The sequence below is a fragment of the Erythrobacter oryzae genome (genome assembly GCF_030271515.1).
In the GTDB taxonomy this organism is placed as follows: domain Bacteria; phylum Pseudomonadota; class Alphaproteobacteria; order Sphingomonadales; family Sphingomonadaceae; genus Erythrobacter; species Erythrobacter oryzae.
Window position 1 is genome coordinate 57,672 of the sequence record NZ_JASCXI010000005.1, and the last position, 55,345, is coordinate 113,016.

Sequence of the window (55,345 nt, forward strand, 5' to 3'; positions counted from 1 at the left end):
GTGGTTCGAGATCGTCCCGGCGCTGGTCCAGCTGCTGGCAGCCGGCGTGGTTCGCTACCTCGTGCTCGCCCATCGCTTTGCCGAGGCGCGGCGGCGGATCGATCCCGCCTCGGGCCTGCCCAACCGCACCGCCTTCGAATCGCGCGATGCCCGGCCGGCCGATCGCTTCGTCATCGCCGCGCAGATCGACGATTTCGACGCGCTCAAGCTGACGATGGAGCGCGACAGCCTCGGCACGCTGCTGCGGCGCATCGCCGAGCGCCTCAAGGTCGCGAGCGGCGTGCCCGCGATCTACCACAGCGAGGATCGCACCTTGGTGTGGCTCTCGCCGCTGCCGATCGACGAGCTCGAATCCCAGCTCGCCGGTCTGCGCGCCCTGATGCGCAGCCCCTTCGAGCTGGGCGGCCAGAGGTTTGCCGTGTCGCTGACCTTCGGGGTCGCCGATGCCGACATGGCCGATCCCGCCGCGCTCGCCGCCCATGCCGCGAGCCAGGCCAAGCGCGCCGGCAAATTCTGGCGGCTCCACACTGTCGAAGCGGGCGAAACGATCAGCCGCGAGCTTTCGCTGCTCGGCGATCTCGACGATGCGCTGAGGAACGGCGGCATCGCGGTGCTCTACCAGCCCAAGCTCAACCTCGTTACGCGCCGGATCGATTCGGTCGAGGCGCTGGTGCGCTGGAACCACCCGGAACGCGGGATGCTGCCGCCTGACTGCTTCATCCCGCTGTTCGAGGAGCGCGGGCGGCTCGACGAGCTGACGCTGGCGGTGATCGCGCAGGCGCTGGCCGACGCGCAAGGCTGGCGCGCGCGCGGGCTCGCCATCGGGGTGGCGGTCAATATCTCGGCCGCGCTGCTGACCGTCGAGGCCTTCGAGACCCGCGCGCTGGCGCTGGTCGCCAAGGCCGGGCCTGCTGCGGGCCAGGTCACCTTCGAGGTCACCGAGAGCGCGCAGTTCGAGGATATGGACCGCGCCATCGCCGCGCTCGAGCGCTTCCGCACGGCGGGCATCCGCATCTCGATGGACGATTACGGCACCGGCCAGTCGGCGCTCAACTACCTCAAGCTGCTGCCCCTGTCGGAGCTGAAGATCGACCGCATGTTCGTGGCGCAGGCCCATGTCGACAAGGGCGATGCGATGCTGGTGCGATCGACCGTGCAGCTGGCGCACGAGCTGGGCATCAAGGTCGTGGCCGAAGGGATCGAGGAGGGCGAGTGCCTCGAGTTCCTCGGCCGGATCGGCTGCGACCATGCGCAGGGCTATTTCGTCGGCCGCCCGCTCCCGGCCGCCGACCTTGCCGCGCTGGCGGCGGCGACCGACGCTGCTGCGGAGGCCGCGGCCCCGGTTCGCCTCAGGGTCGCCTGACCTTCTCATCCTCGCATCGGCCTGTTAGGCTGCCTCCAGCACGACGCTGCGCAAAGCGGCGCGGCAGAGGAGGAGCGGATGAAACACATCTTGATCGCAGCGCTCGCGGCAGCGGGGCTCGCGGGATGCGCCACCACCGGCAGCGCGCCCGATCAGGCGGCGGCGATGACCTGCAAGGCCGATCCCGCGCAATATCACATCGGCCATGACGCGACGCAGGCGATGGGGACCGCGATCCTCAAGGACTCGGGTGCGCGCACGCTCCGGTGGGGCCCGCCGAACAGCGCGTGGACGATGGACTACCGCGAAGACCGCGTGAACGTGCGCTACGACGACAAAATGAAGATCACGGGCATCAGCTGCGGATAATGACACGCCAGCGGACCACTTCCGGCTCACCGTTCGAGGCGACCTTCGGCTTTGCGCGCGCGGTGCGCGAAGGCAACCGCATCATCGTCGCGGGCACCGGCCCGGTCGAGCCCGATGGCTCCACCACGCCCGGTGGCGCGGCCGAGCAGGCGGCGCGCTGCTGCACGATCATCGTCGCGGCGATCGAGGCGCTGGGCGGCTCGGCGGCAGACGTGGTGCGCACCCGGATGCTGCTCACCGATCCGGCCGACCAGGATGCGGTCGGCGCGGTCCATGCGCGGTTCTTCGCCGAGGCCAAGCCCGCCGCGACGATGGCAGGGGTGGCATGGCTGTGCCGCCCCGAATGGCGGGTCGAGATCGAGGCCGAAGCGGTGATCCCCGGCTGATGAAGCGTGCGGGGGCCTATCTAGCGGCGGTGATCGCGGGCCTCGCGCTCGGGCTGGGTAGCGCGCTGTGGCTGGCGGGGCTGTGGCCGGCGCGCGGCACCATGGCTTTCGGCGATGTCGATGTCGGCGGCTGGCGCAGCGACTTCGCGGTCGGGTCAGAGGCCGCCGATCCCTACACCCGCGCCCGCGTCGCCCGCCACGGCCTGCTGGCGCTCGCCAAGACTGAGGCAGTCTATTTCACCCGCGCCACCGACGATACGGGCGCGCCATTGCGCGAAGCCTGCACCTATCGCCTGTCGGGCGACCCGATGCCGGCCGGATGGTGGTCGGTGACGCTTTATGACGGGCAGAGCATGCTTCCCGCCAACACCGATGGCGCGCTGAGCATCAATGCCGAGCGGGCCGGGGGCGGGGCGTGGTCCGCGGTGATCGCGCCCAAGCGCCCGGCAGACGGCGGGCTGTGGATCTCCAGCCGGGGCGCGGGCACCTTCGACCTGACCCTGAGGCTCTACATGCCCGAGGCCGCGCTGCTCACCGATCCCAACGCTGTGCTCAAACCGCCCCGGATCGAGCGCGTCGCGTGCGAGGGCGCGGCATGAAGCGCTGGGCCGGGCCGCTGCTGACGCTGCTGGTCACCGCCGTGGCCGTGCACGCGCTCGCGCTCTATCTCGCGCCCGCCGTTATCATGGACCGCGCGATGGCGGCGCTCGAGGAGAGGGGCGTGGCGCTCCACGCCTTCACCACCCCGCAGCGGGTGACGCCGCAGACGCAGACCGTGGTGCGCTCCTCGCCCGATCTCTATTACGCGCTGTGCCGCTACGACCTGAGCGATCCAGCCGCGCGGCTTGCGGTAAGGGTGGGCGACTGGCCCGATTACCAGTCGCTCTCATTCTTCGACGCGCGCACCGACAATTTCGCGGTTCTGCGCGGCACCGGTCGCCAGATAGAAGTGGACCTTCTCCCGCCCGGGAGCGCCCCGCAAGAGGGTGCGATCGTGAGCCCGACGTCGCGCGGCGTCATCCTGATCCGCCGCCTCGCGCCCACCGCAGAGCGTTTTGCTGCCGCCGCCGAGGCGGGCAAGGCCGACGCTTGCCGACTGGAGCGTGTCAGCGGCTGATCCGTGCCTCCAACAGCGCAATCAGCGCGTCCAGATCGGCTAGCGCGTCAAGCTCCGTGGCGCTCACCAGCACCTCCGGCTCCTGTCCCGCGCCACCGATCAGGATCGCGGGCAGCGGCAGATCGCGGGTATCGAGGGTGTCGCGGAACTCGTCACGATAGAGAAACAGCGCCGGCAACCCCACCCGAGCAAGGAAGGCAGCCCACGCGGGCCGCTTCGCCACCGCGCCATAGGTCAGCGCGCAAAGCGAACAGGGGTAGGTCGCCGGGCGCACCAGCTTGTGCACCGCGTCGCGCGCGGCGTTCAGCAGGCCTCCGTCGGCGTTGTATACGAAGATGAGCGTGCGCATGTGTCCGACCATTCGCCTGATTACGAGGCCGCGCGCGCGCGGGATGTGATCGGCATCAACCGCGCCTAGCAATTTTCCGCCCGCCCCGCGCGCCGCCTGCTCTTTTCGCGGCCCCGCAACGCCGCTAGAGCACTCGCCATGCACGGACAATTCCAACTCACCGACGACCAGCTGGCCATTCAGGAGGTCGCGCAGCGCTTCACCGCCGACCGCATCACGCCCTTCGCGGCCGAGTGGGACGAGAAGCACATCTTCCCCAAGGACGTCATCAAGGAGAGCGCCCAGCTCGGCTTCGGGGCGATCTATGTTTCCGAAGAATCGGGCGGAATCGGCCTCGGACGGCTCGAGGCAGCGCTGATCATGGAGGCGATGGCCTATGGCTGCCCCTCTACATCCGCCTTCATCTCGATCCACAACATGGCCGCATGGATGATCGACCAGTTCGGCGGGGCCGAGGTCAAGGCGAAGTATCTGCCCGACCTCGTCACGATGGAGAAGATCGCGAGCTACGCCCTGACCGAGCCCGGCAGCGGATCGGACGCGGCGGCGCTCAAGACCAGCGCGCGGCTCGACGGCGACCACTATGTGCTGAACGGCACAAAGCAGTTCATCTCGGGCGGCGGCGTCAACGACGTCTACGTCACGATGGTCCGCACCAGCGACCACAAGACCAAGGGTATCACCTGCCTCGTCATCGACAAGGACACCCCCGGCGTCAGCTTCGGCGCGCCGGAGAAGAAGCTCGGCTGGAACGCCTCGCCCACCGCACAGGTGATCTTCGAGGATGCGCGCGTGCCCGTCGCCAACCGCGTCGGCGACGAGGGCGAGGGCTTCCGCTTTGCCATGATGGGCCTTGATGGCGGCCGCCTCAATATCGGCGCCTGCTCGCTGGGCGGCGCGCAGCGGTGCCTCGACGAGGCGATCGCCTACACCAGGGATCGCAAGCAGTTCGACCAGCCGGTCGCCGATTTCCAGAACACCCAGTTCATGCTCGCCGACATGGCGACCGATCTCGAAGCCGCGCGCGCGCTGCTTTACCTCGCCGCCGCCAAGGTCACCGACAATGCCCCCGACAAGTCGCGCTTCTCGGCGATGGCCAAGCGGCTGGCGACCGACAGCGGCTCGAAGATCGTCAACGACGCGCTGCAATTGTTCGGCGGCTATGGCTACTTGAGGGATTATCCCATCGAACGCTTCTGGCGCGACCTGCGCGTGCACTCGATCCTCGAGGGCACCAACCAGGTGATGCGCATGATCGTGGGCCGCGACCTGCTGCGGCAGTAAATGGGCACCCGGCTCGCCCTGACGACATTGGTGGTGCCCGATTACGACGCCGGGATCGCCTTCTGTGTCGATGCGCTCGGCTTCGACCTGATCGAGGACAGCGACATGGGCGGGGGCAAGCGCTGGGTAGTGGTCGGCGGCACGGAGGGGGGCCGCCTGCTGCTTGCCAAACCCGCTACGCCCGCGCAGAGCGCCGCCATCGGCAACCAGACCGGCGGGCGGGTGGGCTTTTTCGCCCATACCGACGATTTCGCAGGGGCCCATGCACGGCTCGTCGACGCTGGCGTGAATTTCCATGAAGAACCGCGCCACGAAAGCTATGGCACGGTAGCGGTGTTCAGCGATCCCTTCGGCAATCGCTGGGACCTCATCGAACCGAAAGTACAGGGGCAATGACTGACGACGTTCTGATCCGGGTGAATGGCCCCATCGGCCATATCAGCCTCAACCGGCCCAAGGCGCTCCACGCGCTGACCCTGCCGATGTGCCACGCGATGAGCGCGGCGCTCACCGAATGGGCGGCCGATGACGCGATCAAGGCGGTGATCCTCGACCATGCCGAAGGCCGCGGCTTCTGCGCGGGCGGGGATATCGCCTTTCTGCGCGAGTCGGCGCTGAACGACGGCGGCGCGAGCGGGCGGAAGTTCTTCCACGACGAGTATCAGCTCAACCACCAGATGTTCACCTATGCCAAGCCGATCGTCGCCTTCATGGACGGCATCACGATGGGCGGGGGCGTAGGCATCTCCCAGCCCGCCAAGTTCCGCGTGGCGACCGAGAACACCCGTTTCGCCATGCCCGAGACGGGAATCGGCCTGTTCCCCGATGTCGGCGGCGGCTGGTATCTTGCACGCCTCGGCCAGCGGCTCGGGCAGTTCCTTGCGCTGACCGGCGCGCGGCTCGACGGGTCGGAGTGCCTGTGGACGGGCCTTGCGACCCACTACGTGCCGCACGCCATGCTCGAGGACTTGAAGGCGCGCATCCACGATCATCCCGATCGCATCGCCGGCATCCTCTCCGAGCCCGTGGGCACTCCGCCCAAGGCACGGATCGAGGCGAATGCCGACAAGATCGCCAAGCATTTCCATTCCGATCGCTACGAGGACATCCTCGCCAGCCTCGAAGCCGCCGCCGCCGCGGGCGACGATTGGGCCGCGACCGAGCGCGACACGCTCGGCACCAAGAGCCCGCAGACCTGCAAGGTCGCGCTGCGCCAGCTGGCGGAGAGCGCTGCGCTCTCCGATTTCGCCGACAACATGCGGATGGAATACCGCATCGCCTCGCGCGTTCTGACCCGCCCCGATTTCGCCGAGGGGGTGCGCGCGGTGATCGTCGACAAGACCAATGATCCCAAGTGGGACCCGGCGACGCCCGAGGACGTGACCGAAGACCTGCTCGACACGATCTTCGCGCCCCTGCCCGATGGCGAGGAATGGGCGCCGCTCCCTAACTAATCCGTCATTCCCGCGAAGGCGGGAATCCCGCTAGGCTTCACGCGAAGCTGACGCGCCAGACAGGCCCCTGCCGTGTGCCGGGGCGACGAGGAAAGACCATGGCTTACGAAACCATCACCGTCGAAACCGATGCCCGCGGGACGAAGGGCGTCACGCTGCTGACGATCAATCGCCCGCAGGCGCTGAACGCGCTCAACTCGCAGGTGCTCGTCGAGCTGATCGACGCCTTTGCCGCCTATCAGGCCGATGGCTCGCAGCTCTGCGCAATCCTCACCGGCAGCGGCGACAAGGCCTTCGCGGCGGGTGCGGACATCAAGGAAATGAGCGAGAAGGCTCCGGCCGACTTCTATCTCGACGACTTCTTCAGCCCCTGGACGTCCGAGATCGTCAAGAAGACGAGGAAGCCGTGGATCGCGGCGGTCAACGGCTTTGCGCTTGGTGGCGGGTGCGAGCTTGCCATGATGGCGGACTTCATCATCGCGTCCGACAAGGCGAAGTTCGGCCAGCCCGAGATCAAGCTCGGCGTCGCGCCGGGGATGGGCGGCTCGCAGCGGCTGACCCGCGCGATCGGCAAGTCGAAGAGCATGGAAATGTGCCTCACCGGCCGGATGATGAACGCCGAGGAGGCCGAGCGGAGCAACCTTGTCGCCCGGGTTGTGCCGCATGAGGAGCTGATCGCCGAGACGCTCAAGACCGCCGCCGTGATCGCAGGAATGCCGCCGATGGCGACCATCGCCAACAAGGAGATGGTCAACTCGGCCTTCGAGATGACGCTCGACCAGGGCCTGATCGTCGAACGCCGGATCTTCCAGATCCTCACCGCCAGCGAGGACAAGGCCGAGGGCATGGCCGCCTTCATCGAGAAGCGCGAAGGGCAGTGGAAGGGGCGGTGAGTTAGTCCCCCTCCCGCCTGCGGGAGGGGTTAGGGGTGGGCGTGTCCCATCGCAGTTTCCGCGGTGAGCGGGCCCACCCCCGGCCCCTCCCGCAAGCGGGAGGGGAAAGACAGCATGAAAATCGCATTCATCGGCCTCGGCAACATGGGCGGCGGGATGGCCGCGAACCTTGTGAAGGCAGGCCACGAAGTCCGCGCCTTCGACCTCGCCGAACCCGCGCTCGCCGCCGCGCGCGAGGCGGGGTGCCAGACATTCGTCACCGCCAAAGAGGCCTGCCAAGGCGTCGAGGCGGTCGTCTCGATGCTCCCCAACGGCGCGATCGTGAAACAGGTCTACTGGGATGACGTCATCGGCCACGCCCCCGAAGGCGCGATCCTGCTCGATTGCTCGACCATCGACGTCGCCACCGCGCGCGAGGTGATCTCGGTCACCGAAGCGCACGGCTACCAGATGGTCGACGCGCCCGTCTCTGGCGGGATCGCGGCGGCGGCGGGGGGCACGCTCACCTTCATGGTCGGTGGCTCTGACGAAGCCTTCGCCCGCGCCCAGCCGATCCTCGCCGCGATGGGCAAGGCGGTGATCCATGCGGGTGCGGCGGGCAATGGGCAGGCGGCCAAGATCTGCAACAACATGCTGCTGGCGATCCACATGATCGGCACCTGCGAGGCCTTTGCCATGGCGGACAAGCTCGGGCTCGACGCGCAGACCTTCTACGACATTTCGAGCGTCTCAAGCGGCCAGTGCTGGTCGATGACCTCCTATTGCCCGGTCCCGGGCGTCGGCCCGGTGACCCCGGCGGACAACGGCTATCAGGGCGGGTTCGCTGCCGGACTGATGCTCAAGGACCTGAAGCTCGCGATGGAAGCGGCGGCGGGGGCAGGGGCCAAGGTCGAACTCGGCGAGCACGCCCGTGCGATCTACGAAGCCTTCGCTGCCGAGAACGCGGCGACCGATTTCTCGGGCATTATCCGCACGCTCTAGGACGCCAGACCCGGGCAGCGCTTGAGCGCCGCCGCGCGCAAGGTGGCGGCGGCATTCGCGTCGCGCTGCTTCAGCCCGCCGATGGTCTGGCCCAGAAGCCTGCAGTCAAAGGGGGCGCCCCTCACCAAGCTGTCGGCGGCGATGGCGGCGAAGGCAGCGGGGGGCATGACCCGCGCTCCTCGCCGTAGGAAGGCCGCGTGCCAGCGCTCGCCCCCGACGACGATCGCCACCAGCGTATCGCGCGCCGCCGCGTCCCCGTTGCCGAACACCGCCGGGCCGAGTTCGAGCAGCAGCGCATCGGGGGTGGCCGTGCGCAGGAACAGCGCGGCATAGCGGCGCGCGGCCTCGGGGCGGTCTGCATTGGCGAGCGCAAGACGCAGCATCACTTCCTGCGCCGCGGGCTCGCGCCAGCCGCGACGGCCGGCAATCTGCATGGTGCGCAGCGCGGCCTCCTCCTGACCGGCCTTGGCCTGTGCGGCGGCGAGCAGGATGAGGTTCTCGGCCGGCAGCGGGCGGCGCGTGACCAGCGTCTGCGCCTCGGCAAGCGCCTGCTGCGCGTCGCCGCCAGCCAGCGCCTCGCGGGTAACGACCATCTGTGCCTGATCGCGCAGCAGCGAAGGCACGGCCGGCACAAGGCCGGGCACGCTGCGCGCGCGCAGGTCGAGCTGCAATCCCGCCGTCAGCAGCGCAGCAAGGACCAGCGCGGTGAACCAGAGGATCCGGCCGATCATGCGTCCCTCCTTGCGCGCTCGCGCCCGGGTTCGCCCGCGGCGATGCGGGTCAGCAGCAGCAGCGCGAAGCCTGCGAGCGCGAGGATCGTCTGGTTGCGCAAGGGGTAGTCGGTGACCGATTGCAATGCGATCGCGAGCAGGAAGGCGCTGCCTGCCCAGGCAGCCCAATGCGCCCTCGATCCGCGCGCGCGCCAGCTCAGCCACGCCAGCAGCACCAGCCACGCGGCCACCAGTGCAAGGCCGAGGGCTCCGGCCTCGATGGTGATCTCGATATAGTCGTTATGCGCGCGGCCCGCGCGGCGCAGGGTCAGGTTCTCGAGCGATTCGTCGATCTGGTAGAGCTCGTCGAAGGTGCCGATCCCGGCCCCCACCGGCCAGTGGCGACCGGCGGTGTAGACCGCATCATCCCAGATGAAGCGACGGGGATCGTCCTTGGCTTCGAACCGCTCGAGCGTCGCGGCGATCCGGCCGGGCGCGGCGACCACCAGCGCGCCCGCGCCCATCGCCACGAGGGCGAGCGCCCCGAGCCCGATCATTGCCGTGCGGGGTGCCGAGCCGCCCGGCATGCGCTGGGTCAGCGCACGCAGCACGCCGAGCAGCACCGGGATCGCCGCCAGCACGAGCGCGGTGCGCGACTGGGTGAGCACCACCGCCAGCAGCAGCAGCGCGCAGGTCGCGAGGCGCGCGGGCATCACCACGGGATGCGGGCGCCGCGCGGGAAGCAGCGCGGCAAGCCCGAGCGCGAAGGTCAGGAACAGGCCGGTCGAGTTGCGGTTGGCGAAGGTGCCAAGCAGGATCTGGCCCGGCTGCCGCGACCCGTAGAGTGTCGCCGCGTCGCTCCCGCCGGCCAGCTGTGCCGCGCCGATGAGCACCGTGACCAGCCCCAGTGCGACCACACCCCAGCCGAGGTCGATCAGGCGCTCGCGCGGGAGCGTCCAGCCTGCGCACAGCACGGCAAGCGGCGTGACGAGGGCGGTCGCGGCGAGCAGCGTGCGGCGCGGGTCAAAGCTGAAGGGCATCCACTGCGCGCTGTTGCCGGCGCCGGTCAGCGCCAGCGAGGCAGTGACGGGTGCGCGGCCGGGCAGGCTCTGCCACAGCGCTTCGGGAAGCGGGATGATCTGCGCCAGCGGCAGGGCAATCGAGAGGACGACGAGCGCGCGCAGCGCCAAGGGCGATTCGCGCCAGAATGCCGCGAAGGCCTCGCGGCGCATTGCCAGCACCGCGAGCGCGGTGAGCTGCACCGCGAGATTGGCCAGCGCTGCCCCGATGCCGCCGCCGCCGAACAGGAAGGCGACCAGCAGCAGCGCGGCCAATAGCAGGAAGGGGAGCCGGTCTGTGGCTTGCTGGGTCACACGATAGATTCCGCGATCGATCCGGGCCGGCGTCGGGCGGATCCGGTCAACGAGGTGCAGGACAAAAGAAAACGCCCGGCACTGGGTACCGGGCGATCTATCGCAAATTCAAGGCTTTCGCGTCGGGCTCGCGCGATCAGCAGGCGCCCGGCGAGGCGCAGCCGTTGTCGCCGCTGTCCGAGGCAACGACGATGCCGCCGATGATCACGGCAACCGCGACGCCGCCGATGAGCAGCGCGCTGCCGCCGGCGCCTTCTTCGGCCTGACCTTCACCGCCAGCCGCGCGGCCGAGGCCGGGGAGCGCGTTCGCGGTGCTGTAGGCCGCGGCGCTGTCAGCAGCGCGGGTGTTCGCCTGGGCCATGATCGGCGCGGCGACGAGGCCAAGCGCTGCGGTGGCAGCAAGCATGCGAGTCACGGTCTTGATCATGTCAGAAGCCCTTTAATTCAAATCCCTCGGACTATTGCGTAGTGCAATGCAGCAAGCTTTGCAACCTCCCATAGCTCGAATTTGGTAAATGAAGCGTGCCTGCAGCACCATTCATCGCATTGGTCCGTGAGGATAGTCAGGGTTTTCCGCCCGCCTCAGTCGGCCCTTGGCGCGGGGTCGGAAGCGTCAAGCAGGGGTTCGAAGCGGTCGATGTCGCCGCCCAGCAGGACCTGCGGGCCGCATACCAGCCATGCATGGGCCTCGAAGCTGCCGTCGTCGTGCTTGGCGGTGCCGACCCTGATTTCGCTCGCGATTCGCCGCCGAATCAGCATCTTCTGACCGGCCAACGCCTGCACCAGACAATCGGCCCGCCACGGCAGACGCCGCGACATCCATGTGATTGCCCAGGCGACCTCTGCACCTTGTCGCCCCGCGTGCGCTCCGCCCGGGGAGAGCCCCCCGGCAGCGGCGGCCTCGTGGTTACGCTGCTGGACGTCTGCCGGCTTGGTGCGGTGCAGCACGAATCGGGCCGCAGCGAGCGCCAGCAGTGCCTCGGCCGCCAGCGCGAGCTTTCCGATGGTGGACGAGGGCCGCGTCATGCCCCGGTCATGACCGCCGCCGGATCAGGCCGGTTCGGCCAGATCGTTGCTGCGCAGCTCCTCGAGCAGCGCGCGCAGATCGGCGTTGAGCTGTTCGGGCTCGACGTCATAGGCCTCGAGCACCGCCGCGCAGATCGAGCTCGGCGGGTCGCCCGCCTTCAGCGCGTCCCACAGCCGGGCGCCGATCGGGTCGAGGCCGAAATAGGTGCCGTTGCCCAGATGCAGGATCACGGTCTCGTCGGCGACCGCATTGGCAATCGCCTGATCGCTGATGCGCCAACGGGCTTCCAGGGTATCGGACACAGTATCTCCTCCGAATATGACGGTCAGGCCGGCCTCAGCCGCGGTTGTAGCGGCCCAGGCACAGTGCGGCATGGTCGAGTGCCGCCTGATGGGTCGGCAAATGCTCAGGGTGGCGTTCCTGCAACGTCCGGGCAATTTCGTCCAGCGTTCTTCCATCGCCCACCAGCGCGAGGCAATCGCGATCGATCATCATCTGGCTGTTCAATGCAGGGGTGTTCAGATCTGAGGCACGTGCAAGCGCCTTGGGCGAGAACATGTGGCTGAGGAAGGTCGATTGCCGCACGCTGGGCCCACGCGGCGTGCCGGCGGCGTCCAGCACCTGCCAGTCCCAGGTCCACAGATAGTCATCGCCCTGCAGGATGCCCCGCAGCCGCACTGTCACCCGGTCACCCGCGGCGAGGCGCGGGGCGTTGTCGAGCGCGAGGAACATCTGGCCATAGACCAGCTCGGGCTCGCCCGGCGCGTTGGAATAGGTCAGGCCCTCGGCGATTTCGGCGTCGAACCAGATCAGCAGGCCATCGACCGCGCCCCCCCGCTCTGCGACGAGTTCGACCGTCGCATCGAGATTGGGGTCGGTGATGGTCCTGAAGTCGATCACCGCCAGTTCCGCCGCAGCCGACATCAGGTCTTCGGGCCGCAGATAGGCCTTGCGCTCCTCGTTGACGGCGAACCGGTAGCCGACCGACAGATCGAGGCCGAAATTGTTGGTCAGCCACGGCCGGATCGTGGAGCGGCGATTGCTGACCCACTGCGCCAGCGCGATCCGCAGGGTGTCACGCATCGGCAGCAAGGTGCCGCCGGGCGCCAGCAGCCGCGCGCGCGCGTCGGCCAGCGTGGCGACGTGGTGCTGGTAGAGCGAGATCGAGCCCCGGCAGTCGGACACGATCACATCGGCCTTGGTCTCGGGCGTGTAGTTGGTCGAGATGTCGCGGACCACGGTGATCCGGTCGGCAAACCCGTTCGCCTTCGCCATCGGCATCAGCTGCTCGATGCTGGGGTCGGGCTCGATCGCGATGACGTGGCCGGCGCCATATTTGCACGCCAGCAGGGCGAACACGCCGAAGCCCGCGCCCAGATCGATCACCGTGCAACCGGGTGTGATCGCGGCGCGCATCGCCTCGGCATAGATCCCCATGCGCGGCTCGCATTCGATCATGTGGCCGTAGTCGACAACGGAGTAACCGGCAGGGCGGAACATGGGTCAGAACCTTTTCGGGAGTGCCGCTTTATGCGGGCGGGGAGAGGTGGGCCAGCGCGGCAAGCGCCTGCGCGCGAACCTCGCCCAGCTGGCCAAAATCATGCGGATAGGTCAGTTCGTAGCAGGGGACGGCCGACACGACCCGTGCGGCCTTGGCCATCCTGTGCATCGCACCGGTCTGGTCATTGGGATCGAAGGCGAAGCTGTTTTCAACGAGGCCGAAGCAGGCATCGGAGGGGTAGGTTGTCTCCAGCGTGATCGCATCGCCTTCGGACAGAAAGAAGACCGCGCCGAGTGGAAATTGTTCGGGCGCGGGGCTGCCGAATTCGGGCGCCGCGACATGGAGCTTGTCCGAATAGAACGCCATCGGCGAGGTCTCGACGCTTCGGTCGAACACCTGCTCGATCGATCGGCGATAGAGCCGCAGGCTGGGATAGACGGCCTCGCCATGCAGCACGCCGCCCTTGTCGCTGATGACGATGGCATCATCGCCGAGCAGCCTGTGCCCGATCCCGTGCATGCTGGCAGCGAAGGTGGACTTGCCCGATCCCGTCCCGCCGAGAAAGGCGACCAGGTGCGAGCCGACGACGATCGAACTGCCGTGCAGCACGAGCGTGCCGTCAGCCGCGATGATGCGCGGGGCGATGTGGTCGTCAAGCAGGTGGTCGATGGTGTCCTGATCGGCCTCGGGCCGGGCGGCGACCAGCCGGACCGAGCGGTCTTCGAAGCTCACGACAAACCGCGCCAAGCTACCGAAGTCGAGGGTGAACACCCCGGGAGCGGTCTGCTCGACCGCGGGACCGAATTCCTCGGCATCGCCGAGGGCCTGCACCCCTGTCTTTGCGCCGGCCGAGTCGGACGACACGGCTATGTCCTGAGACACCGCCCATGCAGAAAGTCGGCCCGACCCGAAAGGGCGGGGCCGACTATTTGGAGCACCAGAATCAACCGATTCAATCAGTTGCAGCACACCTCAATCGATGTGTTACGGGCGCACCATCATGAGACCCATCATGGTGGGCGTTTCGACGGCGTTGATGCTGCCCGATGCAGTCAGCTGCGAGAAGCCGCCATAGACGGCCAGCTTCGGCTGCGCGTAGGGGGCCTTGGCGGTCTTTTCCTGCTTCGACATCGTGGTCTCCAATCAATCCCGGGAGGTGTTAAATTTCGCTAACCAGAAAGCCAGATAAATCAGATCGGTCTCGGATACAACCCCATCTTCGCTGCACCGCAGCGCAAATTCGCCTCCTTCGGGCGCATTCCTGACATATCTAGCAAGATTTGAAGAAGCCGAATCATCAAGCACTTGCGGCGCAGTTCCAAGGAAAATTTCGACGAATCGGAACCCGACATGGTCGCGTCCGAGCTTCCACCGCACCGAATCGGGCAGGCGGCCTGCCATGCTGCGGCGCATGATGAACTTGGCCCAGCCCCGGCCGTGCAATTGTTCCGGAGGGAGGGTCAGGCAAAACTCCAGCACCCGGACATCGAGAAACGGATCGCGCGGCTCTATCCCGATCGCGCCGGCGACACGGTCGTACCTTTCTCGCGCGACAATGATGTAGGGGTGCAGCATGCGGCGGGCCTGGTTGGCCTGATCGTTGCTCTGCCCGACTGTTATGTGGCGCATATTGGCGCGTCGCCGCGCCGGCATGTCGACCCTTGCGGCAAGGTTGGGAGCGACCATGCTGCGGGCGGCGAGCCTTTCCACCTCGGCCTCCTGCCAGGTTGCCCGCCTTCGCTCGCGCAGCGATTCGGGGACCAGCAGCCGCCGCGCGGCGGACATGAGGGCGGGCAGCGCCTTGGCTTCATCCCCCCAGTAACGCTCCTGCGCGAGAGCATCGCGCACAGCCGCCCGCACCTCGCCGCGGCGCAGATGGTGGGCCACCATGTCGCCGGTCGCCAGCGTCGTATCACCGCCCACTCCGTCGAGCATGACCCTGATCCCTGCGCGCCGCGCTGCAACATAGATCGACCGGCTGAACACCATGCCGACGTCGAAAGGATCGCTCTGCCCCGTGGTCAGGCGCATCACCTCTTCGCGGAAGCTCTCGGCATCCTCGGGCGAGACGAGCTGCGGGGCGATGTGCGGAATGTGCGCCACCGACGCGCGCACGCAGGCGCTTTCCGGGCAGGCCGGATCGGTGTCGATCCCGGAAAAGGTCCTGAGCGGCGGTGCACCCGCTTCGTGCAGCAGCGCGGCGGCGATCGCGGTGACCGTGCCCGAATCCATCCCGCCCGACAGCATCGCACCGACCGGAGCCGGCGAGCGCAGCCGGGCGCGCACGGCCTCGGTAAAGACGTCGAGGAAGGCGGCGTCATATTCGGCGTCGCTGGCGCGGTGGATCACCGGGCCGGGCGCGGCCAGTTCCCAGTAGCGCCATTGGCGCAGGGCCCCGTCCTCGATCACCAGCGCATGGGCCGGCGGTAGGCGGCTGATGCACTCGAAGAAGGTCGAGACATGGTCGATCGCCTCGAGCTGGTCGATGAAGTCCGCGACCCGCGCCTCGTTGATGCGATCCGGCACTTCGGCATGGACCGCAAGCGCTTCGGGATCGGTGGCGCAGGCGAACAGGCGGCCCGGCGCGAAATGGTAGGTCAGCTGCCGCATCCCGACCTTGTCGCGCGCGCACAGCAGCCGGTGCGCGCGCGGGTCCCACAGCGCGAAGGCGAAATCGCCGAGCAGGCGCGGGAGGCAGTCGTAGCCCCAGCGCAGGTAGGCGCAGACGATCAGCTCGCCGTCGCCCACCACCCGCTCGCCGGATGTCAGGCCGAGATCGGCCATCAGCTCGGCGCGGTTGTCGAGCCGGACGTGGGCGGTGATGATGCAGCCGCTGCCGGGATGGCGATACGGCATGGGCTCGACCACAGCTTCGGGCGTGGTCGCATTGAGCGCATGGCCGAAGGCTGCAGGGCCATCGGCGTCGAGGGCCGATCCGTCTGGCCCGCGCGCTTCCATCACAGCGAGGACGGGGGCAAGGCTGGCGGTCTCGGCGGGTGCGCCATTGAGGCGCAGCACGGCGCAAATGCCGCTCATGTCAGGCGTCCTGTCCCACCACGCTCCAGCCGTCGGGAGAGAGCCGGATGATGCGGTCGGCGAGCGCGAGGCTGGCGGGGCGGTGGGTGATTAGGATGACGGTACGGCCTGACAGAGCGCGCACGCATTCCTCGACGAAAGCTGCCTCGCCCTCGAGGTCGTACATGCTGGTCGCCTCGTCGAAGATGTAGACCGGTGGATCGCGCAGCAGCGCACGGGCGAGGGCGATGCGCTGGCGTTGCCCGCCCGACAGGCGCACCCCGTCATCGCCGATCCGGGTGTCCATCCCCTCGGGCAGCTGGCTGATGAAATCCCACGCCTGAGCCTGCCGCGCGGCGCGCTCGAGGCTGGCCGCATCGGGATCGGGCAGGCCGAAGGCGATATTCTCGCGGATCGTCCCGTCGACCAGCAGCGCCCGCTGCGGCACGACCCCGAACTGGCGGCGTAGCGCCTTCACGTCGAGGCTCGTGATGTCGGCCCCGTCGAGCGTGATGCGCCCCGCCTGCGGCTCGTAGAACCGCAGCAGCAGGTTCACGAGCGTGGACTTGCCGACCCCGTTCGGCCCGGTGAGCGCAATGGTCTCGCCCGGGGCGATGTTGAGGCTGAACCCCGACAGCACCGGCGGGCGGCCGGGATAGGCGAAATCCACCGCTTCGAACCCGATCGCGCCCTGCGCGCGGCCCGGGTCGCCCGTCTGGCGATACCCCGCCTCTCCGGGCAGCGCGAGCACCGCCTCCAGCCGCTCCATCGCCCCGCGCGCCAGCTGATAGGCGCCGTAGGTGCCCGCAAGGCTGCCGACCGGGCGGGTCAGCAGCGCGGCATAAAACAGGAAGGCAAAGATCTCGCCCGGACTGCGGTTGCCGCTGGCGAGCGACGACGTGCCGGCGACCAGAATGCCGATCGCGGCCAGCCCGGCAATCAAGGTGACGACCGGGCCGATGAAGGCTGTGATGCGCGCCTGCGCCAGCTTCATCTGCCGGGCCTTCTCGATCGCGGCGCGGTATCGCGCGAAGCGCTCATCCTCGACCGCGAAGGCCTTGATCGCGGGCAGCATCTCGAGATCGCATTCGGCCTGCCACAGCACCTCGACCTCGGCATCGCGCACGCTGCGCCCCATGGTGCGCAGGCGCCGGGCGAGCAGCCGCATGCCGAGATAGAACAGCGGGATCAGCACCGGCACCACCAGCGCCATCACCGGGTCGATCAGGAACATCAGCACCACCGCGCCGCCTGCGGTCATCAGCATCGCGGGCAATTGCGCCAGCGTGGCGGTGAGGAAGGTGCTGAGGGTCTGCACCTCGTAGCTCATCAGCGACAGCAGGTCGCCCTGCCGGCTGGTGTCGTGGAAGGACACCGGCATTGCATGGATATGGGCATAGGCATCGCGGCGCAGCCCGGCGAGGATCTGGCCCGTTGCCTGCTCCGAGACGATGGTGACGAGGATGCTGGCGCCCGTCATCGCCACCAGCGCGATCGTCAGCAGCACGAGCGTGGTGTCGAGGTCGATCGCCGCCTCGCCCACGATCGCTGCCGCCAGTTGCGCCGCCAGCCACGGCATCGCCAGAGTCGCCAGCGAGCCGAGCAGCGACAGGCCGCCGATCACGGCAAGGCTGCGTGCATGCTGCCGCGCCCAGGGAAGCATGGCGGTCAGCCCCATGTCAGGTGCGATGCTGCGGACGGCGGCCGAGCGCCCCGAGGATGCGCTTGGCCTGCAGGGCGTAAAGCGGCAGGTGCGTTGCATCGGGGAAGCGCTCGTGGAGCACTTCGGCGCCGGGAAAGACGGTATAGGCGATCAGCGCCAGCTTGTCGCGCAAGGTCGGGCTGGCGGACAGATCGAGCCGCAGCCGCGCCGCACCCGAAAGCGGGCCGAGGCACCGCGCCAGCCGCTCGTCGCCGGGATGGGCGGCGAGCGCTTCTCGGATTGCCGGCGGCACGGCTGTCTCCAGCGCCCCGGCCGCGAAGTCGAGCGCCGAGAGCACGAACGGCGCGGTGCCGCTGGCGATCGCGGTGTCGAGCAGGTGCTGCCAGTCGCCGGGCGTGAAGGCGGCGCACAGCAGGTGGACGTCGAGCGCCCAGATCAGCCGGTCACCCTCGAACAGCTTGCGCCGGTCCGACTGGTATCCGAACACCCCGTGCGAGGCGCGGTTGATCGCCACCAGCACCAGATTGTCAGGCCCGGCGATCGCGCGCGCCTGGGGTGCAAGCCGCGTCAGCGCTGCGGTGCGCGTGCCGATTCCGCCGCGCTCCAGACATTGCGCGATCATCGGGCTGGCATTGATGCGCCAGTGCAGATCGAAGGAATGGGTGAAGCCCATCGGACATTCGCTGGCCCAGTTTTCCTGTAGCGGACGGGCATCCCCCAGCGGGCGGAAGCCGGCTTCGCGCAGCACCCGCCGCACTGCGGGCTTCTGCCGGTCGTCGAGCAAGACGTCACTGTCGCCCCGTCGCCGCATCGCGGCATCGGGATAGACCGAATAGGCGAGCGCCGTCCCCTTGGTCACCGCGCTGGCGATCCCGGCCGCATCGAGGCTGGCGATCATGCGCGAGCAGACCTGCCGATGGCCCAATTCCCAGAAGCTCTGCGCGCGCGCCTCTGCGCGGACCTGCTCGCCCACTGCGGGCCAGGCCGCCAGCCGGTCGCCCCCTTCCAGCAGGACCCGCGAGATGCCGTGGAAGGCGATCCGGCGGAAAAGCCTGTCCGCAAATGCTTCGTCCTGCGGCCATTGTTCGGGCCAGACCGGCAGGCCTTCCCCTTTGACGGCGCAGCGGACGGCGACAGCAAGGAAGCGGTCGATGGCTTCGTTCATCTGTCCGTGCGCTCCGTTACACCTGCCCGGTTCGATCCTGTTCCGCCGCCCATGTTCCGGCAACGGTTCGGCGGCAGCCGCAACCGCAGCAAAAGCAGTTAGCCAATTCTCGTTTCGGCACAAGCCGCTTCGCGCTTTTGCGGTTGACCTCGTCCGACCATGCTGCAATGCAGCGCGCGGTCGCTACGGATATCTCCCTAAAAGGTGCGCACCCCTCATGCAGATCCAAACGAAGCGGCGCGGGATCATTCTGGCGGGGGGCTCGGGCACCAGACTGTATCCGCTGACGCGCGGCGTGTCGAAGCAGCTGATGCCGATCTACGACAAGCCGATGATCTACTACCCGCTCAGCACGCTGATGCTGGCCGGGATCCGCGAAATCCTGATCATCACCACCCCCGAAGACGCCGCCCAGTTCAAGCGTGTGCTGGGCGATGGTTCGGACTTCGGGGTGGAGCTGTCCTATGAAGTCCAGCCCCGGCCCGAGGGGCTCGCGCAGGCGTTCCATATCGGCGCGGATTTCGTCAAGGGCGGGCCGAGCGCGCTGATCCTCGGCGACAATATCTTCTACGGCCACGGCCTGCCGCAGCTGCTGCAAAGCGCCAATGCGCGCGAGAGCGGGGCCACGGTGTTCGCCTATCGGGTGAACGACCCGCAGGCCTTCGGCGTGGTCGAATTCGATGCCGGCGGCAAGGCCGTCTCGATCGAGGAAAAGCCCAAGGTCCCCAAGTCGAACTATGCGGTGACCGGCCTCTATTTCTACGACGAGACCGTGGCCGATCGCGCCCGCGAGCTTGCGCCTTCGCCGCGCGGCGAGCTGGAGATCACCGATTTGAACCGCCTCTATCTCGATGAAGGCACCATGTCGGTCGAGATCATGGGGCGCGGTTTCGCCTGGCTCGACACCGGCACCCATGCCTCGCTGCTCGATGCTGCGACTTACGTGCGCATCACCGAGGAACGGCAGGGCCTCAAGATCTGCTGCCCCGAGGAAATCGCGCTGCGGCAGGGCTTCATCACGGCGGGCCGCCTGCGCGAAATCGCCGAGCCGCTGCGCAAGTCGGGCTATGGCGAATATCTCCTCAAACTGCTCGACCAGCCGGTGCTGCCGTGAACATCATCGAAACCGCCATTCCGGGCGTGTTGATCATCGAGCCGCGCGTGTTCGGGGATGCGCGCGGGTTTTTCATGGAGACGTGGAACGCCGCGGCCTTTGCTGCCGCGGGCCTCGATCTCGCCTTCGTGCAGGACAACCACAGCCGCTCGCAGAAGGGCGTGCTGCGCGGCCTGCATTTCCAGAACCCGGGGCCGCAGGGCAAGCTGGTGCGGGTGACGAACGGCGCGGTGTTCGACGTCGCGGTCGATCTGCGCGCCGCCTCGCCGACCTTCGGCAACTGGGTGGGCGTCGAACTGAGCGCCGCCAACAAGCGGATGTTCTGGGTGCCCGAGGGCTTCGCCCACGGCTTCCTGACGCTCGAGGACGACACCGACTTCCTCTACAAGTGCACCGCGCCCTATGCGCCGCAGTCGGAATTCACGCTGGCGTGGAACGATCCGGCGGTCGGGATCGAATGGCCGGTCGATGGGCTCGACCCGCTGATCTCCGAAAAGGACGCGCGGGGCCTCGCGCTCGCTGACGTGCCGGTGTTCGCATGAGAGTGCTCATCACCGGCGCGAACGGCCAGCTCGGCGGGGCCTTGCAGCGCACCGCCCCGGCCTGGGCGGACATCAACGCCATCGATGTCGAGGATGTCGACCTCACCGACAGCGCGATGCTGACCGCGCGGCTGGTAGTCGAGGCGCCCGATCTCATCATCAATGCGGCTGCCTATACCGCGGTCGACAAGGCCGAGAGCGACGAGGATACGGCGCGGGCGATCAACGTCGATGCGGTCGCCACTATGGTTGCGGCGATGGAGAGCACGGGCGGCAGGTTCGTCCATGTTTCGACCGATTACGTCTTCGATGGCACCGCGTCTTCGCCCTATCTGCCAGACGCGCCGCGCAATCCGCAATCGGCCTATGGCCGCACCAAGGCCGAAGGCGAGGACAAGCTGCGCCGGCAGGACATCCTCGTGCGCACCGCATGGGTCTATGAAGCGGGCGGGGCGAACTTCGTGCGGACCATGATCCGCCTGATGAAGGAGCGCGAGGAGCTCGGCGTCGTCGCCGACCAGATCGGCGCGCCCACCTGGGCGACGGGGTTGGCGCGCACCATCTGGGGGCTGGTCGAGCGCGAGGCCACCGGCACCTTCCACCACAGCGATGCCGGGGTCGCAAGCTGGTATGATTTCGCTGTCGCCATCGCCGAGGAAGCACACTCGCTCGGTCTGCTGGCACGCATACCGACCATCCGGCCGCTCACCACGGCCGACTACCCCACCCCGGCAAAGCGCCCGGCCTTCTCGCTGCTCGACTGCCGCGCCACCCGCGCGGCGCTGGACGAGACGCCGGTCCACTGGCGCACCCATCTGCGCCTGATGCTCAAAGAGGAAGCAAAGCTTGGCTAATCTTCTCGTTACTGGCGGCGCCGGATTCATCGGCGGCAATTTCGTGCACTATTGGAACGCCAAGCATCCCGAAGACCGGGTCATCGTGCTCGACGCGCTGACCTATGCCGGCAACCGCTCGACCCTCGAAGGCGCGCCCCATGCCGAGCTGGTCGAAGGCGACATCCGCGACACCGCGCTGGTCGAACGCCTGCTGCGCGATCATGACATCACGACGCTGGTGCACTTCGCCGCCGAAAGCCATGTCGACCGATCGATCAGCGGGCCGGACGCCTTCATCGACACCAACATCCTCGGCACCAACAGCCTGTTGAAGGCCGCGCGCGCCGTGTGGCTGTCGGGCAGCGGGGTGGCCCACCGGTTCCACCACATCTCGACCGACGAGGTGTTCGGCTCGCTCGGGCCCAACGATCCTGCCTTCAGCGAGACGACGCCCTATGCCCCTAACTCGCCCTATTCGGCATCCAAGGCCGCGTCCGATCACCTGGTGCGCGCCTATCACCACACCTACGGGCTGGAAGTGACGACCAGCAACTGCTCGAACAATTACGGCCCGTACCAATACCCCGAAAAGCTGATCCCGCTGTTCCTGCTGAACGCGCTCCACGGCCGCAACCTGCCGATCTACGGCGACGGGATGAACGTGCGCGACTGGCTGCATGTCGAGGATCACTGCCGCGGGATCGAGGCCTGCCTCGTCAACGGCAAGCCGGGCGAGACCTATAATATCGGCGGCGGGGCGGAGCTGCCCAACCTCGAAGTGATCGCCGCCATCTGCCGCGAGGTCGATCGCGCCTTTGCCGAAATCGAAGGCCTTGCCGAACGCTACCCCGATGCACCCGCCGCCAAGGGCCAGCCGACCGAGAGCCTCAAGACCTTCGTCACCGACCGCGCCGGCCACGACCGCCGCTACGCGATCGACGAAACCAAGGCCCGCGCCGAACTGGACTATGCGCCGGTGCACGGCTTCGACGATGGCCTGCGCCAGACCTTGCGCTGGTATCTCGACCGCGAAGCCTGGTGGCGGCCGCTGATCGCGAAACATGCCTAGCGCGCAAGCCGACCGGGCGGGCCATCCGACGCTTGGTCAATGCCTTTCCGGCAGGCAGAACAATCTCAACGCGATCCGCATGTTCGCGGCGACCTGCGTGCTGGTCTCCCACGCCTTCCCGATCGCGCTCGGCGAGGGAACGCCCGAGCCGCTTCAGGCGCTGACCGGCGAAACCCTAGGCGGTCATGCGGTGATCATTTTCTTCATCCTGTCGGGCCTGCTGATCGCGCGCAGTTACGATCGCGGGCAGAACCTGAAGCGGTTCGCGCTGGCCCGCGCGGCGCGGCTCTACCCTGCCTTGATCGTGGTGACCGTGCTGACGGTGCTGGCGGGGGCGTTCTTCACCACCTTGCCGCTGGCGCAATATCTCGCCGCGCCACAAACACTGACCTACGTGCCGCGCAATCTCAGCCTTGCGTTCCTGCAATACCCGCTTCCGGGCGTGTTCGAGGCCAACCCCCTGCCGCGCTCGATCAATGGCAGCCTGTGGACGCTGTTCTACGAGGTCGTCTGCTACGGGATGGTCGTGGTCGTGGGGATGGCGGGCCTGCTGCGTCGGCGGCTCGCGTTCACGGCGACATTTGTGGCTCTCACGCTCGCCTACCTCGCCAGTCAGCAATGGCAGCCCGATGCCGGCGCTGCCGTCCGGCTGAAGCTGCTGCTGGTGCTGGGTTTCCCCTTCGCGCTCGGTTCGCTGGCCTATGTGTGGCGCGATCACGTTGTGCTCGACCCGAGGATTGCCGCGGTACTCTGGGTCTTGCCCTTTCTCGGCCACGGCACCGTGCTGCAATCCTTCACGATCGTGGTGCCGCTCGGCTACACCATCGCTTGTCTGGGCTTTCTGCCGGGCGGGCGGGTGCTGGCCTATAACCGGCTCGGGGACTATTCCTACGGCACCTATCTCTATGCCTTTCCGGTGCAGCAGGCGGCGGCGTACCTCTTCCCCGGCACGGGGCCGCTGGGCAATATCCTCATCGCTCTGCCGGTGACGCTGGTCCTTGCCGCGCTGTCATGGCACCTCATCGAGGAGCGCGCGCTCGCGAGCATCAGAAGCGCAAACCGCGCTAGCGCAGCGCCTCGACTAGCGCAGACCGCAGATCATCCATGAACGGATAGGCGTCCTCGCGCAGGTATTCGGGATTGCCGAAGGCCTGCGCAGGGGTGCCCGACGCGCGGCAGGCATCGGCCAGCGCCGCAGCGAGCGGGGCTTCGGCGATCGAGGTCACCGAGGTGATGTTGGGGTGGAAGGTCGAAAGGTCCTTGCAGACATAGCCGTTGGTCACCGTGCGCACCCCGAAATGGGCCATCTCAAGCGGCGGATAGCTCGGATGGGGCGAGGCCATCAGGCTGACCCCGGCCGAGGTCTCGAGCAGCATCCGCGCATAATCGTCGAGCGACAATTTGCCGACCGACGTCAGCTTGCGGCCATCGCCCAGATCGACCGGATCGTGGGACATCCCGGCAGACACCACCTCCCAGCTGCCGAACTCGGGATAGTCCCGCGCCCAGCGCCTGAGGCCCCGGACCAGCGCGGGAAAGCAGTTGCGCGCCACATTCGGCCGCCCGTAGACCAGCACGCGCGGCTTGCGCGGGGCCGTGCCGACCTGCGCCAGATAGGGCCGCAGCGCGTCCGATATCACCGGCTCGAACATGAAGCTGCGTTCGACCGAATGGCCGACGGCGGTGATGTACTCGGCGAGGTTCGAGCTGTTGATGATGCCCCACAGCGGTGCGCTCGTATCATAGGCGGCGCGGGCGAGCATGTGGGCGGAGGAGAACTCCATGAACGCCGGTTCGTAGTCCTGCATCAGCCATACGAGCGGGCGCGGCGGCTGGCCGAAGGCCCTGGCCTGCGCATCGCGCACGGCGGCGAAGTTGAGCGTCGTCCACCAGTTATAGGTGACGAAGATCTCGTGCGGCCGCACAGGGATAGCTGCATGCGGACTGCGGACCAGCTCGATCTGGTCGGGCGTGATCGTCAGCCCCGCTTTCGCGGCGCGCGTGGTGATGATCGTGGGATCGGTTTCGGACACTACATCGGTGATGATGACCCGCACATCGAGCGGCCCCGTGGCCCTGAGGGCAAGGCAGGCCCGCGCGAAGATGTCGATACCGGTCGCGGTGCCGCCGAAGTCCGCGCCCTTTTGCAGCAGCGGCACCACCATGGTCAGGCGCGGCGTAATGCTGGCATCGGGCGCGATCCCGAATTCCGCGAGCACCACTTCGTCGATCGGCGGCGATGCGATCCTGCCGCGCAGCTGGTGCACGATCGCCTTCATCTGCGGCGGCAGGTTCTGCTTCAGGAAATTGCGGGCGTTCATGCGTCAGGCTTGCGGGCAACGAAGGTCAGGAATTCGGCGTTGGCCCGGGTTTCGGGCGGTGCGGCGGCCATCTTGGCCTGAAGCGCCGCGCGGTCTTCCACGGGCGTAGCCTCGAGCGATTCCGCCCACACCCAGCCGCGCGCGCAGGTGTTGATGTGCTGCGTCCAGCTCGCGAAGCCCGCCGCTTCGAGCGCGCGGGTGAGGGCGGGCTGACTCGGCAGCGCGAAATGGCGCGGTGCTTCGAGGCCGCGCCAGTAGCGTCCGAACATCGCAAGCCCCGTCGCATCGGCGTTGGGCACCTCGAGATAGAGTGTGCCGCCGGGCTTCAGCCATCCATGGAGACGCCGCAGCAAGGCCGCCGGGTCCGGTACATGTTCGAGCACATGGGCGAGCGTGATGTGGTCGAATTCGCTCTGCCAATGCGACTCCTCGAGCGTGGCGACATCGGCGATGGCGATCCCGCGACCGGCCATGCTGCCGATCAGCTGCGGATCATATTCCGCGCCGGCGAGGTCGTGGCCGAGCGGGTGTAGCCGCAGCAGATACTCGCCGCTCCCACAGCCATAGTCGAGCACCTTGGCGGGCGCCTTGGGCGCGAAACGGAACTGCTCGTCGATCCCGGAGGTGTCGTAGCTGGCAGCCCGCAGCGCCGTGCCGATCAACCGGTCGATGATGCCGCTCGCGGCGGCATAGCGGTTCCGGACATAGGCGGAGCGGATGAACCGTTTGGCCGCCGACCCGCCGCCACCTCCGCCCGTCGCCTCGCCATGGGTGTAGTAGCTCGCATAGGCGCGCAGCAGGCGTTCGCCCACCGGCCGGTTGCGCAACAGGATGGCGCTGCAGGCGGTGCACCTCAGATAGTCGAAGTGCCCGTCATCGCATTTGAAGAAAAAGTCCCGAACATCTTGCGCTTCGACTTCAAATTCATCGTTCCCGCAGAAAAGACAGGACGAAGCGAGCTCAATACCCTCTTCTGAAGGGGACTGTGCCAGTGAAGATAAATCTGATGCCATCACTATTCTTCTAGGCCCATGAGAAGGAGAGGAGTTTTCCTGTCCGGACTGTGCGAATTACCGCAAATTTTATGGCAAATTCGACAAGCTTGATTGGCTATGATCTGTTGCCTGTTGGCCTTGCATAAGGCAATAACCCGCCGTGCACGGCTTTGAAACAGCAAAATGTAGCTTTGCCGCGATTTTTGCCGCATTGCAGCATGCTCGTTTGATGCTGCTGCCAAGGGTTCCCGGATGAAACTGGCGAAGAATTCGCTGCTTAGCCTGATGCCGACTGTTGCCGGGGTGGTCGTCAGCATCCTGACCGTGCCGTTCTACATCTCGCTGATCGGCAACGAGCGGTATGGCGCCCTGCTGATCGCCTGGATCCTGCTCGGCTATTTCGGGCAGGCCGATTTCGGGCTCGGTCGCGCGATCACCCAGCGGCTCTCGTCGATGCCCGATGCCGACGCGTCCGAGCGCGCGGGCGTGGTGTGGTCGGCGCTCTACGGGGCGACATTGATCGCGCTCGCCGGGGCAGCCCTGGTGTTCGTCGCGGCCAATGTGTTCTTCGGATCCTACTTCGAAGCGGGCGAGGCGCTCAAGGCCGAGGCCCTGCGGTCGACCTGGCTGTTCGCGCTGTGCGTCCCGGTGATCATGTATACCGGCGTGTCCTCGGGGGCGTTGACCGGGCTCGAACGGTTCGGGGTCGTGTCGGTCGGGACCACCGTCAGCAATCTGCTGGCCCAGATCCTGCCGCTGCTGGTGGCGATCTTCTATTCGGCGGATCTCAGTTCGCTGCTCGCGGCATCGCTCGTCGGCCGGGTGGCGGGCCTGCTGATGGTGATGGCGAGCATGTGGCGGGTGTTCCTGCGGCGCCAGACGGTCAATCCCTCGACCGCCGAGCTGCGGCGGCTGTTCACCTTCGGCGTGTGGATCATGGTGACAGCCATCATCGGACCACTGATGACGATGTCCGATCGGGTGGTCATCGGGGCCGCGATCGGTGCAGCGGCGGTGGTCGCCTATTCGGTCCCGTTCCAGATTGCCCAGCGCACGGTAATGCTGCCGATGGCTATCGTGCAGGCGCTGTTCCCGCGCCTCGCATCGCAATCTGCCGAGCGCGCGGAGGCGCTGGGCAAGGATGCCGTGGTGCTCGTCGGGCAGATGTATGCCTTCGTGGTGATTGGCCTGATCTGCATGGCCGAGCCGCTGCTGCGGCTCTGGCTGGGCGACAATCTCGATCAGCGTTCGGTGATTGTGGGCCAAATCGCGCTGGTCGGGTTCTGGGTCAATGCACTGGCGAATGTGCCCTATGCGCATATCCATGCGCGCGGGGATTCGCGTTTCACCGCGCTGGTCCATCTGGCCGAGCTGCCGCTCTATTGCGCAATGCTCTACGGCTTCGGACTGTGGCTGGGTCTGGCGGGGATCGCGCTGGCCTTCTCGCTTCGCGCCTTGATCGACTGCGTCATCATGTTCGCCAAGGCCGGCTTCGGCGAGGCACGGGTGCTGTTCCATCTGGCCGGCCCCGCCGCGCTGATCGCCGCAGCGCTGGCCGTGTCGCCTTACGCCGATGGCTGGCTGCCTGCCATGGCCTGCGCCGTCATCCTTGGAGGACTACTTGCCCCCCTGTGCTGGTTCCAGATGCCGGCTGCGGCCAAGCAGGCCATCCTGACGCGGCTCGGGCGGCCGGCCAATCCCGCCTGACCGCCCGAGCCTCGCCAAAGTGGCGAGTCAGATCCAGTCCGCCCCGCTGATCAGCGTCGTCGCGCCGCTCGTGACGAAGAACCGTCCCGCCGCGCTGCCCCGGTTCATGCCGCCCGCATCGTTCCACTGGGTGGCGCTGCCGACCAGGAATTGCGCCGGAATCGCACCCGTGATCCCGTCGCCGCGCGTCAGGATATCGAGATTCCCCGAAGTGACGCTGGAGAACTTGGCGCGGTTGGCGCTGTTCGCCAGATCGAGCCGGGTCGCGGTATTGAGATAGAACGCTCCGAGGCGGAAGGTAGCGTTGCCATGGTTGAGCAGCGTTCCGGAGAAGCCTGCGCGGGTCCAGCCTGCGCTTCCTCCGGCGACCCAGGTCAATCCCGTCACTGTCACGGCATTGCCATTGGCGTAGCAGTTGCAGCCCGCCACGGCCGTCGGCTGGGCAAGGTCGAGGCTGATCAGGATGTCGTAGTCGGTGTTCGGCGCAAACGCGCCTGCCGCGCCGATCTGCACGCGCGCCTGCGCCGTGCCTGCGGCATTGGCGATCCGCATTTCCAGCTGGCCATTGCTGCGCAGCATGAGCCTCAGTCCGGGCGTGCCCGAAGTGTTGCCGATAAGATCGACGTCGGCTGCCGGCAGGGCCGGAAAGCGGAACCTGAGCAGCGCCATGGTCCCCACCTGGCTATCGGCCGCCGCCAGACCGCCACCGGTAAGGGTGCGCCGCACACCGTTGGTGAACTCGACCACCGGATAGGCCGGGTTGGGCCCGCCCGTGGTCTCGGAGATGTTGGTGACGGCCTGACCGGTGAAGCTCGCCACGTTGATCCCGTCCACGCTGCGCAGCTTGTTCAGACCGCTGGTGTAGCTGACAGTGACCACATCGCCGCCTGTCACGGCGTTTACGAGCGAGAGGCCCGCGTTCTGGCGCCACACGGATGCAGTGGCGACAGTCACCGGCGCACCGTTCACGGTCACGACGAAATCGGAGACCGCCGGGGGAGTGGCGAGCTCGTTCAGGGCATGATCGAAGCGCAGCCAGATCGCGTTGCCTCTGATGCCTGCTTCCACCAGCGCCGGAACCGTCGTCTTGGCAGGGCGGTAGGCGTTCGTCATTTCAAGGCCGAAGGGCAGCATCGTGTTGCCTGCTCCGCCTTCGGTGCGGCGCAGATAGAGGGTGTCCATGTACAGCCAGAATTCCGGATTATCCCACAGGGCCTTGCCGCCGGTGGCGAGTTCCACTGCCAGCACGCCGGGGTAAAGCGAGTAGCCCACGACATCGCGATAATAGGCGTTCCAGTTGGACCCGTCCCGTTCACGGGTGACCGAGTGCAGTTCGCCCCATTCGGCGCTGCCGAACATCTGGTAGGTATAGGGTGCCCGGGGGCGACCATCACCGGCGAATTTCGGGACGGAAATATCCAGCGCCTCGACCCGGAAGATCTGGCTGTCTTCGGCCCAGCGGAAGTTTTCGGCGGCCGACAGGTATTTGAGCCACGATTGCGGGGCATTCGCTCCCAAGGCGAGAGCGCACATCACCACGATCGGCTTCTTCCATTGGTTCCCCCCGCCGCCGCCGAGCACGACGGCGCCTTCCTCCATGCGCGAGACGATGTCGTCGGCAATGGCGGCCATGTAGGTGAGAAGGGTCAGCTTTTGCTCGGCGGTGAAGCTGGAAAGGTGCAGGCAGAGCAGGGCCCGGTGCAGGTCATTGCCCACGTTGCGGCCATATTCGTCGTGATTGTTGACCCCCTTGGCCGAGTTGCTGTTGATGAAGTCGGGGAACGATGTCTCGATATAGCGATCGACCGCATCGAGCGCCTGCGCGTAGGTGAACGCGCTCGGCGTCGGCGCAAGGTTGCGAAAGGGCGCGAGCGAGAAGTTCGACCGCCGGATGCGCCATGACTTGTTGCCACGCGATACGCCCGGGCGGGCCGCATCAAGAGGAGGGATGCTGCTCACGACCGTGAGAACCACCATGTCGAGCCCGACGGGGCGGTTCTGGAACGGGATGTTGGTGAGTGCCGACACGAATTTCATGACGCTCCCCTCGACCACCACGAGGGGAACGCCGGTCGCCCCCGGGTCGACGTTCATGGCCGGATCATATTGCAGGGCCAGACCGACCCCGCTCCCCAACGTGTCGAAGCCTTGCCGCACACCGTTGCCGGTGTTGTTGGTGGTGAGGCCGCCGGGCGCATAGCTGCGATGGCCCGGGTTGACGACCGTCCCGTGGACGCGCCGGTTGGTGAAGGTCGCGCCGTTCCCGTCGACCCCGCTCGCCTGAACGCCGCCCGGCGGCGAGATCGCGGTGATCGCCACCGGTCCGAGCACCCACCAGTCGCCGTTGGCGTATTGGCCTGCAGGCCGCGGCGCGGCGAAAGTGAAGGTGACCCCGGTGACCGTGAGGCTATTGAGGATCTGTGCACTGCTGCTCGTGAATTGCTGTCGCCGGGAGCCCCGGTGGCCGAAGCCGAAACCGGACATCAGAGCAGCCCCACCAGAGCCGACGCCGTCGTCCCCGTCACCCGCACGGCCCGCACCCGCACGTCCAGCGTGCTACCGGTCGGCACGTTCTTGAAGAGCACGTCTGCATTGCCCAGCGCGGGACGCAGGACGACGTTGCCACCTTCCCCGACATAGATCGCCTTGGTGATCTGGGGCAGGTCGAGCGTGTCGCTGGGCGTGATGGTGATGCAATCGAGCGAAGGCGCGGTCGGGCTGTCGACGGAATTTTCGAAGGTGCGTTCGGGCATAGTCATCTCCTTTGAACAAAGTGAGAACAACTTGTTTCACATCGATCGGGAGTAGGAAAACGCTTTTTGGCCCCGGTGCAGCGAGATTGGACTGGTCTCGGTGATCAAAATTGACGAAGGAAAGGCAGCGCGCCCTCCAAACTCTCTCTCTCCCGCTTTGGACTGAAGGGGCGCGGCCGAAATCCTGCTCAGGGCACGAATGGGGCAAGAATGCTTGAACGTAGCACCTCCAGTGATCAGCAAGCGGTGCCCAGGACGTTCAAGCATGTGCCCGAGCTCGATGGCATGCGGGCGATTGCGGTTTCGATCGTCTTTATCGGCCATGCCCAGATATTGCCGAGCTTTCCTTCGGGATTCGGGGTGACGATCTTCTTCTTTCTCAGCGGGTATCTGATCACTTCGCTGATGCGGGTCGAATTCGCCAGGAACGGCCGGGTCGATCTCAAGGCGTTCTACATCCGCCGTTTTCTGCGCATCAACCCGCCGCTCTGGATATCCATGATCGCGATGGGGTCGATGGTTGCGCTCGGCGTGCTCAAGGTCGAGCTGACCTGGTACGACATCCTCAGCCAGGCGCTGTTTTTCGCGAACTACATGCCTGACTTTGCACAAAGAACAGGCTTGCCCTCGCCGCTCTGGTCGCTCGCTGTGGAGGAGCATTTCTATCTCGCCTTCCCGCTGCTGTTCGGATTGATGGCGCGGCGGTTCGAACCCCGGAAGATTGCGCTGATCTGTGCGGTCATGTGCATGGCGGTCCTGCTGATCCGCATGTTCAACATCGCGATCCTCGATATCGCCTATTCCAACTATTACTGGACCCACACGCGGATCGACTCGATCCTGTTCGGATCGGTGCTGGCGCTGTGGTCGAACCCGCTGCTGGACGAGCCGGACGAGTGCATCGAGGTCGGGTTCTGGCACCTCGCGGCGGCCGGTCTGGCCGTGCTGGTGTCCTTTGTCATCAAGTTCGATGCCTTCGAATATGGCTTCAAATACACCGTTCAGGGCATCGCTCTGTTCTTCGTTTTCGCCTTCATCCTGCAAGGCAGGTCGCCCTTGATCGCGCCGCTGCGATGGAAGGCCGTGCAGCTGGTCGGGCTGTATTCCTATACCATCTACCTGATCCACTACGCCTTCATCATCGCCGTCAAGCAAGGCGCGCCCGATGCGCCGGCAATCGTGCGGGCGGTAATTGCCGCCGCGCTTTCGCTGGCCTTTGCCTACGTCATGTACCGGCTTGTGGAGTCGCCCATGGCTGCCATTCGTAAACGCATGAATGCGCGCGCCGGAGCGTCACATGGTTGAGATGCGGCGGAGCGCAGGGCGGGCGGGGCAATCTGTGTTGCCACCGTCTGGCACGCGGTTTAGTGCCGGGGACGGAACAGACCTGTGACGACAAGCAACAAGTCCCCTAGCCTCAGGGTGCCTGCGGGCGCCATCATTCCGCCGGGCGTACCGGGGGGAATGGCCGGGCCTCGCCATGTCGTCCGTCCCAGGCCCGCCAGCGCCGCATCGGAATATCTCCGGATTGCGCCGCTGCTGATCCTCGCCCTCGCGCTGCTGATGCCGGCCGAGGTCAGGGTCGCTCTGGCTGGCCAGACGCTTTACGCCTACCGGATCGCGTGGATCGCCCTGCTGCCTTTCGTCTTCTTCCAGTTCTCGCGCGGCGCGATGCAATTCCGGGCGAACGATCTGTTCGTGACGATCGGTGCGGGCTGGATCACCGTTTCCTTTGTGGCCAACTACGGAGCCGTGATCGGTATCCCTTCGGGGATCGGCGCATCGCTCGACCTCATCGCCCCCTATTTCATCGCGCGCGCGTCGATCCGGAACATGAACGATTTCCGGCGCCTTATGATCATCCTTTCGCCGGTCGTGTTCGTGTTTGCGGTTCTGATGCCGGTCGAAGGCGTTACCCAGAGCCGCTTCATTCGCGATGCGGCGGCGGCTGCGTTCGGCAGCCTCGGCACGTCGGAATACGGCCAGACCTCCGCCTTCCGGATCGCGACCGATACGCGCATGGGCCTGCTGCGCGCGATGGGGCCGTTCTCCCACCCCATTCTGGCAGGGGTGTTCTTCTCGACCCTGCTGCCGATCTACTACTTCTCCAAGACCCGCGGGATCCCGCGGTTCCTCGGCTTCTCGGCGGGCTTTGCTGCCTTCTTCTCGCTCAGCTCGGCGGCGATCCTCGGGGTGGTCCTGTTCATCGCGCTGGCGATCTACGATTATCTGCGCCGTGTCGTCTCGTTCCTGAGCTGGCCGCTGTTCCTGGGTTCTGTCGCGGCGCTGTTCGCCGTCCTGCACGTGGTGTCCAAGAACGGCATCCTCTCCGTCCTCATCCGCTTCACGATGGACCCGGCCACAGGGCTCTACCGCCTGCTGATCTGGGAATACGGGGGCAAGTCCGTGGTGCGCCATCCGCTCTTCGGCATCGGGTATCAGAAATTCGAAGCGCTGGCATGGATGGGCGACAGTATCGACACCCTCTGGCTGCACCTCGCAGTCCGCAGCGGCCTGCCTTCGGCACTGTTCCTGCTGCTCGCGACGCTGTGGGCCGTGGCGGGCACAGCGCTGACGGCCGGGCGCAGGTCCGATCCCGATCATTCGACGCTCATCGGCCTGTCGATCGCGCTGGCCATCCTTGCGATCGCCGCCTTCTCCGTGTCCTTCTTCGGCGGGATGCTGACCTGGTATGCCATGTTGCTGGGCATCGGCTCGACCCTGGGAACCGTGAAGGCTGAGCCCCAGCCACAAAGGCGCGCCATAATCAGGCGCATCTGACCCATGAGCTTGAACCGGTCAACCTGGCTGCGTCAGCTGGTCCTGAAAGGCAGATGGGCCTACCTGTGCCACATCTCCAAGATGGACATCCATCCCACGGTGCAGATGTCCTTCTCTGCCAAGCCGGACCAGACCTTTCCGCGCGGCGTGCATATCGGCGAATACAGCTATGTCGCCTTCGACGCGCGCATCCTGACCCACGACCGCACGCGCGGGCTCTACCTGCACACGCGCATCGGCCGGAACTGCTTCATCGGCGGGGGAAGCATCATCCTGCCCGGTGTCACCATCGGTGACGGCTCGGTTGTCGGTGCCGGCAGCGTGGTGACGAAGGACGTGCCGCCGGGGTCGGTGGTTGCGGGCAATCCGGCCCGGATCATCAAGTCGGGCATCGCCGTGGGACACTACGGACGTTTCGCCGACGCCGACGTACGCGAGCAACATCTGCGTGCCATCGATCCGGCAGTGGGGCGCTTGCCGGACCGTGAACTCCGAAGGAACATCGATGACGCAGGGAACAACGATCATGACTGACAACCTTGCGGAAGAGCGCGAAGGTGCCGTGACGCCGAGGACGCAGGCCGTTCCCGAACTGACCGTGATCATGGTCAGCTACAACACCCGCGAGCTCACCCTGATCGCGCTCGAGACCCTTCTGGCCAATGCCGGCGATGTCTCGATGGATGTGGTGCTGTGGGACAATGCCTCGGTTGACGGCTCGGCCGATGCCGTGGCCGAACGCTTCCCGACCGAGGTCAAGCTGGTGCGCTCGGCCGACAATCTCGGCTTTGCCGCCGCCAACAATGCTGCCGCTGCCGAGGCCCGCACACCCTGGCTGCTGCTGCTCAATCCCGACACCGAGACCCACCCGCGCGCGATCGAGAACCTGCTCGCCTTTGCCAAGGCCCATCCCGAGGCGGGCATTGTCGGCGGACGCACGGTCTTTCCGGACGGCTCGCTCAACATTGCCTCGTGCTGGAACCGGATGACCGTCTGGAGCCTGCTGTCGCGCGCCCTCGGCCTGTCGCGGGCCTTTCCCAATTCGGTGCTGTTCAACCCCGAGGCGATCGGCGGCTGGAAGCGCGACACGGTGCGCCATGTCGACATCGTCGTGGGCTGCCTGCTGATGACCAGCAAGAAGGTGTGGGACGAACTCGGCGGCTTTCACGAGAAGTACTTCATGTTCGGCGAGGAGGCCGATCTGTGCCTGCGCGCCGCCAAGCTCGGCTATCGCCCGATGGTGACCCCCGATGCGCAGATCGTCCACCATGTCGGCGCCTCCTATAGCGAGAGCGAGAACCGGATGGTCAAGGTCCTCAAGGGACAGGTGACCCTGATCCGCGATCACTGGAACGCGCTCACCCGACCCCTGGGCATTGTCCTGCTGGTCGTATGGGCGATGATGCGGACGCTGCTGGAGAGCGTCACCGGTCGCAAGCCCGAGGCGGCGCGCCCGTGGCGATCGGTCTGGCGGCGGCGCAGCGAATGGTTGGCAGGCTACTGATGGAACAGATCGGGGCATCTCCTCTGGCCGAGGGTGCGCGCAAGGTCTCCCTGTCGCGCTCGGAGCGGCTGGTGCGGCTGATCAAGTCCGTGCTGAATATCCGCGCATGGCTTCACCTTGTGAAAATCGTCAATTATTACAATTACTCGCATGTGAAGCCGATGCAGGTGATGCGGCCATCGAAGGATTGCCGCATCTCGCCGGACGTCAATTTCAGCAACGAGCGGAATATCGTCATCGGGGCGCGGGTCAGCATCGGATCGCGCTGCTTCATCTGGGCCGGCCCGGAGCAGGGCCGCGTCGTGATCGGGGATGACGTGCTGTTCGGCCCCGACGTGCTGATCACCGCCGCCAATTACCGCTTCAACGACGGCGCGCCCGTCACCAAGCAATTGATGGACGAAGCCGATGTCGTGATCGGCCGGGATGTCTGGCTGGGTGCGCGGGTGATCGTGTTGCCGGGCGCGACCATCGGCGATGGCGCGATCATCGGGGCGGGGGCGCTGGTGCGCGGGGACATTCCCGCCAATGCCATTGCGGTCGGTGTGCCTGCGCGGGTGGTCGGCACCCGGCAGATCCCCTCAACCTGACGCCGCGCTGCCCGCCATCGCCCGGTTGAGGCCCGCGGCGAAGGTGGCCGCGATCGCGGGCCGCATGAACTGCCGGGCATGTTCGCTGGTCTGCCAGACGGCGAGCTCCGCCTTGAGTGCCTGTTCCTCACGGCAGGCCCGCGCCATCGCATCGGCGATCGCGCGCGGATCGCGGGCATCGACCCTTATCGCAAAACCGCAGTCGTCGAAGTAGCCGTCAACCGCGGTGCCGGCCGGGTAGATGATCGGCGTTCCGGCAAACAGCGCCTCTACGAACACCAGTCCGAAAGTTTCGCTCACCGACGGCAGGACGAAAGCAGTCGCGCGGTTGAGGCGTTGACGCACATCCTCCCGTCCCATCGGTCCCGCCAGAACCACTCCGGGGGTGTCGCCGATCAGGGCCTTGCAGGCCGCAACCTCCCCGGGTTCGCCGCCGCCGATGACAGTGAGCCCCGGAAAGCCGCTACTATCCTGCGCCAGAAGCCGCGCGGCACCGACCATATGGCCGAGGTTCTTGCGCTTGAAGCTCTTGAGATGGAACACCGATACGCATCCCTCGCCGCCGATGCGCGGTGCGAGCGGGGTGTCGATATCGGTCGGGCAGGGCAGCATCAGGAAGGGCAGCTCGGCAATGCCCAGCTGCGACAGGATGCGCTCGAACGCCCAGGGGGAGAAGGGGAACACCATGCTCGCGCCCTCGAGGATCCGCCGGTATTCCCCTCCCAGATCGCGGCGCACCGACAGGATCTTGGTGTCCGTGTCGCCCTGTATCGAGATCGCGTAGGGAATGCCGAGGCGCTCGGCGACTTGCCGCACGGCGATCCCCTCGATCGTGAGCTTGTGGCCGACAATCAGATCGGGGCGCCGGTCTTCGGCGAGCAGCCGCGCGGTCAGCCAGTCAGCGAGCTTTCGCAGCATGGTGCGATGCATGATCCCGCGCCCGGGTGCCACATAGCTGAGCGCGATCCCATGCTCGAAGGCCTGCTCGACGATCCGGATCGGCTGGCCCGGCAGCAGAGACGCCAAGGCCCCGGCCTTGGGGCTGACCCGGTTGATCGATACCACGCGGTGATCGAAGGCATCCGCGGTCAGGTCGACCAGGGTCTTGATCACCTTGGTCTTGAAGGATTCTACGGGATCGGGAAAGTCGCCTGACAGGTGCAGGACATAGGGCCTGTCACGCCCGCCAGCTTTCGACAAGGGAGGCGCGAGGCGCGTCACGGGAGAGGGCTGGCTCCGGTTGCGGGAACGGTGACGGGAAAGGAAGCGCCCGGCCTGCCGCAGCAGACCGGACACCCGTCAGTTCTTGCCGTACTGGTAGTACTGGTACTGGTAGGAATAGTCGGCCCCCGCTTCCAGCGCGCGGTACTTGGTCAGCACGCCGCCGAGCAGGTTGGCGCCCACCGCGCGCAGGCGGTTGATCGAGGTGCGGGCCTGCGCGAGGCTGGTGCGGTTGGCTTCGATCACGAACACGGTCGCATCGACAACCTTCGCGATTTCCGCGGAGTCGGCGAGGCCCAGCATCGGGCTCGAATCGATGATGACCATCGAGTATTCCGCGCGCCGCTCCTCGACGAAATCGCGGAAGGCCTGCGAGGACACCAGCTCCACCGGGTTCGGCGGAACCCCCGCCACCGAAAGCACCGTGAGGTTTTCGCGCACGATGTCGATCTTGGCATCGTCGAAGCTGACATGGCCCAGCAGCACTTCGGCAAGCCCTGCCGGGGGCCGCTCGAGGTCCAGCAGCGCGTGCACCGAAGGCTTGCGCAAGTCGCCGTCGATCAGCAGCACGTTGCGGCCCAAACGCGCGAACAGCTGCGCGAGGATCAGCGAGGTCGTGCTCTTGCCTTCGGACGCCTGACTGCTGGTGAACTGCACCACCGCGCCGCGGCGCGGCACGGCGTAGTCGATCGTCGACCGGATCGCGGCATAGGCTTCCATGAGCGTGCTGAACTGGTTGGCTTCCTCGCCCTCCAGGTCCTCGGTCTTCACGAAAGGCGTCTGGCCGAGGAAGGTCAGGCCCAGACGATCCTCGATGTCCTCGCCGCGGCGGAACTGGTCGACGAAGGTCTCGCGCACCAGCGCAAGCCCGCCCGCTGCCGCAATCCCGAGCACCAGCGCGATCAGCAGATTGCGCGAAAGGCTGGGAGAGACCGGGCTGGTGGGCACGGTGGCCGTATCGAGCGGCGTGATCGAGCTGCTCTGCAGGTTGGAACCGGTGTTGATCTGGTTGAAGCGGTCAAGCAGCGCCTTGAGCTGTTCGCGCAGCGCCTCGGCTTCGCGCTCCAGACCCGAATATTCGATGCTCTTGTCCTGCTCGACCATGGCCTTCGAGGTGACCGAGCCGAGTTCCTGCTCCATCGCGGCTTCCTGCTGGCGCGCGATCTGGAACTGGCTGCGGATCGAGGACTTCACGTCGGCCCCGGTGCGCTCGATCTGCTGATCGATGAAGGACAGCCGCGACCGGATGTCCTTGATCGCGGGAAAATCGTCATTGTAGCGCTGGCGCAGCACCGCCAGCTCGGCGTTCAGCTTGGCGCGCTCCTCGGTCAGGCCCTGCACGACCGGGCTGCTGAGCACTTCGGGGATCTGCGAGGCGGGCAGGTTGGCGATCGCACGCCATTTCTGCTCGGCCGCAATGCGGTTGGCCCGGACGGTCGCGAAGGTCGCATTGACGCTCGAGAGGTTGGCCCCGACGATCGTGCTCGCACCGCCTTCCGGGTCGGTGCCCATGGTCTGCTGGGTGACGATGCCGGCATTGCGGGCATAGGCGTTGGCCGCCAGTTCCGCCTCGTTCAGACGGCCGCGCACCTGCTCGATCTGTTGCATCAGATATTCGCGCGCATAGGCGTTGCTGTCGATGCTGCGGCGCACGTCGGTCTGCACGAAGGCGGCGGCATAGCCATTGGCGATCTCTGCCGCGAGGGCCGGCTTTTCCGAGGACGCACTGATCGCAATGATCAGCGCGCCGCCGGTCGTCTCGGCCGAGACGCTGCCGCGCAGGATGCCGGCGGCCATCTTGATCTTGTCTTCTTCCCACTGCGCGTCGGTGCGGTTGGACGGGCGGCTGGCTTCGACATCCGCACCGAGAAGATCGGTCCGCTTGCCGAAATTGAGCGCGCGGGCGACCTGCTCGGCAAGGCTGCGGCTCTGGATGATTTCGATCTGCGTCTGGATGTAGTTGTCGATTTCGCTCGCCGAAGCGATCGGCGATTCGACTTCCTGTCCCTCCATGATTTTGGTGCCCCAGGGCGAGACGCGCACGGTCGCGCTGGCCTGGTAGGTCGGCGGCGTCACCAATGTCAGCGCCACGCCCCCGATCAGGGCGAGGGCGATGATCGCTCCGATCAGCCAGCGCTGGCGGAAGAGCGCGCCGCGCAGCCAGGCAACGTCGATCTGCGGGCCCTTGGGCTGCTCCACCACGGTCGATGGCAGATACTGGTCGACCCACAGGTTGCCGCCGTTCGGTTCCGGGGCTTGGATGATGGATCGTTCGTTCATTAAAGCAAAATCCATGTTCTTGAGCACTGCGGGGTGCGCGCGCTTTTCATCATTCCCAACGCGCAACCCGCCGCGTCATGCGGGCGACCGACCGATCAGGGTCAGTTGTTGTTCAGCCCGGCAACGGCAAACACGCCGAAGACCGGAAGGGCCTTGAGCAGGTCTTCCCAGAACGCCGAAAGGCCGTCAGTCCCCATCACCACGCGGTCGCCCGGTTCCAGCACCGGATCAAGCATCGTGCCCTGCCGTACCTGCTGGTAATCGAACTTTGCGATCATGATCCCTTCCGGGCTTTCACGGAAGACGGCGACCTGATCGACCTTGGCGACCCGCTTCGGCCCGGCCGCCATCGCGATGGCGCCCGAAAGCCGGGTGCCCGGCTGGAAGCTGTAGACGCCCGGCTTTTCGACCGCACCTTCGACGGTGACCAGATGCGAGGCGAATTCGGTCACGTTCACGCTCACCATCGGCGACTTCAGCCCGAGCGCGGCGAATCGGCGGGTGAGGTCCTGTTCGAACTGCTTGGCGGTCATCCCCGAGGCGGGGATCGAGCCGAGCATCGGGAGAGAGACATTGCCCTCCACCCCGATTCGTACCGCCTCGACGGTGAGATCGGGTTCGCGGAACACGGTCACGGAAATCTTGTCGGTCGGGCGCAGCAGATAGGTGCTCGGCCGGGCGACGCTGAAGGCGGCCTGCCCCAGGCTGCTGTCCGGCTGCGAGGCCGCAGCGCCGATCATCGGTTCCGGCGTCGACGCGCAGCCCGAAAGCGCCATTGCCGTCACGGCACCCAACATTGCGCCAAGCCCAGTTTTAATCCTGCGTTGCTTCACCACAGCCTCCATCACATCCGCTTTTGGGCTTATACCCTCGGTTTCTGCGGTGCAACATTATTGCGGCCTTCCGAGGACGCTGGCTGGTTTCGGGTCGCCTTGGACTCTTCCGGATCGAGCCGAACTGATGCAAGAGCGTCACGCTGCTGTTGCCGGCAAGCCACCTCTTCGCTTTCGCATCCAGGAACACCGATCAATGGCGTTTTCCGCTTCTTCGATCTTCAGCGTGAGTGCTGCAGGACTTTACGGCCTGGTCATGCTGGCTTGCGTTCTGGCAACGACAACGGCCGCAAGATACCGCCAGCTGCCGCACCATGCACGGACCTGGGCGATGCTGGCCGCCATGTTCCTGTTGCTGGCATGCAATCGCTTTACCGGGTTCGAGGAATTTGTGCGCAGCCTGTTGCGCGAAGAGTTGAGGGTGTTCGGCACCTACGAAGATCGTCGCAGCGTGCAGGGGCCTCTGGCGGTCGCGGTGATCGTGCTGTTCAGCGCAGCGGTCGGCTGGAGCCTGTATTTCCGCTGGAGAACCGCGCGGGGGCAGCGGGACAGGGCGGTGCTGGTGGCGCTGGGTGCGGCGGTGGTGATGCTGGCTCTGGTGGTGATGCGGATCGTCTCGCTGCACCAGATGGACACGCTGCTCTACGGGCCGCTCAAGCTGAACTGGATCGCGGATCTGGGGAGCAGCGTTGCAGTGCTTGGGGCGGCGCTGAAATATGTGAGGCTGGTCAGACTGCGCAATGCCGGTCGGCGATGATCCGCGCGATCCGGCGGCTGGCGGTGCCGTCGCCATAGGGATTGTGCGCCTTGGCCATCGCCTCGTAGGCGCGCGGATCGTCCAGTAGGCGGGATGTTTCGGCAACGATCACGGAAGCCTCTGCGCCCACCAGTTTGGCGGTGCCGGCAGTGACACCTTCCGGCCGCTCGGTCGTATCGCGCATCACCAGCACCGGCTTGCCGAGGCTGGGGGCTTCTTCCTGGATGCCGCCGGAATCGGTCAGCACGATATCGCTCGCCGCCATCATCGCGACAAAATCGAGGTAATCGAGCGGATCGATCAGGGCGATGTTGTCGTGGCCCGCAAGCGCCGGGCGCATCACGCCGCCGACATTGGGATTGGGGTGCAGCGGATAGATGATCGCGACATCGTCGCGCGCGGCGAGCTGCTGCAAGCCCTTGGCGATCTCGACCATGCCGGCCCCGAAATTCTCGCGCCGGTGGGCGGTCACGGCGAGGATCCGCCTGCCTGCGAAGCGTTCACGCAGCGGCGCGATAGCCGGAGCCAGCGACGGATTTGCTGCAAGCCTTTGCTGCGCAAAAAACAGGGCGTCGATCACCGTGTTGCCGGTGATGTGAATGGCGGCTGCGTCGACGTTCTCGGCGCGCAGGGCGGCCGCCGCGGTTTCGGTCGGGGCGAAGTGCAGATCGGTGATGACCCCGGTGACCTTGCGGTTCACCTCCTCGGGCCAGGGCGAATAGATGTCGCCGCTGCGCAGCCCCGCCTCGACATGGCCGACGGGAATGCGCCGGAAATAGCAGGCGAGGCTCGCCATCATGGTGGTGAGGGTGTCGCCGTGGACGAGCACCCGGTCGGGCTTCAAATCGTCGAGCGCCGCCCCGAAGCTGGTGAGGATGCGGCTCGCCAGCCCGTCGAGCGTCTGGTCGGGCTGCATCAGGTCGAGGTCGACATCGGGCTCGATCCCGGCGAGCGCCAGAACGGAATCGAGCAGCTCGCGGTGCTGCGCGGTGACCACCACCTTGACGTCGAACAGCCCCGTCTCGCGCAGCGCGAAGACCACCGGGAACATCTTGATCGCTTCGGGCCGGGTGCCGAAGGTCACCACGAAGCGCGGTTTCGCGCGCTCGGAAGTCATCGCCGCAGCATGCCCCGCGTGTCGAACACGAGCTTGCCCGAAAGATCCTCGGAGCCCAGATGCTTGAAGGCGGTGTGATCGACCAGCACGACGACAATCTCCGCCTGCCGGAGCCCGGCGTCAAGCGTCACCAGCTCGGCGCCCGTGCCGTCGAAAGCCTTGGGCAATTCGTCGGTGAAGGGTTCGACGACGAGGATGCGGTCGCCATGGGTGTGCGCGAGCGCCTCGGCGATCTCGAGCGCGGGGCTTTCGCGGAAGTCGTCGATGTCGGGCTTGAACGCGAGGCCGAGCAGCGCGACCTTGCCGTCGGGCGCCGCATCGAGCAGCGCGCGGATCTTGCCTTCGGTGTGGACCGCCTTGTGGTCGTTGACCTCGCGCGCGGTCTTCACCAGCCGCGCGGCCGAGGGTGCGCCCGCCACCAGAAACCACGGGTCGACCGCGATGCAATGCCCGCCGACGCCCGGGCCGGGCTGGAGGATGTTGACGCGCGGGTGACGGTTGGCGAGGCGGATCACCTCCCACACATCGACCCCGATCACATCGGCGATCATGGACAGCTCGTTGGCAAAGGCGATATTCACGTCGCGGAAGCTGTTCTCGACCAGCTTCACCGTCTCGGCGACGCGCGCGGTGGTGTAGAGGCAGTCGCCCTTCACGAAGCTGGTGTAGAGCACCGCCGCGCGCTCGGCGCAGGCGGGGGTGACGCCGCCGATCACGCGGTCGTTGTGGACCAGTTCGTTGACGATCCGGCCCGGCAACACACGCTCGGGGCAATAGGCGAGCGCGATGTCGGCCTCGTCATCGCTGCCGTCCTTGGGCACGACCAGATCGGGGCGCAGCTCGCTGATGATTTCGGCAACGCGCTCGGTGGTGCCGACCGGTGAGGTGCTCTCGACGATTACGCAGGCCCCGGGCAGGATCTTGGGCGCGATCGCGCGCGCGGCGGCTTCGACATAGGTGATGTCGGGCGCCTTGCCCTCGCCCAGCGGGGTGGGTACGGCGATCATGTAGAAGCTGGCGGTGGGCACTTCGGTCGAGGCGACCAAAGTCTGGGCGGTGATGGCGTCGTGCACCAGCTTGTCGAGATCGCGCTCCTCGATATGCACGCCGCCCGCATTGACCGTGTCGACCACGCGCTGCGACACGTCCACGCCGCACACGCTCCACCCGTAGGAGGCGAGCAGCGCGGCGGTGGGCAAGCCGATATAGCCGAGGCCGATCACCGCAACCTGATGGTCGGGCGCGGGGTGGGCCAGAGCCTTGCGCCCGAGCGCGGCGGTGGCATCGAAAGGAGCGTTCATGCGGTCAGGGTCCCGGTTCTCGGGAGCCGTGATGGCCGCAAAGCCCTTAAAATCGCGTTAGGCTTGCCGCGATTTTACCATGTGAAGCGGCTTACTTCGCCAGCGCTTGGGTATAGGCGGCGAGCAAGGGCGTGATCTGGTGCTGCCAGTTCAATTCATTGACCACCCGCTCGCGGCCATAGGCGCCCATCCGCTCGCGCGCGGCGGGATCGTCGACCAGCGCGACGATCTTCTCGGCCATGTCGACCGGGTTGTTCGCCTCGGCATAGAGCGAGGCTTCCTGCGCCGAGAACCGCCCCTCGGTCACGTCGAACTGCACCATGGCTTTTCCGAGGCTCATATATTCCATGATCTTGTTCATGGTCGACTTGTCGTTCATCGCGTTGACCCGGTCGGGGTTCACGCCGAGGTCCATGGTCGAGAGCACTTCGAACAGGTCCTGATCGGGCGCGCGGCCGGTGAAGGTGATGTAGTCGCCAAGGCCGCGGCGCGCGGTCATGTCCTTCAGCTCGGCCAGCGCCGGGCCGCCGCCGACAAGGACGAACTGGATGTCCTCGCGGCCCTTCTGGCGCACGAGGTGATCCACGGCGTCGATCAAGAGGTCGATCCCCTCCTGCTCGCCCATCACCCCGACATAGCCGACCATATGCGCGCGGCCGTTCTTCCAGCTCTCCACCGGAGCGACGCGCTTGAGCTTCGACAGGTCAGGCCCGGAGCGCACCACATGCACCCGCTCAGGTCTCATCCCGCCGCGCTCGACGGCGATCTTGCGGTAGGAGTGGTTGGTCGCGATCGAGACGTCGGCGGCCATGAAGGTCAGCTTCTCGAACAGCACCATCAGCCGCCAGAAGAAGCCGCGCTTGTTGAACTTGGCTTCGTAGAGCTCGGGATTGATGTCGTGGTGATCGAAGATGTAGCGCACGCCCAGCAGCTTGAACGGCAGCGCGACGAGGAAGATGAGATCGGGCGGATTGCAGCCCTGGATCACGTCGATCCGGCGCTTCAAATGGATCTTCCACGCCAGCACCGTCTCCCAGAACAGCGCTGCGCCATATTCGGCGAAGAAGCCGATCGCGCCCTTGGCTTCGAGCGGTAGCGGGTGGCGGTGGATTTCGATGCCATCGATGACTTCGAAGCGGCTCTCGTAGCCCTTGCCCGTCGGGCAGATGATCGAGACCTGCGCGCCCGCCGCCTTGAGCGTCCGCGCCTCCTGCCACACCCGCCGGTCGAAAGGCAGGGGGAGGTTCTCGACCACGATCAGCACGTGGCGGCCCTTGAGCGGCTCGCCCTCGATGACCGCGGGGATGCCTTCCTCGGCGGCAATGGTGGCGGGCGCGTTCATCGTCAGGCGATGGCGCTGGTGTCGACCACCTTCGCCTTGTCGACGTTGATGGTGTCGATCAGGCGGTTGGTGGCGATGATGCGCGCGTAGTCGCGGCTTTCGGCAGCAGCCTTGTCGACCATCAGCCCGTCGATCCGCGGCAGCACCGAATAGGCATAGCCGAGGTTCTGGCCGACCAGATTGTCGGGCGCGACCTTGGGATCGTAGATGTCGAGATCATAGCCCGCTTCGAGCAGCTTCCTCGCCATGTCGACCGCCGGGCTTTCGCGCAGGTCATCGGTCTCCAGCTTGAAGGCGAGGCCGACCAGCAGCACCTTCGCGCCCGGCTCGATCCCGGCCGTGGCGTGCAGGAACTGGTGGTGCTTGTGCGCCTCGTTGGAGCGGATCAGCGAGTCGACGAGGTGCGTGGCAGAGCCGGTGTCGGCGGCGATATACTGGAGTGCGCGCACATCCTTGGGCAGGCACGATCCGCCAAAGGCGCCGCCGGGGCGGGTGTAATAGGCGGAGAGGTTGAGCTTGGTGTCGCTTTTGAAGATCGCGTGGACTTCCTTCGCCGAAATGCCGAGGTTCTGGCACACGCGCCCGATCTCGTTGGCGAAGGCGACCTTGACCGCGTGCCACGAATTATCGACGAACTTGGTGATCTCCGCCTCGCGCAGGCCCACTTCGAAGACCGGCGCGTCGATGCCTTCGTTGAGCTTCGCCATGTTGGCGGACGGCTTGCCGCCAAGCGTGCCGATGACGATCTTGGGCGGGTGGAAGAAGTCATCGATCGCGGTGGCTTCGCGCAGGAATTCGGGGTTGTAGACCAGCTCGACCGCGCTCGCGGCGGCGTCGCCCAAGTGGCTCTCGAGGATCGGCCAGATGATGTTCTCGCAGGAACCGGGCCGCATGGTCGAACGGTAGGCGAGGGTCAGCGGGGTCTTGCGATCGGGCTTGAGCGCAGCGGCGATCGCGCGGGTGACCTGCGCGATGTAGCTCATGTTGTGCGCGCCATCGACGCCGCTCGGCGTGCCGACGCAGACGATGGCGATGTCGGCATCGTCGAGCTCGTCGGTGAGCTTCGTTGTCGCCTTCACGCGGCCATCGGCATGGGCGGCGGCGAGCAGATCGTCGAGCCCGGGTTCGTAGACCGGCGCACGCCCCTCATTGAGGGCGGCGACCTTGGCCTCGCTGACGTCGACCCCGATGATCGTGTGGCCCTGACTGGCAATGCAGCCCGCAGCAGTCGAGCCGACATAACCCAGTCCGAAAATGGCAACTTTCACGATCGATCCCCTGAAGTGCGACCCTCCGGACGCCGACCGCGTAGCAAGCGGGTCGGCGTGTTGCAATGCACAAGAGGCGTCCGGAGCGACGAAGATACCGGTGCATGCGGCGCATTCCGGCAGGAGGTCCGGGGCTGGCAATGTCGGCACTTGCCCTCGGTCGGGCGGCTTGCTTAAGGCGGGGGCAGAGGGAGAGACATATGAGCCAATCGTCGGGTCCGCTTACGGGTCTTCGTGTTCTGGAATTCGCCGGTATCGGGCCGGGGCCGCATGTCGCGATGCTGCTCGCCGACCTTGGCGCCGAGGTGGTGCGGGTCGACCGGCCGGGCGCGCGGCCGACCAACCCGGTGGTGGAACGCGCGCGGCACCGGCTGGCGCTGGACCTCAAGAGCGAGGAGGGCCGCGCCGCCGTGCTCGCCGCCGCCGCCAGCGCCGACGTGCTGATCGAGGGCTTCCGCCCCGGCGTGATGGAGCGGCTGGGCCTCGGGCCCGACACGCTGCTCGAGGCCAATCCGCGCTTGGTCTATGCGCGGATGACCGGCTGGGGACAGGAAGGCCCGCTCGCGCAGGCTGCGGGGCACGACATCAACTACATCGCCATCACCGGCGCTCTCGCCGCCGTGGGCCGCCCAAGCGAGACCGCGACCCCGCCGCAGAACCTCGTCGGCGATTTCGGCGGCGGGTCGATGTATTGCGCCTTCGGGATCATGGCCGCGCTCTACGAACGCGATCGTTCGGGCAAGGGCCAGGTGGTCGACGCCGCGATCGTCGACGGGGCGACCAGCCTCATGAGCTTCTTCTTCGGCGTGCGCGCGGTGCCGCACCTCTCCACGACACGCGGCAAAGGGATGCTCGGCGGGGCGGCGCATTTCTACCGCTGCTTCACCTGCGCCGACGGCAAGGAGATCAGCCTCGGATCGATCGAGCCGCAGTTCTACGCCGAGATGCTGGCGCGGGCGGGGGCTCCGGCGGAGCTGGCCGAGGGGCAGATGAACCCGGCCAATTGGGACGACTACGCGGCAAAGCTGGCCGCGCTGTTCCTGACGAAGACCCAGGCCGAATGGTGCGAACTGCTGGAGGGCACCGACGCCTGCTTTGCCCCCGTGCTGGGGATCGAGGAAGCGCGCGAGCATCCGCATATGAAGGCGCGCGGGGCTTACGTGGAGCATGACGGCATCTGGCACACCGCCCCCGCGCCGCGCTTTAGCCGCACACCGGGGACGTTGCGTTCGAGCGCGGACGACGGGGCCGACGTGGTCGCGCGCTGGGGTGCTGCCTGATGGCCGGCAAGTACTTCGAGGAATGGCAGGTCGGCGAGCGCATCGAACACCCGATCCGCCGCACCGTGACCGAGACCGACAACCTCCTCTTCTCGACCATGACCCACAACCCCCAGCCGCTCCACATCGATGTCGAGGCGGCGAGGGCCAGCGGGTTCGGGCAGATCCTCGTCAATTCGACCTTCACCTTCAGCCTGCTGGTCGGCTTGTCGGTCGGCGAGACGACGCTGGGCACGCTGGTTGCCAACCTCGGCTTCGACAAGGTGGTGACGCCCAAGCCGGTGTTCATCGGCGACACCCTGCGGGCCTCTTCCGAGGTCAAGGAACTGCGCGAGAGCAAGTCGCGCCCCGATGCCGGGATCGTCACCTGGGTGCACGAGATGACCAACCAGCGCGATGAAGTGGTGTGCCGCTGCGAGCGTTCGGCGCTGATCCAGCGGCGGGGGTGAACCTTTCGGCCCTGTGGCGTGTAACCCTCCCGAAGGAGGATGCATGGCCAAGGGCAGTAACGCGGACAGCATCGGCGAAGTCGTCGACGGGCTCGAGGAGGTCGCGGAGAAGCAGGACACAGTCGCGATCGACGACCTGCTCGACACCTTCGGCGACCGTTCCTTCGCGCCGCTGATGCTGATCCTCGCGCTGGTCGGGATCACCCCGGTCGGCGCGATCCCGAGCGTGCCGACAATCCTCGGCCTGTGCATCGCGGTGATCGCCGCGCAGATGGCGTGGGGTCGGGAGCACGTCTGGCTACCCAAATTCGTCACCCGGCGCGGGATCAAGTCGAAGCGGCTGACCAGGGGCAAGGACAAGCTCGACAAGGTGGCGGACGTCATGGACTCCGTCGCCAAGCAGCGGCTCAAAGCGCTGGCGAGCGGGCCGGCGCGGCGGGTGGCGGCGGGGCTGGTCGTGGTGCTGTGCCTCGCGTTGCCGGTGCTCGAGCTGGTGCCCTTCGCGGCGGCGGCGCCGTTCCTGTCGATCGCCATCCTCAGCCTCGCGCTGATGGTGCGCGACGGGCTGGTGCTGCTGATCGGCGGCGCGGTGGCACTGGCGGCGCTGACTTACGGGGTGTGGTGGTTCGTCGCCTGAGTCGGACGGCGACGAAGTTCACGAAGTTCACATTGCAAAACGTGCAATCCTACAGGATTTACTCTGCAATATCAGTTTGATACCGCGCAAAAACAAAGTTCACACATTTTTCGGCGTTGCGCGGGCCTGTGGCGGTGCTTGCGGGGGGAGCGACGATGGGAAAGATCGCCCCCCGCTTAGCAGACCGCCGGCCTGTAGGAAAATCTACCGCGCCGCCATCACCTCGCCGCCCAGCGCCTGCCACAGCACGATCCGCGCGCGCTGCGCCCGGCCGAGCGCGGCTGCCGCGTTCTCGCCGCTCGAATCCGCCGCGCGGCGGGCTTCGAGCACGTCGAGGAAGCTCGCCAGCCCCGCGCGGTAGCGGGTCTCGGCAATCGCGGCGGCGCGGGAGAGCTGGTCGCGCTGGGTAATGGCGAGTGCCGCCTCGGCATCGGCAGCGGTGACCACGCCGTAAGCCGCCTCGGCATCGCCCAAAGCCTGATAGACCGCGCCGCGATAGGCGGCGAAGGCGGCACGCTTGTTCGCGGCGGCGCCATCGATCTGAGCGGCCACCCGCCCGAAATCGAGCAGCGGCCCGGCAATCCCGCCGGTGAGCGTGCCGACCACCGAATCGTCGAAGAAATCCGCCGGGCGGAACGACAGCAGCCCGATCACCCCCGAAAGCGTGATGCGCGGGAAGCGCGCGCGTGCCGCCGCGGCGAGATCGGCGTCGGTCGCGGCGAGTTCGGCGGCAGCGGCGGCGACATCGGGCCGGTTGGCGAGGAGGTCGGAAGGCAGGCTCGCGGGCGCGGGCGCAGCGGCCAGCGCCGGGGCGGGCGCGGCGAGGGCGGCGCGCACCGTGGCGGCATCCTGCGCGGTCAGCGTCACCAGCCGGCCGATCAGCTGCGCGCGCTCGCTTTCGAGCGCGGCGAGGCGGGTGGCGGAGCCGCTCGCGGTCGCCTCGGCGCGCACGCGGTCGAAGCCGGGGGCGATGCCTGCATCCTCGCGCACCTTGGCCAGCGCGGCGAGCTGGCGCGCAGCCTCGCCGTCGGCCTTGATCGCTGCGGCGCGCGCGTCGAGCACGCGCCAGTCGGTGACGCTCGCAGCGATCTCGGCGAGCAGCGCGAGACGCACGCCCTGCGCCTGCGCGGTGGCGCCGTCGATCCGGGCGAGCGCGGCGCGTTCCTGCGCTTTCAGCTGGCCGAAAATGTCCGGGTCCCAGCTCGCGGTGATGTTCGCGCCGTAGGAGGTCTGCTCGCGCGGAATGAAGCCCTGCTGGCCCGCCTGCCCGAACTGCGCAGGGTTGATGCGGTTGCGGGTGACATCGGCGTCGGCGGTGATGTTGGGCAGGCGCGCGGCCCCTGCACCGCGGGCTCCGGCGCGCGCGGCGTCGATCCGCGCGGCGGCCTCGGCGAGGTTGGGCGCATCGGCGAGCGCGGCCTGCGACAGCGCGGCATAGGCCGGGTCGCCGTTCGGCATCAGTGCCGCGAGCGCCGCCCCGGCCGCGGCCTCGGGCTGGGCGAAGAAGGCGCGCGGCAGCTCCGGCGTCGGCGTGGCGACCTCGGGGACACTCGCGCAGGCAGCGAGTGTCAGCGGGGCCAGCATCGCCCCGATCACAGGCAGGCGGCGCATCGCCTCAGCCCTCCGTCTTGGCAGGCGCACCCGCCTTGGCCGGAATGAAGGCGTCGATCTGCTGGCCGACGCGGAAGGCCTCGGACGGGGGCAGGGCGTAGATCAGCTGGAGCACGCGCACATCGACGCGCTCGGCGGCCGAGTTGGTGAGCGAGCGCTTGGGCACCACCTGCGGCTCGGCGCGCACGAAGGTGGCCTTGACGTGGAGCTCGGCCGCGCCGCGCGGGGAGACGATGGCGGGCGCGCCGATGGCGAGGCGGCTGACCTCGTTCTCGTCGATGTCGATGCGCACGTGGAGCGGGTTGGTCTCGCCCATCTGGATGAAGGGCGTCGAGTTGCCCCCGCCCTGGGTGGAGACGAATTCGCCGCTGCGGATGTTGACCGCGAGGATCTCGCCCGCGATCGGCGCGCGGACCACGAGGCGCTCGATCTCGGTGCGCGCGGCGGCGGCGGCGGCCTGCGCCGAGGCGAGCCGCGCGCGGGCGAGGCCGAGGCGGGTGGTGGCGGCGGCTTCCTCGCCCTCGGCACGGATCACTTCGGAGCGGCTGACCGCGGCGGGATCGGCCAGCCCGCGATAGAGCGCGAGCTGCTGGCGCGCGGTCGCCTGCGCGGCGCTCGCCTCGGCGATCGAGGCGCGGGCTTCGGCGATGGCGGCATTGGACTGCGCAAGGCTCGCCTGCGCGGCGCGGGCGTCGACGGTGAACAGCACGTCGCCCTTCGCCACGCGGTCGCCCGGGCGCACGCGCACATCGGTAACGAGGCCCGACAGCGCCGAGCCGATGTCGATGATCTCGCTCGCGGGCTCGACGATCCCCGCCCCCGCGACCCGCGCCTTGCCGGCGAGGTCGCCCACCGCCTTGGGGGGCTGCTCGGCGGGCTCGGCGGTCGAGCGGTCGGGGAGCCCGGCAAGGATCAGCCACGCGGCGATGGCAAGACCGATCACCGCGAGCGCGGGCAAGATCTGGCGGGCAAAACTCAGGTTGCGGAGCATGGCGTCCTCGGCGGGTTGGAGAGGGTAGGGGTGTCAGTGGTCATCGGGCATCTCGGTGCCGTCATGGGTGATGCGCCCGTCCTCGAGCACGATGATGCGGTCGGCGAGATCGAAGATGCGGTTGTCGTGGGTGACGATGATGCAGGCGCGGTCGGGCGAGACGGCGACCTCGCGCAGCAGGTCCATCACCCGGCGGCCCGAGGAGGCATCGAGCGCGGCGGTCGGCTCGTCGCACACGACGAGGCGCGGCTCGTGGACGAGGGCGCGGGCGATGGCGACGCGCTGCTGCTGCCCGCCCGAAAGCTGGCGCGGCAGCTTGTCGGCCTGGTTGCCGATATTGAGCTTGTCGAGCAGCACCTTGGCCCGCTCGCGCGCTTCCTTGATCGGCACGCCCTGCGCGATCAGCGGCACCGCGGCGTTGGCGGCGGCGTCGATCGAGGGGATGAGGTTGTACTGCTGGAAGATGAAGCCGATGTTCTTGAGGCGGAAGTTCACCAGCTCGGTATCGGTCAGCTTGTAGATGTCGGTGCCGAACACGCGCACCTCGCCCTCGGTCGGGTAGAGGATGCCGCACATGATCGAGATCAGCGTGGTCTTGCCGCTGCCGCTCTCGCCCACGACGTAGGTGAGCTCGCCCGGGCGGATGTCGGTGTCGATCCCGTGGAGCACGCGGATGGTGGTCTGCCCGGCCTCGAAATCGCGGGTGATGCCGCGCGCGCAGATCGCCGCTTCGGGGGCGCAGCCGGGGGTGGTTTGCTGGGTCATGATCGCCGTCTCGCTCACCGGAACACCGCCGCCGGTTCGGTCCTGAGCACGCTTCGGATCGCGATGAAGCCGGTCAGCGCGAGGATGATCACCACCGCTGCAAGGCTGATCAGCGGGATCTGCCAGGGGATGTAGAAGCCCTTGAAGAACGGGTTCGACCCGAAACCGCGGATGAAGGCGATGGTGCCGACGACGCCGATGCCGTAGCCGACCAGCCCGACGAGGCCCGCCTGCACGCCGACCATCTGCATGATCTTGCTGTTGGTCACGCCGATCGCCTTCAGCGCGCCGAACTGCTTGATGTTGTCGCGCAGGAACAGGCTGAAGGTGAGCCCGACGATCGCCACCCCGACCACGAAGCCGAGGAACACCGTGATCCCGAAATTGATCGGGATGCCGGTGTTCTCGATGATGAAATTGACGCCCGCCTGCGCAAGTTCGGCGCGGGTTTCGGCCTTGAGGCCGGTTTCCTGCTCGATCCGCGCGGCCACGGCCTCGGGCGTCTCGCCCTTGGCCACCCCCACCAGCACGAAGGACAGGCGGTTGCGCGTGCCGGGGACGAAGTTGAGGGCGCTCGAATAGCGGGTGTAGAGCGTCACCTGGCTGGTGAAGGAGGGAATCGCGTCGGCGATGCCGCGGATGATCGCGCGCTGGTCGTTCAGCTCGAGCCGCTCGCCCAGCGGGCTCGCGCCGTTCGAGAACAGGCGGTCGACCCCGACATCGTCGATCACCACCGTATCGGGGGCAAAGAACACCGACTTGTCGCCCACCGCCATGCGCTTGGGCAGGCCGATGAGGGTCGCATCGTCGACCCCGATCACCGTCACGCCTTCGAGATCGCCGTCCTTGGTGCGGACATTGGCGACCGCGCGCAGATGCGGCACGGCCCATTCGACCCCGGGGATCGCGCGCACCTTGTCGAGCGCGGTGCCCGGCATGGCATAGCTCACATCGGTGGTGCGGCTGACCGGGTCCATCACCCACACCTCGGCCTCGGGCGCGTTGTAGACCCCGCTTGCCCCGCGTTCGACGAGGTTGACGAAGATCGTCATCTGCTGGGTGATGAGCAGGGTCGAAAAGCCGATACCGAACAGCAGCCCATAGAACTTCTGGGCGTCCCCGGTGAGCATTCTGATGGCGATCCAGAGCACGTGGGCAGGAACCTTTATCAGCAGGTGGGGTTGCGCGAGGGAGAGACTCGCTGCATTATTGAACGGTCGCGTTTAACTGAACGGAGCCGTTCATTTTGTCAATCGGGCATTCAGCCAGTCCTGAAAAAAAACCTGTTCGCCGGAAAGCGGGCAGGCCGCTCGATGCCGCCAAGCGCGCCGCGATCGTCGACAGCGCGGCTCATCACTTCTTCCACCACGGCTATGCCGCCACCGCGATCGAGCAGATTGCGGCCGATGCGGGCGTCTCCAAGGTCACGATCTACAACCAGTTCGGCGACAAGCGCGCGCTCTTCACCGCTGCGGTCGAATGCGAATGCGAGAAGATGCGCGGGCACTTCTCGCTCGACGCCACGCCGCAGGGCACCATCCGCGAGCGCCTGACCGCCATCGGCGAGGCGGTCTACGGCTTCCTGTTCCGCCCCGAGATGATCCAGTTCGAGCGCCGCATCGCCGCCGAGACCGAGGCCGATCCCGCGATCGGCATCGCCTTTCTCGAAGCCGGCCCGTGGCGCATGAAGCAGGGCTTCGGCGCGTGGCTGGCGCGCGAGCGCGAGCTGGGCGAGTTGGCGATCCCCGACCCCATGCTGGCGGCCGAGCAATTCGTCTCGATGGTCAAGGGCATGGGCGATCTCGAGCGCCGCTTTGGCGCCAGCGGCAGCGCCGCCGAGCGCGACCGGCGGATCACCGGGGCGGTCGATGTCTTCCTCGCCGCCTACGGTAAGCGGCAAGATCGATAATTCGCACCCTCGTGTTCGAAAATTAGCATCGGCTCCGCGCCCGCGCATTATCTTGCCATTCACAAGCGGCATCCTACATTGCGAAGCTGACGAAAGGATTCCCCGAGCATGAGTCAGCAGAACGATCCCCAGCCGCAAGGCGAAGGCCCCAACCCCTGGGTCAAGCAGCTGATGATCTGGGGCGGGATTTTCCTCGCCCTGCTGTTCGTGGTGACGATCTTCACCAACTCCAGCCAGTCGGCCGGCAGCGCGATGCGCTATTCCGATTTCCGCGCGGCGGTCGCCCAGGGCGAGGTGCAGGACGTGCAGATGGGCAGCGATGTCATCACCGGCACGCTCAAGAACGGCGACAGCTTCACCACCGTGCCGGTGCCGAACGACGTCGAAATCACCAAGCTGATGGAAGCGAACAACGTCCGCTTCACCGGCAAGCAGCGTGAAAGCCAGAACATCCTGCTGTTCATCCTCCTGAATTCTCTGCCCTTCATCCTGATCCTCGGGATCGCCTTCTTCGCCCTCAGGCAGATGCAGAAGGGCGGCGGCGGCGGCGCGATGGGCTTCGGCAAGTCCAAGGCCAAGCTGCTGACCGAGCGTTCGGGCCGCGTGACCTTCGATGACGTCGCCGGGATCGACGAGGCGCGCGAGGAGCTGCAGGAAATCGTCGAGTTCCTGCGCGATCCGCAGCGCTTCTCCAAGCTTGGCGGGCAGATCCCCAAGGGCGCGCTGCTGGTCGGCTCGCCCGGCACCGGCAAGACGCTCCTTGCGCGCGCGATCGCGGGCGAGGCGGGCGTGCCGTTCTTCACCATCTCAGGCTCGGACTTCGTCGAGATGTTCGTCGGCGTCGGCGCCAGCCGCGTGCGTGACATGTTCGAACAGGCCAAGAAGAACGCGCCCTGCATCGTCTTCATCGACGAAATCGACGCGGTCGGCCGCTCGCGCGGCCACGGCCTCGGCAATTCGAACGACGAGCGCGAGCAGACGCTGAACCAGCTGCTCGTCGAGATGGATGGCTTCGAGGCCAACGAAGGCATCATCATCATCGCCGCCACCAACCGCCCCGACGTGCTCGACCCCGCGCTGCTGCGTCCGGGCCGGTTTGACCGTCAGGTGGTGGTGCCGGTGCCCGATATCGACGGCCGCGAGAAGATCCTCGGCGTGCACATGAAGAAGGTGCCGCTGGCGCCGGACGTGAACCCCCGCGTGATCGCGCGCGGCACCCCGGGTTTCTCGGGTGCTGACTTGGCGAACCTCGTCAACGAAGCCGCGCTGCTGGCTGCGCGCCGCAACAAGCGGCTGGTGGCGATGCAGGAGTTCGAGGACGCCAAGGACAAGGTCATGATGGGCGCCGAGCGTCGCAGCATGGTGATGACCGACGACGAGAAGAAGATGACCGCCTATCACGAGGCCGGCCATGCTATCGTCTCGGTGCACGAGCCTGCCTCGGACCCGATCCACAAGGCCACCATCATCCCGCGCGGCCGCGCGCTGGGCATGGTGATGCGCCTGCCCGAGCGTGACTCCTATTCCTACCACCGCGACAAGATGCACGCGAACCTCTCGGTCTCGATGGGCGGCCGCGTGGCGGAGGAGATCATCTTCGGGCACGACAAGGTCTCGTCCGGTGCCTCGTCCGACATCCAGTACGCGACCAACCTCGCGCGCAACATGGTGACCCAGTGGGGGATGTCGGAAAAGCTCGGGCCGCTCCAGTATGAGGAGCAGTCCGAGGGCTATCTCGGCTATGGCCAGGCGCAGCGGACCTTCCGTTCGGGCACGACCAACGAGCTGATCGACAACGAGATCAAGGGCCTCGTCGAAGGCGCCCACAAGCGCGCGACCGAGATCCTGACGACGCACGAGGACCAGCTCCACCTGCTCGCCCAGGCGCTGCTCGAATACGAGACGCTGTCGGGCGAGGAGATCAACGCGCTGCTCGAAACCGGCAAGATCGACCGTCCGGACGCCCCGCGCGGGCCGGTGCTGGCGGCCCCGGTGCGCGGCTCGGCGATCCCGCGCGCGGGCAAGCGTTTCGGCCCCGCCAAGGACAGCGGCGACGAGGCGGGCGTCAACCCCGCCTGATCCGCACAGAGCCGCCGCGCGGAGCCCGGTGATGGAAGCCTTCAGCCTGCACGGCGGGATCGACGCTGCGGCGCTTGCGGAGGAATTCGCGCGGGCCAAGCGGGTGACGATCGCGCCATTCCTGGCCCATGAGCAGGCGCTGGCGCTCCATGCCCTGCTCCAGACGCGCGAGGATTGGCGCCAGGTGATGAACAGCGGCCCCGACAAGGTCTTCGAGCTCGACCGTGCAACCCGCGCGGGCTTCACCCCCGAACGGCGCACGGCGATCGACGAGGTGGTCTATGCCGGGGCCCGCAACGACTTCCAGTTCCGCTATGAAAGCGTGCGCGTGCCGGACGAGGACGAGGCACGGTCCGCCTCGGACGATCCGCTGTTCGCCTTTGCCCGCTTCATGTCGTCCGGCCCCGCGCGCGATCTGCTGCGCACGGTCGTCGGCGAGCCGGAGGTTGCCTTCGCCGATGCGCAGGCGACCGCCTTTTCCCCCGGCGATTTCCTCACCCGCCACCACGATCACGTCCCCGGCAAGAACCGCATCGCGGCCTATGTCTTCAGCCTCAACCCGGTGTGGCGGATCGAATGGGGCGGATTGCTGCTGATGCACCATGTGGGCGACGAACATGGCGCGGATGCGCTGGTGCCCGGG

At 66.9% G+C, this 55,345-nt stretch carries 54 protein-coding genes and 1 pseudogene (2 of these 55 only partly in view); 28 read left to right on the forward strand and 27 right to left on the reverse strand.

Translation table 11 applies throughout. The features are described 5' to 3' along the window. From PFX90_RS16010 to PFX90_RS16030, 5 genes are all read left to right on the forward strand, one after another. On the forward strand, positions 1-1,363 hold the 3' portion of the coding sequence (locus PFX90_RS16010) for an EAL domain-containing protein (RefSeq protein WP_285713662.1). 1,001 nt of this gene lie to the left of the window's left edge; the window shows 1,363 of its 2,364 coding nt (coding positions 1,002-2,364); the start codon falls outside the window, past its left edge; the stop codon is at positions 1,361-1,363. 78 nt (positions 1,364-1,441) lie between these two features. Further along, complete coding sequence (locus tag PFX90_RS16015) at positions 1,442-1,732, forward strand: I78 family peptidase inhibitor (RefSeq protein WP_285713663.1); 291 nt, start codon at positions 1,442-1,444, stop codon at positions 1,730-1,732. Beyond that, positions 1,732-2,118, forward strand: coding sequence for a RidA family protein (locus tag PFX90_RS16020; protein ID WP_336426501.1), 387 nt, complete (start codon positions 1,732-1,734; stop codon positions 2,116-2,118). The genes PFX90_RS16015 and PFX90_RS16020 overlap by 1 nt, the downstream gene beginning before the upstream one ends. Continuing rightward, positions 2,118-2,717, forward strand: coding sequence for a DUF1214 domain-containing protein (locus tag PFX90_RS16025; protein ID WP_285713664.1), 600 nt, complete (start codon positions 2,118-2,120; stop codon positions 2,715-2,717). Before PFX90_RS16020 ends, PFX90_RS16025 begins: the two co-directional genes overlap by 1 nt. Next, positions 2,714-3,235 carry a DUF1254 domain-containing protein gene (locus tag PFX90_RS16030; protein ID WP_285713665.1) on the forward strand — a complete coding sequence of 174 codons (522 nt, stop codon included), beginning with the start codon at positions 2,714-2,716 and terminating at the stop codon, positions 3,233-3,235. The genes PFX90_RS16025 and PFX90_RS16030 overlap by 4 nt, the downstream gene beginning before the upstream one ends. Here PFX90_RS16030 and PFX90_RS16035 read toward each other — a convergent pair. Continuing rightward, positions 3,225-3,584, reverse strand: a complete 360-nt coding sequence (locus PFX90_RS16035; RefSeq protein ID WP_285713666.1) for a hypothetical protein — start codon at positions 3,582-3,584, stop codon at positions 3,225-3,227. The two genes, PFX90_RS16030 and PFX90_RS16035, sit on opposite strands and share 11 nt — an antisense overlap. Positions 3,585-3,722: 138 nt before the next feature. On the opposite strand from PFX90_RS16035, the gene PFX90_RS16040 reads away from it, so the two are divergent. The 5 genes from PFX90_RS16040 to mmsB all read left to right on the forward strand — a co-directional run bounded on the left by PFX90_RS16040 (position 3,723) and on the right by mmsB (position 8,196). Further along, a complete protein-coding gene (locus PFX90_RS16040) occupies positions 3,723-4,868 on the forward strand; it encodes an acyl-CoA dehydrogenase family protein (protein ID WP_285713667.1) in 1,146 nt (381 codons plus the stop codon). Next, the gene (locus tag PFX90_RS16045; protein ID WP_285713668.1) at positions 4,869-5,264 is read left to right on the forward strand and encodes a VOC family protein; all 396 of its coding nucleotides are present in this window, start codon (positions 4,869-4,871) and stop codon (positions 5,262-5,264) included. Continuing rightward, positions 5,261-6,322 (forward strand): enoyl-CoA hydratase/isomerase family protein, encoded by a 1,062-nt coding sequence (locus PFX90_RS16050; protein ID WP_285713669.1) that lies wholly within the window; start codon positions 5,261-5,263, stop codon positions 6,320-6,322. The genes PFX90_RS16045 and PFX90_RS16050 overlap by 4 nt, the downstream gene beginning before the upstream one ends. Before the next feature lie 98 nt (positions 6,323-6,420). Continuing rightward, positions 6,421-7,215 carry an enoyl-CoA hydratase-related protein gene (locus tag PFX90_RS16055; RefSeq protein ID WP_285713670.1) on the forward strand — a complete coding sequence of 265 codons (795 nt, stop codon included), beginning with the start codon at positions 6,421-6,423 and terminating at the stop codon, positions 7,213-7,215. A gap of 114 nt (positions 7,216-7,329) precedes the next feature. Continuing rightward, positions 7,330-8,196 (forward strand): 3-hydroxyisobutyrate dehydrogenase, encoded by an 867-nt coding sequence (mmsB, locus tag PFX90_RS16060; RefSeq protein ID WP_285713671.1) that lies wholly within the window; start codon positions 7,330-7,332, stop codon positions 8,194-8,196. Here mmsB and PFX90_RS16065 read toward each other — a convergent pair. The 11 genes from PFX90_RS16065 to PFX90_RS16115 form a co-directional block, all read right to left on the reverse strand. Next, on the reverse strand, positions 8,193-8,927 hold the full coding sequence (locus PFX90_RS16065) for a tetratricopeptide repeat protein (RefSeq protein ID WP_285713673.1): 735 nt from the start codon (positions 8,925-8,927) through the stop codon (positions 8,193-8,195). The two genes, mmsB and PFX90_RS16065, sit on opposite strands and share 4 nt — an antisense overlap. Beyond that, positions 8,924-10,279 (reverse strand): O-antigen ligase family protein, encoded by a 1,356-nt coding sequence (locus PFX90_RS16070; RefSeq protein WP_285713675.1) that lies wholly within the window; start codon positions 10,277-10,279, stop codon positions 8,924-8,926. Before PFX90_RS16070 ends, PFX90_RS16065 begins: the two co-directional genes overlap by 4 nt. A 136-nt stretch (positions 10,280-10,415) precedes the next feature. After that, positions 10,416-10,706, reverse strand: a complete 291-nt coding sequence (locus tag PFX90_RS16075; RefSeq protein ID WP_285713676.1) for a hypothetical protein — start codon at positions 10,704-10,706, stop codon at positions 10,416-10,418. A gap of 155 nt (positions 10,707-10,861) precedes the next feature. After that, positions 10,862-11,305 carry a lasso peptide biosynthesis B2 protein gene (locus PFX90_RS16080; protein WP_285713677.1) on the reverse strand — a complete coding sequence of 148 codons (444 nt, stop codon included), beginning with the start codon at positions 11,303-11,305 and terminating at the stop codon, positions 10,862-10,864. 24 nt (positions 11,306-11,329) lie between these two features. Continuing rightward, positions 11,330-11,608, reverse strand: coding sequence for a PqqD family protein (locus tag PFX90_RS16085; protein ID WP_285713679.1), 279 nt, complete (start codon positions 11,606-11,608; stop codon positions 11,330-11,332). Between the two features lie 34 nt (positions 11,609-11,642). Then, the gene (locus PFX90_RS16090; protein ID WP_285713681.1) at positions 11,643-12,806 is read right to left on the reverse strand and encodes a 50S ribosomal protein L11 methyltransferase; all 1,164 of its coding nucleotides are present in this window, start codon (positions 12,804-12,806) and stop codon (positions 11,643-11,645) included. Between the two features lie 28 nt (positions 12,807-12,834). Further along, the gene (locus PFX90_RS16095) at positions 12,835-13,671 is read right to left on the reverse strand and encodes a phosphoenolpyruvate carboxykinase (ATP) (protein WP_285713682.1); all 837 of its coding nucleotides are present in this window, start codon (positions 13,669-13,671) and stop codon (positions 12,835-12,837) included. 120 nt (positions 13,672-13,791) lie between these two features. Next, positions 13,792-13,938 (reverse strand): hypothetical protein, encoded by a 147-nt coding sequence (locus PFX90_RS16100; RefSeq protein WP_285713683.1) that lies wholly within the window; start codon positions 13,936-13,938, stop codon positions 13,792-13,794. Between the two features lie 12 nt (positions 13,939-13,950). Further along, positions 13,951-15,843 carry an asparagine synthase-related protein gene (locus PFX90_RS16105; RefSeq protein WP_285713684.1) on the reverse strand — a complete coding sequence of 631 codons (1,893 nt, stop codon included), beginning with the start codon at positions 15,841-15,843 and terminating at the stop codon, positions 13,951-13,953. A gap of 1 nt (position 15,844) precedes the next feature. Continuing rightward, complete coding sequence (locus PFX90_RS16110; protein ID WP_285713685.1) at positions 15,845-17,500, reverse strand: ABC transporter ATP-binding protein; 1,656 nt, start codon at positions 17,498-17,500, stop codon at positions 15,845-15,847. A gap of 1 nt (position 17,501) precedes the next feature. After that, complete coding sequence (locus tag PFX90_RS16115) at positions 17,502-18,650, reverse strand: nucleotidyltransferase family protein (RefSeq protein ID WP_285713686.1); 1,149 nt, start codon at positions 18,648-18,650, stop codon at positions 17,502-17,504. A 217-nt stretch (positions 18,651-18,867) separates the two neighbouring features. Here PFX90_RS16115 and rfbA point away from each other — a divergent pair, with 217 nt between their 5' ends. The 5 genes from rfbA to PFX90_RS16140 are packed head-to-tail and all read left to right on the forward strand — an operon-like array spanning position 18,868 to position 23,319. Beyond that, complete coding sequence (gene rfbA, locus PFX90_RS16120; protein ID WP_285713687.1) at positions 18,868-19,764, forward strand: glucose-1-phosphate thymidylyltransferase RfbA; 897 nt, start codon at positions 18,868-18,870, stop codon at positions 19,762-19,764. After that, positions 19,761-20,306, forward strand: a complete 546-nt coding sequence (rfbC, locus tag PFX90_RS16125; RefSeq protein WP_285713688.1) for a dTDP-4-dehydrorhamnose 3,5-epimerase — start codon at positions 19,761-19,763, stop codon at positions 20,304-20,306. The genes rfbA and rfbC overlap by 4 nt, the downstream gene beginning before the upstream one ends. Then, on the forward strand, positions 20,303-21,160 hold the full coding sequence (rfbD, locus tag PFX90_RS16130; RefSeq protein ID WP_285713689.1) for a dTDP-4-dehydrorhamnose reductase: 858 nt from the start codon (positions 20,303-20,305) through the stop codon (positions 21,158-21,160). The genes rfbC and rfbD overlap by 4 nt, the downstream gene beginning before the upstream one ends. Next, positions 21,153-22,211, forward strand: a complete 1,059-nt coding sequence (gene rfbB, locus PFX90_RS16135; protein WP_285713690.1) for a dTDP-glucose 4,6-dehydratase — start codon at positions 21,153-21,155, stop codon at positions 22,209-22,211. Before rfbD ends, rfbB begins: the two co-directional genes overlap by 8 nt. Further along, on the forward strand, positions 22,204-23,319 hold the full coding sequence (locus PFX90_RS16140) for an acyltransferase family protein (protein WP_285713691.1): 1,116 nt from the start codon (positions 22,204-22,206) through the stop codon (positions 23,317-23,319). Before rfbB ends, PFX90_RS16140 begins: the two co-directional genes overlap by 8 nt. Here PFX90_RS16140 and PFX90_RS16145 read toward each other — a convergent pair. Together PFX90_RS16145 and PFX90_RS16150 are read right to left on the reverse strand one after the other, a co-directional pair. Beyond that, positions 23,276-24,532, reverse strand: a complete 1,257-nt coding sequence (locus PFX90_RS16145) for a rhamnosyltransferase WsaF family glycosyltransferase (RefSeq protein WP_285713692.1) — start codon at positions 24,530-24,532, stop codon at positions 23,276-23,278. The genes PFX90_RS16140 and PFX90_RS16145 overlap by 44 nt on opposite strands. Further along, complete coding sequence (locus PFX90_RS16150) at positions 24,529-25,344, reverse strand: class I SAM-dependent methyltransferase (RefSeq protein WP_285713694.1); 816 nt, start codon at positions 25,342-25,344, stop codon at positions 24,529-24,531. Before PFX90_RS16150 ends, PFX90_RS16145 begins: the two co-directional genes overlap by 4 nt. A 435-nt stretch (positions 25,345-25,779) precedes the next feature. On the opposite strand from PFX90_RS16150, the gene PFX90_RS16155 reads away from it, so the two are divergent. Then, the gene (locus tag PFX90_RS16155; protein WP_285713695.1) at positions 25,780-27,234 is read left to right on the forward strand and encodes an oligosaccharide flippase family protein; all 1,455 of its coding nucleotides are present in this window, start codon (positions 25,780-25,782) and stop codon (positions 27,232-27,234) included. Positions 27,235-27,261: 27 nt separating this feature from the next. On the opposite strand, the gene PFX90_RS16160 is transcribed toward PFX90_RS16155, so the two are convergent. Together PFX90_RS16160 and PFX90_RS16165 are read right to left on the reverse strand one after the other, a co-directional pair. Continuing rightward, positions 27,262-29,718, reverse strand: a complete 2,457-nt coding sequence (locus tag PFX90_RS16160) for a SwmB domain-containing protein (RefSeq protein ID WP_285713696.1) — start codon at positions 29,716-29,718, stop codon at positions 27,262-27,264. After that, positions 29,718-29,993 (reverse strand): spike base protein, RCAP_Rcc01079 family, encoded by a 276-nt coding sequence (locus PFX90_RS16165; RefSeq protein ID WP_285713697.1) that lies wholly within the window; start codon positions 29,991-29,993, stop codon positions 29,718-29,720. Before PFX90_RS16165 ends, PFX90_RS16160 begins: the two co-directional genes overlap by 1 nt. 204 nt (positions 29,994-30,197) lie before the next feature. Here PFX90_RS16165 and PFX90_RS16170 point away from each other — a divergent pair, with 204 nt between their 5' ends. From PFX90_RS16170 to PFX90_RS16190, 5 genes and pseudogenes are all read left to right on the forward strand, one after another. Further along, a complete protein-coding gene (locus PFX90_RS16170) occupies positions 30,198-31,292 on the forward strand; it encodes an acyltransferase family protein (RefSeq protein ID WP_285713698.1) in 1,095 nt (364 codons plus the stop codon). Between the two features lie 159 nt (positions 31,293-31,451). Next, on the forward strand, positions 31,452-32,768 hold the full coding sequence (locus PFX90_RS16175; protein ID WP_285713699.1) for an O-antigen ligase family protein: 1,317 nt from the start codon (positions 31,452-31,454) through the stop codon (positions 32,766-32,768). Between the two features lie 105 nt (positions 32,769-32,873). Then, positions 32,874-33,149: pseudogene (locus tag PFX90_RS17150) on the forward strand (DapH/DapD/GlmU-related protein); the annotation flags it as partial. A gap of 145 nt (positions 33,150-33,294) precedes the next feature. Further along, entirely contained in the window at positions 33,295-34,272 is a 978-nt protein-coding gene (locus PFX90_RS16185; RefSeq protein WP_285713701.1) for a glycosyltransferase family 2 protein, read from the forward strand. Then, positions 34,272-34,862 carry an acyltransferase gene (locus PFX90_RS16190; RefSeq protein WP_285713702.1) on the forward strand — a complete coding sequence of 197 codons (591 nt, stop codon included), beginning with the start codon at positions 34,272-34,274 and terminating at the stop codon, positions 34,860-34,862. Before PFX90_RS16185 ends, PFX90_RS16190 begins: the two co-directional genes overlap by 1 nt. Here PFX90_RS16190 and PFX90_RS16195 read toward each other — a convergent pair. The 3 genes from PFX90_RS16195 to PFX90_RS16205 form a co-directional block, all read right to left on the reverse strand. Beyond that, positions 34,854-36,083 (reverse strand): glycosyltransferase, encoded by a 1,230-nt coding sequence (locus PFX90_RS16195; RefSeq protein WP_285713703.1) that lies wholly within the window; start codon positions 36,081-36,083, stop codon positions 34,854-34,856. The two genes, PFX90_RS16190 and PFX90_RS16195, sit on opposite strands and share 9 nt — an antisense overlap. 78 nt (positions 36,084-36,161) lie before the next feature. Then, on the reverse strand, positions 36,162-38,363 hold the full coding sequence (locus tag PFX90_RS16200) for a GumC family protein (RefSeq protein ID WP_285713704.1): 2,202 nt from the start codon (positions 38,361-38,363) through the stop codon (positions 36,162-36,164). Between the two features lie 101 nt (positions 38,364-38,464). Further along, positions 38,465-39,139, reverse strand: coding sequence for a polysaccharide biosynthesis/export family protein (locus tag PFX90_RS16205; protein WP_285713899.1), 675 nt, complete (start codon positions 39,137-39,139; stop codon positions 38,465-38,467). Between the two features lie 253 nt (positions 39,140-39,392). On the opposite strand from PFX90_RS16205, the gene PFX90_RS16210 reads away from it, so the two are divergent. Next, positions 39,393-39,953, forward strand: a complete 561-nt coding sequence (locus tag PFX90_RS16210; protein ID WP_285713705.1) for a hypothetical protein — start codon at positions 39,393-39,395, stop codon at positions 39,951-39,953. Here the strand turns inward: PFX90_RS16210 and wecB are convergent. The 4 genes from wecB to PFX90_RS16230 form a co-directional block, all read right to left on the reverse strand. After that, on the reverse strand, positions 39,925-41,070 hold the full coding sequence (gene wecB / locus PFX90_RS16215) for a non-hydrolyzing UDP-N-acetylglucosamine 2-epimerase (protein ID WP_285713706.1): 1,146 nt from the start codon (positions 41,068-41,070) through the stop codon (positions 39,925-39,927). The two genes, PFX90_RS16210 and wecB, sit on opposite strands and share 29 nt — an antisense overlap. Beyond that, positions 41,067-42,371 (reverse strand): UDP-N-acetyl-D-mannosamine dehydrogenase, encoded by a 1,305-nt coding sequence (gene wecC / locus PFX90_RS16220; RefSeq protein WP_285713707.1) that lies wholly within the window; start codon positions 42,369-42,371, stop codon positions 41,067-41,069. Before wecC ends, wecB begins: the two co-directional genes overlap by 4 nt. Before the next feature lie 91 nt (positions 42,372-42,462). Continuing rightward, positions 42,463-43,713, reverse strand: a complete 1,251-nt coding sequence (locus tag PFX90_RS16225; RefSeq protein ID WP_285713708.1) for a glycosyltransferase family 4 protein — start codon at positions 43,711-43,713, stop codon at positions 42,463-42,465. A 2-nt stretch (positions 43,714-43,715) separates the two neighbouring features. Continuing rightward, on the reverse strand, positions 43,716-44,981 hold the full coding sequence (locus tag PFX90_RS16230; RefSeq protein ID WP_285713709.1) for a nucleotide sugar dehydrogenase: 1,266 nt from the start codon (positions 44,979-44,981) through the stop codon (positions 43,716-43,718). 200 nt (positions 44,982-45,181) lie between these two features. Between PFX90_RS16230 and PFX90_RS16235 the strand changes: the two genes are divergently transcribed. The 3 genes from PFX90_RS16235 to PFX90_RS16245 are packed head-to-tail and all read left to right on the forward strand — an operon-like array spanning position 45,182 to position 47,347. Beyond that, entirely contained in the window at positions 45,182-46,261 is a 1,080-nt protein-coding gene (locus PFX90_RS16235; RefSeq protein WP_285713710.1) for a CaiB/BaiF CoA transferase family protein, read from the forward strand. Continuing rightward, positions 46,261-46,710 carry a MaoC family dehydratase gene (locus PFX90_RS16240; RefSeq protein WP_285713711.1) on the forward strand — a complete coding sequence of 150 codons (450 nt, stop codon included), beginning with the start codon at positions 46,261-46,263 and terminating at the stop codon, positions 46,708-46,710. Before PFX90_RS16235 ends, PFX90_RS16240 begins: the two co-directional genes overlap by 1 nt. 43 nt (positions 46,711-46,753) lie before the next feature. Continuing rightward, entirely contained in the window at positions 46,754-47,347 is a 594-nt protein-coding gene (locus PFX90_RS16245; protein ID WP_285713712.1) for an exopolysaccharide biosynthesis protein, read from the forward strand. A gap of 204 nt (positions 47,348-47,551) precedes the next feature. Here the strand turns inward: PFX90_RS16245 and PFX90_RS16250 are convergent, their stop codons facing one another. The 4 genes from PFX90_RS16250 to PFX90_RS16265 are packed head-to-tail and all read right to left on the reverse strand — an operon-like array spanning position 47,552 to position 51,865. Beyond that, entirely contained in the window at positions 47,552-48,958 is a 1,407-nt protein-coding gene (locus PFX90_RS16250; protein ID WP_285713713.1) for an efflux transporter outer membrane subunit, read from the reverse strand. Between the two features lie 4 nt (positions 48,959-48,962). Beyond that, complete coding sequence (locus PFX90_RS16255; protein ID WP_285713715.1) at positions 48,963-49,949, reverse strand: efflux RND transporter periplasmic adaptor subunit; 987 nt, start codon at positions 49,947-49,949, stop codon at positions 48,963-48,965. A gap of 33 nt (positions 49,950-49,982) precedes the next feature. Beyond that, positions 49,983-50,714, reverse strand: a complete 732-nt coding sequence (locus PFX90_RS16260; protein WP_285713716.1) for an ABC transporter ATP-binding protein — start codon at positions 50,712-50,714, stop codon at positions 49,983-49,985. Positions 50,715-50,728: 14 nt separating this feature from the next. Further along, on the reverse strand, positions 50,729-51,865 hold the full coding sequence (locus tag PFX90_RS16265) for an ABC transporter permease (RefSeq protein ID WP_285713717.1): 1,137 nt from the start codon (positions 51,863-51,865) through the stop codon (positions 50,729-50,731). Positions 51,866-51,960: 95 nt separating this feature from the next. Between PFX90_RS16265 and PFX90_RS16270 the strand changes: the two genes are divergently transcribed. From PFX90_RS16270 to PFX90_RS16280, 3 genes are all read left to right on the forward strand, one after another. Further along, a complete protein-coding gene (locus PFX90_RS16270; RefSeq protein ID WP_285713718.1) occupies positions 51,961-52,623 on the forward strand; it encodes a TetR/AcrR family transcriptional regulator in 663 nt (220 codons plus the stop codon). A gap of 108 nt (positions 52,624-52,731) precedes the next feature. Beyond that, positions 52,732-54,702, forward strand: coding sequence for an ATP-dependent zinc metalloprotease FtsH (gene ftsH, locus PFX90_RS16275; protein ID WP_285713719.1), 1,971 nt, complete (start codon positions 52,732-52,734; stop codon positions 54,700-54,702). A 31-nt stretch (positions 54,703-54,733) separates the two neighbouring features. Continuing rightward, positions 54,734-55,345, forward strand: partial view of a 2OG-Fe(II) oxygenase gene (locus PFX90_RS16280; protein WP_285713720.1) — the 5' portion only. Its footprint extends 108 nt past the window's final position; the window shows 612 of its 720 coding nt (coding positions 1-612); it begins with the start codon at positions 54,734-54,736; its stop codon lies beyond the right edge, outside the window.

What these genes read in the sequence shown, in the direction of transcription:
- PFX90_RS16015 (WP_285713663.1), top strand. Translation starts at nt 1,442, where the DNA reads ATGAAACACATCTTGATCGCAGCGCTCGCGGCAGCGGGGCTCGCGGGA.
- PFX90_RS16020 (WP_336426501.1), top strand. Translation starts at nt 1,732, where the DNA reads ATGACACGCCAGCGGACCACTTCCGGCTCACCGTTCGAGGCGACCTTC.
- PFX90_RS16025 (WP_285713664.1), top strand. Translation starts at nt 2,118, where the DNA reads ATGAAGCGTGCGGGGGCCTATCTAGCGGCGGTGATCGCGGGCCTCGCG.
- PFX90_RS16030 (WP_285713665.1), top strand. Translation starts at nt 2,714, where the DNA reads ATGAAGCGCTGGGCCGGGCCGCTGCTGACGCTGCTGGTCACCGCCGTG.
- PFX90_RS16035 (WP_285713666.1), bottom strand. Translation starts at nt 3,584, where the DNA reads ATGCGCACGCTCATCTTCGTATACAACGCCGACGGAGGCCTGCTGAAC.
- PFX90_RS16040 (WP_285713667.1), top strand. Translation starts at nt 3,723, where the DNA reads ATGCACGGACAATTCCAACTCACCGACGACCAGCTGGCCATTCAGGAG.
- PFX90_RS16045 (WP_285713668.1), top strand. Translation starts at nt 4,869, where the DNA reads ATGGGCACCCGGCTCGCCCTGACGACATTGGTGGTGCCCGATTACGAC.
- PFX90_RS16050 (WP_285713669.1), top strand. Translation starts at nt 5,261, where the DNA reads ATGACTGACGACGTTCTGATCCGGGTGAATGGCCCCATCGGCCATATC.
- PFX90_RS16055 (WP_285713670.1), top strand. Translation starts at nt 6,421, where the DNA reads ATGGCTTACGAAACCATCACCGTCGAAACCGATGCCCGCGGGACGAAG.
- mmsB (WP_285713671.1), top strand. Translation starts at nt 7,330, where the DNA reads ATGAAAATCGCATTCATCGGCCTCGGCAACATGGGCGGCGGGATGGCC.
- PFX90_RS16065 (WP_285713673.1), bottom strand. Translation starts at nt 8,927, where the DNA reads ATGATCGGCCGGATCCTCTGGTTCACCGCGCTGGTCCTTGCTGCGCTG.
- PFX90_RS16075 (WP_285713676.1), bottom strand. Translation starts at nt 10,706, where the DNA reads ATGATCAAGACCGTGACTCGCATGCTTGCTGCCACCGCAGCGCTTGGC.
- PFX90_RS16080 (WP_285713677.1), bottom strand. Translation starts at nt 11,305, where the DNA reads ATGACGCGGCCCTCGTCCACCATCGGAAAGCTCGCGCTGGCGGCCGAG.
- PFX90_RS16090 (WP_285713681.1), bottom strand. Translation starts at nt 12,806, where the DNA reads ATGTTCCGCCCTGCCGGTTACTCCGTTGTCGACTACGGCCACATGATC.
- PFX90_RS16100 (WP_285713683.1), bottom strand. Translation starts at nt 13,938, where the DNA reads ATGTCGAAGCAGGAAAAGACCGCCAAGGCCCCCTACGCGCAGCCGAAG.
- PFX90_RS16105 (WP_285713684.1), bottom strand. Translation starts at nt 15,843, where the DNA reads ATGAGCGGCATTTGCGCCGTGCTGCGCCTCAATGGCGCACCCGCCGAG.
- PFX90_RS16110 (WP_285713685.1), bottom strand. Translation starts at nt 17,500, where the DNA reads ATGGGGCTGACCGCCATGCTTCCCTGGGCGCGGCAGCATGCACGCAGC.
- PFX90_RS16115 (WP_285713686.1), bottom strand. Translation starts at nt 18,650, where the DNA reads ATGAACGAAGCCATCGACCGCTTCCTTGCTGTCGCCGTCCGCTGCGCC.
- rfbA (WP_285713687.1), top strand. Translation starts at nt 18,868, where the DNA reads ATGCAGATCCAAACGAAGCGGCGCGGGATCATTCTGGCGGGGGGCTCG.
- rfbD (WP_285713689.1), top strand. Translation starts at nt 20,303, where the DNA reads ATGAGAGTGCTCATCACCGGCGCGAACGGCCAGCTCGGCGGGGCCTTG.
- PFX90_RS16140 (WP_285713691.1), top strand. Translation starts at nt 22,204, where the DNA reads ATGCCTAGCGCGCAAGCCGACCGGGCGGGCCATCCGACGCTTGGTCAA.
- PFX90_RS16145 (WP_285713692.1), bottom strand. Translation starts at nt 24,532, where the DNA reads ATGAACGCCCGCAATTTCCTGAAGCAGAACCTGCCGCCGCAGATGAAG.
- PFX90_RS16155 (WP_285713695.1), top strand. Translation starts at nt 25,780, where the DNA reads ATGAAACTGGCGAAGAATTCGCTGCTTAGCCTGATGCCGACTGTTGCC.
- PFX90_RS16160 (WP_285713696.1), bottom strand. Translation starts at nt 29,718, where the DNA reads ATGTCCGGTTTCGGCTTCGGCCACCGGGGCTCCCGGCGACAGCAATTC.
- PFX90_RS16165 (WP_285713697.1), bottom strand. Translation starts at nt 29,993, where the DNA reads ATGACTATGCCCGAACGCACCTTCGAAAATTCCGTCGACAGCCCGACC.
- PFX90_RS16170 (WP_285713698.1), top strand. Translation starts at nt 30,198, where the DNA reads ATGCTTGAACGTAGCACCTCCAGTGATCAGCAAGCGGTGCCCAGGACG.
- PFX90_RS16175 (WP_285713699.1), top strand. Translation starts at nt 31,452, where the DNA reads ATGGCCGGGCCTCGCCATGTCGTCCGTCCCAGGCCCGCCAGCGCCGCA.
- PFX90_RS16185 (WP_285713701.1), top strand. Translation starts at nt 33,295, where the DNA reads ATGACTGACAACCTTGCGGAAGAGCGCGAAGGTGCCGTGACGCCGAGG.
- PFX90_RS16190 (WP_285713702.1), top strand. Translation starts at nt 34,272, where the DNA reads ATGGAACAGATCGGGGCATCTCCTCTGGCCGAGGGTGCGCGCAAGGTC.
- PFX90_RS16200 (WP_285713704.1), bottom strand. Translation starts at nt 38,363, where the DNA reads ATGAACGAACGATCCATCATCCAAGCCCCGGAACCGAACGGCGGCAAC.
- PFX90_RS16205 (WP_285713899.1), bottom strand. Translation starts at nt 39,139, where the DNA reads ATGGCGCTTTCGGGCTGCGCGTCGACGCCGGAACCGATGATCGGCGCT.
- PFX90_RS16210 (WP_285713705.1), top strand. Translation starts at nt 39,393, where the DNA reads ATGGCGTTTTCCGCTTCTTCGATCTTCAGCGTGAGTGCTGCAGGACTT.
- wecB (WP_285713706.1), bottom strand. Translation starts at nt 41,070, where the DNA reads ATGACTTCCGAGCGCGCGAAACCGCGCTTCGTGGTGACCTTCGGCACC.
- wecC (WP_285713707.1), bottom strand. Translation starts at nt 42,371, where the DNA reads ATGAACGCTCCTTTCGATGCCACCGCCGCGCTCGGGCGCAAGGCTCTG.
- PFX90_RS16225 (WP_285713708.1), bottom strand. Translation starts at nt 43,713, where the DNA reads ATGAACGCGCCCGCCACCATTGCCGCCGAGGAAGGCATCCCCGCGGTC.
- PFX90_RS16235 (WP_285713710.1), top strand. Translation starts at nt 45,182, where the DNA reads ATGAGCCAATCGTCGGGTCCGCTTACGGGTCTTCGTGTTCTGGAATTC.
- PFX90_RS16240 (WP_285713711.1), top strand. Translation starts at nt 46,261, where the DNA reads ATGGCCGGCAAGTACTTCGAGGAATGGCAGGTCGGCGAGCGCATCGAA.
- PFX90_RS16245 (WP_285713712.1), top strand. Translation starts at nt 46,754, where the DNA reads ATGGCCAAGGGCAGTAACGCGGACAGCATCGGCGAAGTCGTCGACGGG.
- PFX90_RS16250 (WP_285713713.1), bottom strand. Translation starts at nt 48,958, where the DNA reads ATGCGCCGCCTGCCTGTGATCGGGGCGATGCTGGCCCCGCTGACACTC.
- PFX90_RS16255 (WP_285713715.1), bottom strand. Translation starts at nt 49,949, where the DNA reads ATGCTCCGCAACCTGAGTTTTGCCCGCCAGATCTTGCCCGCGCTCGCG.
- PFX90_RS16260 (WP_285713716.1), bottom strand. Translation starts at nt 50,714, where the DNA reads ATGACCCAGCAAACCACCCCCGGCTGCGCCCCCGAAGCGGCGATCTGC.
- ftsH (WP_285713719.1), top strand. Translation starts at nt 52,732, where the DNA reads ATGAGTCAGCAGAACGATCCCCAGCCGCAAGGCGAAGGCCCCAACCCC.